Origin of the sequence: Streptomyces coryli (genome assembly GCF_011044975.1) — a bacterium.
GTDB classification, from domain to species: domain Bacteria; phylum Actinomycetota; class Actinomycetes; order Streptomycetales; family Streptomycetaceae; genus Streptomyces; species Streptomyces coryli.
Map to the genome: position 1 here is coordinate 1 of NZ_JAAKZV010000033.1, position 48,125 is coordinate 48,125.

Genomic DNA, 48,125 nt, shown 5'->3' on the forward strand with positions numbered 1-48,125 from the left:
GGTGAGGAGGGGGCGGGTGGCGGTGGAGAGGGTGAAGATCGTGTCGCCGTCCGAGAGGAGGTGGCCCGGGCGGACGCCGCGGGCCAGGCCGTCGTGGGCTGTGCCGGCGAGCTTCTGGGCCTGGGCGCGGGTGAGGGTGGCGTCCGTCGCGACGACGGCGAGGGTGGTGTTCAGCGGGCCGGTGGGTGGGGCCGCCAGGCGGCGGGCCGTTTCCTCGCGGGCCGCGGACAGGCGAGTCTGGGCGGACGCGTGCACCTCGGGCCGGGGGATCTCCGGAACGCCCCCGAAGAGGCGGCCGTACAAGGCGCCTGTCTCCGGGTCGAAAACCGAGCCCGCGACGTTCACCGCCGCCAGCGCACCGACCGTGGCCCCCGACGGCAGCAGCGCACTCGCCGTGCCGATACCGCCCTTGATGCCGCCTGCCACCGCTCCCGTGCCCGCACCCACGTTGCCCTGCGGCACCTCCGCGCCCTCGGGCGTGGCCGCGGCTGCCGCCACCGCCTCCCGGCCCAGCTCCGCGCCGGGCCGTGCCCGCCAGTCGCCGCCCCGGCCCAGATCGAAGAGTGCGGCCGCCGGCACCACCGGCACCAGGTGGGTCGGCAGCGGGCCGGCCCGGAAGCCGCGGCCCTGGTCCTCCAGCCAGTGCACCACCCCGGAGGCGGCGTCCAGGCCGTACGCGCTGCCGCCGCTGAGGACCACGGCCTCGATGCGCTGCACCAGATTCCGCGGATCCAGCGCATCCGTCTCCCGCGTCCCCGGCCCGCCGCCGCGCACGTCCACCGCGGCCACCGCGCCGCCCTCGGGCGCCAGCACCACCGTCGTCCCCGTCAGCCAGCCGTCGCCGGTCCGCTGCGCATGCCCCACCCGGAAGCCCGGGACGTCCGTGATCGCGTCAACTCGGTCAGCCATGGCCGCACCGTACCCTTGAGCCCATGAGCACCACCCCCGCGGCCACCCCGCGACAGCCGGAAGCCAAGGGCGCCGCCCACCCACCGGCCGCGAAGAAGCCCGCGAGCGATGCCGCGAACGAGCCCGCGGAGAAGCCCGCGAGCAAGGCCGCGAAGAAGCCCGCGAACGAGGCCGCGGAGAAGCCCGCGAGCAAGGCCGCGAACGAGTCCGCGAACGAGACCTCGAAGAAGCCCGCGAACGAGCCCGCGAGCAAGCCCGCGAGCAAGCCCGCGAAGAAGCCCGAGGCCAAGCCCAAGCGCCCCGCCCCCGAGACCGCGAAACCCGCCGCCGTCAAGCCCGCCAAACCGCGCGGCGCCGCCGCGCTCGTCTTCGACGACCCGCTGGCGCAGCAGAGCTCCGACGACACCGACCACGGGTGGGGCGAGCGCCCCCCGCGGAGCGGCTCCGCGGCCGACCTGGCGCGCTTTCTCGACGAGAAGCCGCCGCATCACATCTGACGCGACGGCTTCCCGGCGGTACGGCTGAACCGGCCGTCGCTACGGCTTGTCGAGCGGCCCACGTGTGCCGCCCGGGTCCGCAGGACCCGCCGCGTCGGTCGGACCCGACGGCCCCACCGGCCCCGGCGTGCTCGCCGCGCCCACCGGGCCGCCCCGCTGCGCCACCAGCGCATCGCGGATCTCCGTCAGCAGCTCCACCTCGGTGGCCTCGTCCGCCACCGGCTCGCCCTGCGCCGCCTGCCGCGCCTTGTACTTGTTCATGGGCAGGATCATCAGGAAGTACACGACCGCGGCCGTGATCAGGAAGCTCAGCGCCGCGCTCAGCACGTGGCCGTACGCGAGCGCCACGCCCTTGGTGACCACTCCGGCGTCGCTGACCGTGCACTTGTCGCTGAAGCAGGCCCGGTACTGCTCGAGGTTCTGCGAGCCGAAGAGGCCGACGATCGGGTTGATGATCCCTTCGACCACGGAATTGACGATCTTCGTGAACGCCGCCCCGATCACCACCGCGACCGCGAGGTCTATCACGTTGCCGCGCATCAGGAACTGCTTGAAGCCGCCCAGGATGCCCTCGTTCTCCGCGCTCACGTACTGCCCCTATCTGCACTTCACTCCAGCGGATCAGCACCATAGGCCGCCGCACCGGTGCACTGTCCACCGACGTCACACGAACCGGTGACGGATGCGGTGTTGACCTAAATCCCGTCATAGCATCACGTTTCCGATCTTTCACAGCAGAACAGAGGAGGCGTGAATGCGGATTTTCCGCACAGCACTGGCCGTTGCCGCGACGCTGGTCATGGCGGGTGCCACCCCGGCCATGGCGGACTCGCAGGGGCGCTACAGCATCGCCCACGGCAACAAGGTCAAGGCGTCAGGGCCGTACTTCGTCAACGAGCGCGCGGGGGACACCCGGGTGTGGTTCAAGGGGAACCTGACGAACAACGCCAAGCACGGCTGCGCGGTGCTCCGCGCGGGGTCCTCGGACTCGAAGATCAACCTGAAGAAGCACTGCGGCCGCGGGTCGGTGCCGCTCGCCAAGTACGTGACGATGGGGGTCTTCTCCGACTCGGCGCAGGTCCAGGTCTGTCACCAGCTGGACGACAGCCTGGAGTGCGGCAGGGCGCAGACCATCAAGTACTGATCACCATCACGTACTGATCCCCTGACGAGCGGCGGTGTCGCGGTCAGCACAGCGACACCGCCAGCCGTCCCGAGGCCGCCGCGCCGGCCAGCGCCGCGGCGGTCGGGCGCGGCACGGAGAGGACCACCAGAGCGCCCGCCTCGGCGGTCAGATCGGGTCCGGTGCCGGACGCCGCCCCGTCTCCTCGCGGGACTTGGGCGACCCGGGCCGCCCGCGCCACCACCTTCGCCGCCCTGTCCCCCGCGGCGCCGCCGCCCGCCGCCACCACATCCACCCGGTCTCCCGGGCGCAGCAGCCGCACCGACGCCGCGTCCGCGATCCGTACCGGGGCCGCGACCAACGCATGCCCGGCCCGGGCCCCGGGCTTCGGATGCGGCGCCGCCGTCGCCTGCCCCGCGGGCTCCGCCGCCGTCAGCCGGGCGTCACCGCCCCGCGGCGCGGCCGCCGCCAGCGCCGCCGCCGAAATCGCCAGCCCGGCCGCCACGACACGCCGCCGTCGCCGCACAGCCCGCCGCAGCCGATGCCGCCCGCCCCCGGCCCGTAACGGCGCGAAGTCGGGCACCACACAGCCGGGAGGGACAGGGGAGTGTCTGCCTGTAGGGCCGGGGAGCACGACCTCGGCCGAGGGGAGAGACGGACCCTCGGCCGAGGGGTGCGGGGAGCGAGGGGAGTGAGAGGGAACGGAACTACCCGGCGCCATACGGGACATGACCATCGCCACCTGATGCGAGTCGCTTGCGGTTCGTAACGCCACTCACGATCCCGCTCGCCGAAGGCCCTCGCACCACCCTGTGGACTACTCCCCAGTTGTGGAAAAGTCGCGCGCCGGCCCCACCCTCACGGCAGCTCGATCCCCGTATCCCACCCCTGCAACGCCCCCGCACACAGGCAGTCCCGCTCCCCGGCCGCAGGCAGCCCGGACACCACGTCGAAGAGCACCTCCCGCATCCGGTCCACATTCGCCGCGAAGACCTCCAGCACCTCCTGGTGCGAGACCCCCTCGCCCGTCTCCGCTCCCGCGTCCAGGTCCGTGACCAGCGTCAACGACGTGTAGCAAAGCTCCAGTTCACGCGCCAGCACCGCCTCCGGATGCCCGGTCATGCCGACCACCGACCAGCCCTGCGCCGCATGCCACTTCGACTCGGCCCGGGTCGAGAAGCGCGGGCCCTCGATGACGACCAGCGTGCCGCCGTCCACCGCCTCCCAGTCCCGCCCGCGCGCCGCCGCCAGCGCGGCCGAGCGGCCCACCGGGCAGTACGGGTCGGCGAAGGTGGTGTGGACGACGTTCGGGGTGCGGCCGTCCGGGAGTTGCTCGCCGTCGTAGTACGTCTGCGTGCGTGCCTTGGTGCGGTCCACCAGCTGGTCAGGTACGAGCAGCGTGCCGGGTCCGTACTCGGGACGCAGCCCGCCCACCGCGCACGGGCCCAGCACCTGCCGTACGCCCACCGAGCGCAGCGCCCACAGATTGGCGCGGTAATTGATGCGGTGCGGCGGCAGATGGTGCTTGCGGCCGTGGCGGGGGAGGAAGGCGACGCGGCGCCCGGCCACCTCGCCGACGAACAACGAGTCACTCGGCGGGCCGTACGGCGTCTCGACCGCGACCTCGGTGACGTCGTCCAGGAAGGAGTAGAAGCCGGAACCGCCGATGACACCGATCTCTGCGAGCGCAGCTGCCTCAGTCATGCCCCCACAGTAATGACTGACCGCCGCGGCCTCACGGAGAGGCGGCGGCGGTCAGGGAAGCGTAAGGATCAGGCGGCCGAGCTGCTGCTCGACGAGGACCCGGAGCCGGAGCTCGAGCCCGAAGAGGAGGAAGACGAAGAGGACGAAGACGAGGACGACGACGAGCCGTTCTTGTCCGACGACTTCGACTCACTCGACTTCGAATCCGACGACTTCGACTCACCGGACTTCGCCGTCGCCGGGCTGGAGCTCGACGAACCGCCCCGGCTGTCCGTCCGGTAGAACCCGGAGCCCTTGAAGACGACACCGACCGCCGAGAACACCTTCCGCAGACGGCCACCGCAGTTCGGGCACTCCGTCAGCGCGTCGTCGGTGAACTTCTGCACCGCCTCGAGGCCCTCGCCGCATTCGGTGCACTGGTACTGGTAGGTCGGCACTTTTCGTATCCTCCTGGCACTCTCACCTATGGAGTGCTAACGACGCTCTATCTTGCAGCATTCCAGCCGTGTCAGTCCACCGCGACGGGGCTCTCGTGACGCGCCCCACGCGCGGCGATACGCCCTGTCACCGGAGGAGCAGGCGGCGCAGGCGGCTCCAAACGCCGCCGCAGCACCACCAGCACCACGCACGCCAGCGCCGTACCGCCGAGCGGCACCAGGAAGCCGGCCCGCGCCCCGCCCGCGTCCGCCAGCTGCCCGGCCGCCGACGACGCCAGCGCCTGGCCGAGCGCGACCGCGCCGGTCAGCCACGTGTAGGCCTCGGTCCGCGCACCCGCCGGGACCAGCGAGTCCACCAGCGTGAACCCGGTGATCATCGCGGGCGCGATGCAGATGCCGACCAGCAGCCCGAGCCCGCCCTGCAGCCAGGCGTGCGGCGACGAGGCGCCGATCCAGAGCGGCACCGTGGCCGCCACCAGCACCGGATACGCCACCAGCAGCCGCCGGTCCGCGGGCCGCCGCCAGTGCATCAGGCCGACGACCAGACCGGCGAGCATGTTGCCCGCCGCGAAGACGCCGTAGAGGACGCCGTTCAGCCCGGGATTGCCGATCTCCTCGCTGAAGGCGGTCAGCGATACCTGCATGCCGCCGAAGACCATGCCGATGCCCAGGAAGGCGACCGCCAGCGCCCGCACCCCGGTGATCCGCAGCGCCGATCCGCCAGAGCCGCCTGCGGCCCCCGAAGCGCCCGCGATACGCACCGACACCTGCGGCTGCGTACGCCGCTGGGCCGCGAAGAGCAGCCCGCCGGTCACGGTCAGCACCGCCTCGGCGACCAGCCCGGCCGCCGGGTGCACCCCGGTGCACAGCGCCGCGGCCAGCACCGGCCCGACCACGAAGGTGAACTCGTCCGTCACCGACTCGAAAGCCGCCGCCGTGTGCTGCAGCGGCGACCGCGGGTCGAGCCGCGCCGCCCACCGGGCGCGCACCATCGGCCCGATCTGCGGCACCGACGCACCGGCGAGCACGGCGGCGAGCAGCAGCGCCCACAGGGGCGCGCCGGACAGCGCCAGCACGATCAGCAGCGATACGGCCGCCGCGTGCACCAGCACCGCGGGCACCAGCACGGCGCGCTGCCCGTACCGGTCGGCGAGCTTGCCGCACAGCGGGGCGATCAGCGCGACCGCCAGGCCGGCCGCGGCCGCGACGATGCCGGCCGTGCCGTACGAGCCGGAGGTGTGCTCGACGAGCAGCACGATGCCGATCGTCAGCATCGCGAAGGGCTGCCGGGCCAGGAAGCCCGGGATCAGAAATGTCCAGGCCCTGGGCGTGCGCAGCAGCTGTGCGTAGCCGGGCCTGCGAGTGGTTTCCGAAGAGAGAGCCGTGGGCGCCACGGCCTCGTCCTTTCTGCCGCCCGAGGACGCGGGCCCGCTCCATGGGATCGGAGCCAAAGGGGGCGCGCCGAGAGCTGTCCACCACGGGGCGGGGCCGGGACGGCCCAGATCTGGCCCCGCGAGCTCTGCGTCAGGCAGGTTTCGGGTACTGCTTTACTTCATTGCTTTACTTCTCAAGCATAGCGGCGACGTGCGCTCACGTACCACCGGTCCCGGCAGTGCCCAGCCAGCCGGCCAGCTTGCCGCCCTTGCCGACCGCCCGCAGCCGCTTCTCCGCCTGGTCACGGACCTCGTCGGTGGCGACCACGAGAAGTTCGTCACCACGGCGCAGCACCGTGGTCGGGCCCGGCACGAAGCTGGACCCGTTCCGTACGATCAGGGTCACCGCCGCGCCCTTGGGCAGCCGCAGCTCGGCGATCTCCACGCCGTGCATCCGCGACCGCTCCGGTACGGACAGCGAGAGCAGGTGGCCGCGCAGCCGCTCCAGCGGGGCGGACTCGATGCCCAGGTCGTACGCGGCGTCGGAGTCGCCGAGCCGCAGCGCCCGGGCCAGCCAGGGGAGGGTCGGGCCCTGCACCAGGGTGTAGACGATCACCAGCACGAAGACGATGTTGAAGATCCGGGTGGAGTCCGGGACGCCGTTCACCATCGGGATGGTGGCCAGGATGATCGGTACCGCGCCGCGCAGGCCGGCCCAGGACATCAGGGCCTGCTCGCGCCAGGGGATGCGGAAGGGCAGCAGGCTCAGGAACACCTCGGCGGGGCGCGCGATCATCGTCAGCACCAGCCCGATGATCAGCGCCGGGACGATGTCGTCGAGCAGGTTGTGCGGCGTGACCAGCAGCCCGAGCAGCACGAACATGCCGATCTGGGCGATCCAGCCGAGGCCGTCGGCGAAGCCGCGGGTGGCGGCGAAGTGCGGCAGCTTGGAATTGCCGAGGATCATCGCGGCCAGATAGACGGCCAGGAAGCCGCTGCCGTGGAGCAGGGCGCCGGCCGCGTACGCCGCGATGGCGATGGCCATGACGGCGATCGGGTAGAGGCCGGAGGCGGGCAGCGCGACGTGCTTCAGCCCCTGGGCGCCGAGCCAGCCGATGAGCAGGCCGACGGCGGCACCGATGGCCAGCTCCAGCGCGATGGTGCCGAGGATCTCGTACCAGGGCTGCATCTCGCCGATCGCGGAGAACGCGACGACGAGGAGCACCACGGGCGCGTCATTGAAGCCGGACTCCGCTTCGAGGGTGCCGGTGATGCGTCTGGGGAGCGGCACCCGGCGGAGTACGGAGAACACCGCGGCGGCGTCGGTGGACGACACGACGGCCGCGATGATGAGGGACTGCTGCCAGGGGAGGCCCACCAGATAGTGCGCCCCTGCCGCCACCACTCCGACGCTGATCGCCACACCGACCAGCGACAGCGTGATCGCGGAGCCCAGCACCGGTTTGATGTCCGCCCACTTGGTGCCGAGGCCGCCCTCCGCCAGGATGATCGCCAGCGCCGCGTAGCCGAAGACCTGGGTGAGCTCCGCGTCGCTGAACGGGAAGCCGAAGCCGTCCTCGCCGACCGCGACCCCGATGCCCATATAGAGCAGCAGGCTGGGCAGCCCTGTCCGGGACGCGAGCCGGACCGCCGTGACCGCGACGAGCAGGATCAGCGCCGAGATCAGCAGCAGCCGGTTGAGGTCTTCGACGGACAGGGTGCGTACCTTTCCGGCAAGTGTGGCGAAGTTGAGCGCTTGACAGAGAATTTACCTTCTCATCAGCCCGCACGACGTCCGGGGGGTTGCCGCCGGGCCCCGTGCACCTGTGAGCGTCGTGCGCTCTACAGTGGCACCTGCCCGTAGTGGCACCTGCCCTTGAGGAACACGCCCCGCGAAGGACAACGATGCCCGCCAGTGAGACAGGCGCCTCCGCGCAGCCTTCCGGCCGCCGGGGTGCGCGCGGCAGCTCCAAGGCCACTACCGGCAGGGGAGGCCGCCGGCGCCGGCTGCGCCTCATCGTCATCGGCCTCGCGTTTCTGCTGGTCGTCGGCCTCGGCGCGGGCACGTACTGGTCGATCTCGACGGTCCGCGACTCCTTCCCGCAGACCACCGGCTCGGTGAAGGTGCCCGGCATGTCCGCCCCGGCCACGGTCAAGCGCGACGGCAGCGGCATCCCGCAGATCTACGCCAGTACCCCCGAGGACCTGTTCCGCGCCCAGGGCTACGTCCAGGCGCAGGACCGCTTCTGGGAGATGGACGTGCGCCGGCACATGACCGCCGGCCGGCTGTCCGAGATGTTCGGCAAGAGCCAGGTGGACACGGACAAGTTCCTGCGCACGCTGGGCTGGCGGCACATCGCGCAGAAGGAATACGACACCAAGCTCTCCGCGAGCACGAAGAACTACCTCAAGGCCTACTCCGACGGGGTCAACGGCTACCTGAAGGACCACAAGGGCTCGGCCCTGTCCGTCGAGTACGCGGCCCTCGGCTTCACCAATGACTACGAGCCCGGCAAGTGGACCCCGGTCGACTCCGTCGCCTGGCTGAAGGCGATGGCCTGGGACCTCCGCGCCAACATGGAGGACGAGATCGACCGCTCGCTGCTGACCAGCCGGTTCAGCGAGAAGCAGATCGCCGACATGTACCCGTCGTACCCGTACAAGCGGAACCGTCCGATCGTCGACGGCGGCAGTGTCCGGGACAAGACCTTCCGCCCCAGCGGCGGTACGTCCACCCAGGCCGCCGCCGCGTCCACCGAGTCCCCCGCGGCCGCCACCGAGGACGCCCGTACCCAGATGTCCGAGGTGCGCAAGAAGCTCGAGGAGATCCCGGCCGCGCTCGGCACCAACGGCAACGGCATCGGCTCGAACTCATGGGTCGTCGACGGCGCCCACACCACCACCGGCAAGCCGCTGCTCGCCAACGACCCGCACCTGTCGGCGTCGCTGCCCGGCGTCTGGTACCAGATGGGCCTGCACTGCAAGACGGTCAGCAAGGCCTGCCCGTACGACGTCAGCGGCTTCACCTTCTCCGGCATGCCGGGCGTGGTCATCGGCCACAACGACAAGATCTCCTGGGGCATGACCAACCTGGGCGCCGACGTCTCCGACCTCTATCTGGAGAAGATCACCGGCGAGGGCCGGTACGACTCCGGGGACGGCGAGAAGGAGTTCCGCACCCGCAAGGAGACCATCAAGGTCGCCGGCGGCGACGATGTGGAGATCACCGTCCGCTCCACCGACAACGGCCCGCTGATCTCCGACCGCGGCGGCGAACCGGAGGACGTCGGCGAGCGCGCCCCGGTCGACGCCTCGGCGCCCGACCGCGGCGACGGCTACGGCGTCGCGCTGCGCTGGACCGCGCTGGAGCCGTCGAACACGATGGACGCGGTCTTCGGGATGAACAAGGCGCAGGACTTCAAGCAGTTCCGCGCCGCTTCCCGCGACTTCGCGGTGCCGTCCCAGAACCTGATCTACGCGGACACCGCCGGCAACATCGGCTATCAGGCGCCGGGCCGCATTCCGATCCGCGGCAAGGGCGACGGCACCATGCCCGCGCCCGGCTGGGACCCGGACTACCGCTGGAAGGGCTACATCCCGCAGTCCGCGCTGCCGTACGAGTACAACCCGGAGCGCGGCTACATCGTGACCGCCAACCAGGCCGTGATCGACCCGGACAACTACCCGTATCTGATCACCAAGGACCCGGGCTACGGCACCCGCAGCGAGCGGATCAACAACCTGATCGAGTCCAAGACCAGGGACGGCGGCAAGATCTCGCCGGACGACATGCAGACCATGCAGATGGACAGCTCCAGCGAGATCGGCCGCGAGCTCACCCCGCTGCTGCTGAAGCTCGACATCAAGGACCCGTACGTCAAGGAGGCCCAGGACCTGCTGAAGGACTGGGACTTCAAGCAGGACTCCGACTCGGCCGCGGCCGCGTATTTCAACGGCGTCTGGCGGCACGTCCTCAAGCTCGCCTTCGGCGACAAGATGCCCAAGGAGCTGCGCGTCGAGGACGAGTGCCTGAACGTCCGCCGGGCCGACTCGGAGCTGAACCCGGACGACTCGACGATGGTCCGCGAGTGCGGGGAGCGCGCGCCGGAGGACGCCCAGCCGGACGGCGGCGACCGCTGGATCGAGGTGATCCGCGGGCTGATCGACGACAAGCACGAGAAGAGCGAGTGGTGGCGCACGCCGGAGACCCGGCAGGGCCGCGATGACTCCACCGACACCCGCGACGAGCTGCTGGCCAAGGCGATGAAGAACGCCCGCTGGGAGCTCACCTCGAAGCTCGGCAAGGACGTCTCCACCTGGACCTGGGGCCGGCTGCACCAGCTGACCCTGAAGAACCAGACGCTGGGGAAGGAGGGCCCGGGCATGATCCAGTGGCTGCTCAACCGCGGCCCCTGGAACCTCAGCGGCGGCGAGGCCGCGGTGAACGCCGCCGGCTGGAACGCGGCGGGCGGCTACGAGGTGGTGTGGGTGCCATCGATGCGGATGGTCGTGAACCTCGACAACCTCGACAAGTCCCGCTGGATCAACCTGACCGGCGCCTCCGGCCACGCCTACAGCGAGCACTACACCGACCAGACCCCGAAGTGGGCCAGGGGCGAAATGCTCGACTGGCCGTCGAGCAAGACCGGCGTGAACGACGCGACCGAGGCGACGATGTCGCTGACGCCGTAGAGAGCACATGCCCGCCCCCGACCGGCTCCTGTACGCCCGCCTGATACCGCTGCTGCTGTGCCTCGCGGCGCTCGCCGGCGGGGGTTACGTCGCCGTGGCCGGTGTCGGCCCGGAGGAGCGGGAGGCGCGGGCGTGGGAGGCCGCCGAGGCGTGTCCGGCGATGTCCGGGACGCCGGACATCGGCCGGGACTGCAGGACCACCGTGCGTGGCGTGGTCGAGGAGACCCACGCGGAGCGGCCCAAGCGCCGCGGCCACGCCCCGAACTGGATCGCCTTCCGTAACGACAAGCCGGCGCCGAAGGTGAACGTCGCCGACTTCGACACCGCCGCCGAGTACGGCCCCGGCGACCGCGTCGAGCTGACCTGGTGGCGCGGGCGGCTGATGACGGTCTCGGGGGAGGGCCGCACCTTCGACCAGAACGTCCCGGCCCCGCGGGCGCTGGCGGTGCTGGTCACCGTCGCCGTGCCGATCGCCGCCGGCGGGCTCGTCCTCTGGCTGGGCCGCCGCCGGCGCGCCGGACAGTCCGTCGCCCCCGGCGAGCGCGGCGACGCCGGCGGCAAGGCCTTCCTCGTGCCCATCCTCGCCACCGCGGCCTGGACGATCCTGCTCGCGGCGCTACGGCCCGGGGTGGGCGTCGCCCAAGGGGTGGCCCTCGCCTGCGGACTCGGGACACTGGCGCTCACGGCGATCGCCTGGCGCCAGACCGGCTCGCGCGGCCGGCCCGAGGAGCGGGTGTTGCCCGCCGGCGAGGACACCTACGTGCCCGCGATGATCCTCGGCCGGGTGCCGTACGAAGGGCACTTCGGCGGCAGCTGGATCGTCGTCCGCGACGACTCCATGGCCCTGGTGCCCAGCAAGTCCCGCTTCGGCGCCAAGGAGATCCCGGTGCGCCGGCTCCGGGTGCAGCACGTCCGCCGCCCCCGCGCCGAGGAGGAGGGCGTCCCGTCGTCCTGGCACGTCGCCGAACTCCTCGACGGCGATACCCCCGTACGGCTCACCGCCGCGCCGGACGACCTCGCGGCGCTGCTGGACCGGATCAGGTCGGTCGCGCTTCCGGAAAGCGGTGCAGCGCCGACGGCGTGACCGCCGCCCGTACGGACCGGTCGTGCGGCTCCGCCGGCACGTGCTCGACGACCTCGTCGTCGTACAGCACCACCACCAGCGCCGGATCGAAGCCACCGCCCGCGAGCCGCGCCAGCACCCGGTCGTACGAGCCCCCGCCGCGCCCGAGCCGCAGCCCGCGGCGGTCCACCGCGAGACCCGGCAGCAGCACCACGTCCGCTTCCGTCACGGCGCCGACGCCGAGCGCCGCGGCCGACGGCTCGAGCAGGCCGCGGCGGGCCCGTACCAGCGAATCGGCGCCCTCATAGGCGGCCCAGTCGAGGTCGTTGTCGGGCCGGAGCACCGGCAGCAGGACCCGGGTGCCGCGGTCGCGCAGCGTGTCGATGAGCTCCCGGGTCGACGGCTCGCGGCCCACCGACACGTACGCCGCCACCGTCCGCGCCGCGGCGAGTTCGGGCAGCCCGACCGCGCGCCGGGCGATCGCGGCGCCGGCCACCCGCAGGTCATCCGGCGGCAACCCGGCCCTCACAGCGAGGACGCGCTCGCGCAACGCCGCCTTCGTAACCTGACCCGAATTACTCACCGCCGTAAACCCCAAACTTTCCGACACCTCTGTCGATATGGTGCTCAATATGACCTCACCCCGCCCTCGCATCACCAAGGCTGTCATCCCGGCAGCCGGCCTCGGCACCCGGTTCCTTCCCGCCACCAAGGCGACGCCGAAGGAAATGCTGCCGGTCGTGGACAAGCCCGCGATCCAGTACGTCGTGGAGGAGGCCGTCAGCGCGGGGCTGCCCGACGTGCTGATGGTCACCGGCCGCAACAAGCGCCCGCTCGAAGACCACTTCGACCGCAACTACGAGCTCGAAGAGGCGCTGCGCCGCAAGGGTGACGAGTCGCGGCTGGCGAAGGTGGAGGAGTCGAGCGAGCTCGCCAACATCCACTACGTCCGCCAGGGCGACCCCAAGGGCCTCGGCCACGCCATCGCCATGGCCGAACCGCACGTCGGCGACCAGCCCTTCGCGGTCCTCCTCGGCGACGACCTGATCGACCCGCGCGACCCGCTGCTGAAGAGCATGATCGACGTCCAGCGGCGGCACGGCGGCAGCGTGATCGGCCTGATGGAGGTCGACCCGTCCCAGATCCACCTCTACGGCTGCGCGGCCGTGGAGAACAACGGCGACAGCGACTGCGTCCGCATCACAGGCCTGGTCGAGAAGCCGACCGCCGCCGACGCGCCCAGCAACCTCGCCATCATCGGCCGGTACGTCCTCGCCCCCGGCGTCTTCGACGTGTTGCGCCGTACGCCCCCGGGCCGCGGCGGCGAAATCCAGATCACCGACGCGCTGCAGACCCTCGCCGCCGACGAGTCCATCGACGGCCCGGTGCACGGCGTGGTCTTCAAGGGCCGCCGCTACGACACCGGCGACCGCGCCGACTACCTCCGCGCGATTGTCAGACTCGCATGCGAACGTGATGACCTGGGTCCTGAATTCAGTACCTGGCTGCGGAAGTATGTTGCGGAGGAGCTGGGCAGTTGAGTACGACGATGGAGAAGCCGGTGGCCACGGAAGAGAAGAGCGCGGAGCGGGCCGTCTGGTCCGTGGACGAGCATCTCGACGACATCCTCCGGCAGCTCCGTCCCCTGGAGCCGCTGGAGCTGCAGCTCCTCGAGGCCCAGGGCTGCGTCCTGGTCGAGGACGTCAAGGTCCCGGTCTCGCTGCCGCCTTTCGACAACAGCTCGATGGACGGTTACGCGGTCCGCGTCGCCGATGTCGAGAGCGCCGGTGCGGAATACCCCATCGTGCTCACGGTCATCGGCGACGTCGCGGCGGGCAGCGGCGAGCTGCCCACCGTCGGCCCCGGGCAGGCCGCCCGGATCATGACCGGTGCGCCGCTGCCCCCTGGCGCCGACGCCGTGGTGCCGGTGGAGTGGACCGACGGCGGCCTCGGCGAGGGCCCGGTCGAGGGCATGACGGCGGCCAGCGCCGCGCCCGAGGGCGCGACCGGCGAGGTCGCGGTGCACCGGCCGGCCGAGGAGGGCCAGTATGTGCGCCGCCGGGGCAGCGATGTCACCGCCGGCGACCTTGCGCTGGAGGCGGGCACCGTCCTCGGCCCGGCGCAGATCTCCCTGCTGGCCGCCATCGGCCTCGGCACGGTCACGGTCCGGCCCCGCCCCCGCGTCGTGGTGCTCTCCACCGGCAGCGAGCTGGTCCCGCCCGGCGAGCCGCTCGGCCCCGGCCAGATCCACGACTCCAACAGCTATGCGCTGACCACCGCCGCCATCGCCGCGGGCGCCATCGCCTACCGGGTCGGCGCCGTCGCCGACGACGCCGAGACGCTGCGCGCCACGATCGAGGACCAGCTGATCCGCGCCGACGCGGTGGTCACCAGCGGCGGCGTCAGCGTCGGCGCGTACGACGTGGTCAAGGAGGCGCTCTCCGACCTGGGTTCGGATGGCGCGGGCGGCGTGGAGTTCCGCAAGCTCGCCATGCAGCCCGGCAAGCCGCAGGGCTTCGGCCGCATCGGCGACGACCGCACCCCGCTGCTCGCCCTGCCCGGCAATCCGGTCAGCGCGTATGTCTCCTTCGAGCTGTTCGTACGCCCCGTGATCCGCACCCTGATGGGCCTGGAGCCGGTCCGCCGCGAGCCGCGCCGGGCGCGGATCGTCGCCAAGGAGGCGCTGAGTTCGCCGGACGGCAAGCGCCAGTTCCTCCGCGGACGGTACGAGCCCCCGGCGAAGGGGAAGACGGTCGGCAAGGTGACCCCGGTCGGCGGCGCCGGATCGCATCTGGTGGCGGCGCTGGCCCAGGCCAATGCGCTGATGGTGATCCCGGAGGGCACGACATCGGTCGCGCCGGGCGCGACACTGGACGTACTCGTACTCGACTGAGCCGCCTCGAGCCCCGGGGGCGGCCCGGTACCGGTACCGTTGGCGCCGCACCGTACGGACCCCGGGAGCGCACGCGACATGGCAGCGAAGTCAGCAGAGGGCCAGCAGCATCTGACCCACCTCGACGAGGCGGGAGCGGCCCGCATGGTCGACGTCTCCGCGAAGGACGTCACCTCGCGCACCGCCCGCGCCACCGGCCGGGTGCTGGTCGCACCGCGGGTCGTCGAGCTGCTGCGCGGCGAGGGCGTCCCGAAGGGCGACGCGCTGTCCACCGCCCGCCTCGCCGGCATCATGGGCGCCAAGCGCACCCCCGACCTGATCCCGCTCTGCCACCCGCTCGCCGTCTCCGGCGTCAAGGTGGACCTGTCGGTCGCCGACGACGCGGTCGAGATCGCGGCGCAGGTGAAGACCACGGACCGTACCGGCGTGGAGATGGAGGCGCTCACCGCGGTGGCCGTCGCCGCGCTCACGGTGATCGACATGGTCAAGGCCGTCGACAAGTCGGCCGTCATCACGGACGTCCGCGTCGAGGAGAAGACCGGCGGCAAGTCCGGCCATTTCCTCCGGGAGGCCGACGCATGAGCCCGGCTCCCACCGCCTCCGCAGGCGGCGAGTCCGGCGCGGCGCCGGACGCCGCGCCCGCGCGCCGAGCGCTGGCAATCACCATTTCCAATCGGGCCTCCGCCGGCGTCTACGCCGACAAGGGCGGCCCGTTGCTCGTCGACGGCCTCGAGGCCATGGGCTTCGCCGCCGACGGCCCGCGCGTCATCCCCGACGGCGAAGCCGTCGAGACCGCGCTGCGCGAAGCCGTCGCCGTCGGCTACGACGTGGTCCTCACCACCGGGGGTACGGGGATCTCCCCGATGGATCTCACCCCGGAGATGACCGCGCGGGTGCTGGACCGGCAGGTCCCCGGCATCCCGCAGGCCATCCGCGCGTACGGCATGCCCAAGGTCCCGACCGCCGCCCTCTCCCGCGGCCTCGCCGGCACCGCGGGCCGCACCCTGATCGTCAATCTGCCGGGCTCCTCCGGCGGCGTCCGCGACGGCCTGGCCGTCCTGGCGGAGCTGCTTCCGCACGCGGTCGACCAACTGCACGGCGGCGACCATCCGCGGCCGAGTGCCGCTCGCGGAGAGGCCTGACGCTGAACGCCTACTGGCCCGCCGAGCTGGTGGAGGGACCCGTCACCCTCCGCCCCATCCGGCTGCGCGACCAGCGCCTCTGGCGCGACGTCAACCGCCGCAACCGCGACTGGCTGCGCCCCTGGGAGGCGACGGTCCCGCCGCCGCTGCCCGGCACCCCGCCGACCCGCCGCCCCACCTTCCGGCAGATGGTCCGGCACCTGCGCGCGGAGGCGCACGCGGGCCGGATGCTGCCGTTCGTCATCGAGTACGAGGGCCGGCTCTGCGGCCAGATCACCGTCGCCGGCATCACCTGGGGCTCGATGCGCTCGGGTCACATCGGCTATTGGGTGGATCAGGATGTGGCGGGCCGCGGCGTCATGCCCACGGCTGTCGCACTCACCGTCGACCACTGCTTCCGGCGGGTCGGACTGCACCGTATCGAGGTCTGCATCAGGCCCGAGAACACGCCGAGTCGGCGCGTGGTGGAGAAACTCGGATTCCGCGACGAAGGGCTGCGCCCGCGCTACCTTCACATCGACGGCGCCTGGCGCGACCACCTGGTCTTCGCGCTTACGGCCGAAGAAGTTCCGGAAGGGCTGCTGGCCCGCTGGCGCTCGCTGTGGCACTCACAGAAATAAAATAAGTGTTCGAGATTCTGCCGCACTTGAGCATTTCGCGGCGGAATAGTCACAAGAAAAGCTCGAGATATCAGCCAGATGGTGCGACACACCGAGCCAATTGGCCGATGCGCTGCGCCGTTCACCTCTACCGTGTAAGGCGTGAGCAGCAGCGGCCTCATCTACGCAATGATCGTCGGGGCCTGGGCCGCCTACCTCGTGCCGATGTGGCTGCGCAGGCAGGACGAGTTGAACGAGGCTCGTCCGACGGAACGCTTCAGCACGGCCATCCGCCTGCTGACCGGCCGGTCGGCCGGGCGGCGGGAGGCCGGGCCCGACGATCATGGCACTGCCGAGGACGGCGCGGGGGACTACGACCCCGGCGCCGCCGACGACGGCAGCGCGCACCCGGACGCCGCACCCGCCGCCCCGGCAGCGCATGATGCGTCTGGCCGCGGCCGGCCGGTGGACGTCCGGGCCGCAGCCGTGCCCGCGACCGGCGCGTACGACGCCCCGGAGGGCGACGCCAAGCCCGCGGCCCCGGCCGCCCAGCCCAGCCTCGCCGAGCGCCGGGCCCGCGCGAAGGTACTCGCCCGCCGGCGCCGCACCACGACGCTGCTGTTCGTCGCCCTCACCGCGGGCGCGATCGCCGCCGCCACGGGCGGCATGCGCTACCTGTGGGCCGTACTGATCCCGGTGCTGCTGCTCACCGCGTACATCGTGCGGGTGCGCGGCCAGGAGCGGCGGCGCTACGCGTACCAGGCCGACGAGGCCCGGGCCCAGGCGGCGGCGCAGCGGGTGCGGCAGCGTGCCGCCGACCGCCGGGATGTGCGTGCGGACGCGGCGGAGCGGCGGGCGGAGCGCGAGGGCCGGGCGAGCGGCGGGTCGGGGCGTGACGGTGGTTCGAGCGGGCGGCCGGGCCGTCCCGGTGCGACCGACCGGCGGGCTACGCGCGAGCGGCGTGGGGGCCGGGACCGGGCTGGCGCGCCTGAGCACGACGGCGCTCCGCGCCCGCCGGGGCGCGAGGCGCCGCCGGCGCCGCGCTCTGGCTCCGGATCCGGCTCGGTGGAGGGTGCCCGGCACCGCGACGCCGCCCCCACGCGGCGGAGCCCGGCGGGGGACCGGGACGAGCGACTTTCGTACGGGGACCGCGACGAGCGCGCCGCTTACGGGGACCGCGACGAGCGTGCTTCGTATGTCGACCGCGACGGGCGAGCTTCGTACGGCGACCGCGACGAGCGTGCTTCGTACGGCGACCACGACGCGCACCAGACGTACGGCACCGCGCCGCACGGCGACGCCGGTGCGGAGGGCGCCGTCGGTGACCCGTCCGCGCAGGGCCGTATCTCCGACCCGTCCGCCGACCGGCGGGCGCTGGTGGAGCAGACCGACCACGCCGAGTGGGTGGACCAGGAGCGTTCCGGCGGCCGGGCGGAGGCGTCCGGCTGGGAGCCGGTGCCGGTGCCGCTGCCGACGTACGTCACGGCGCCGGTGGCCCCGCGGGCTACGGACGGCGTGGACCTCGGCGCACCGGACACCTGGTCCTCGGCCCGTTCCTCCGCCGTCGAGCCGCAGCGCCGCCGCGCGGCGGAGCCGGAGGCCGCCGCCGAGGCCACGGCCCCGGACGAGGCCGCGAAGCGCCGCCCGCGTGAGCGCGGCCGCACCCCGCTCTTCGACCAGTACGCGGACTCGGACCGCCCGCGCGCCGCGAACGAGTAGCTGACCAGCGGGATAACCGATTTCCGATCTCCTCTGCCGGGATGCTAAAGTTCCAGACGTCGCAAGGGCGTGTAGCGCAGTCCGGTAGCGCACCTCGTTCGCATCGAGGGGGTCAGGGGTTCAATTCCCCTCACGTCCACGCACATGAAGATCCCGTCCAGTCGTAAGACTGGGCGGGATCTTTGCTTTGCGGGCGGGGGGACGGGGTCAGCAGTCGCCGACGGCCACCGTTTGTGGGCTGAGGAATGCCTCGAGGCCCAGGTGGGAGCCCTCGACGCCGAGGCCGCTGTCCTTCAGGCCGGCGAAGGGGACCTGCGGGGTGTTGGGGCTTCCGGTATTCACGCCGACGATGCCTACGTCCAGGGACCGGGCCACGTCGGCGGCCCGGCGGGGCGGGCCGATCACGTATCCGCCCAGGCCGTAGGGGCTGGCGGCGACGGCTTCGAGGACGGTTTCGAGCGCGTCGTATTCGAGCACGGACACGGCGGGGCCGAAGATCTCCTCGCGGACCAGGGTGCTGTCCCGGCCCGGCCGCACGCTCACCGCGGGCCCGGCGAAGTGGCCGGTCGGCGGTGCCGGGGTGGCGGCGCGCCACACGTCGCCGCCGGAGGCGTCCAGCAGGCCGTCGACCCGGGCGGGGTCGGTGGGCAGGGCCAGTGGTCCGAGCGTGGTGGCCTCGTCGGCGGGGTCGCCGAGCACGAGGCGGTCCGAGGCCCGGCAGAAGCGGTCGGCGAGTTCGTCGGCCAGCGAGCGGGGCGCCCATACCTGGTTGGCGGCGATGCACGACTGCCCGTTGTTGCGGTACTTGGCCACCATCAGGGTGTCCACCGCCAGGTCGAGGTCGGCGTCGTCGAGTACGACGAAGGGGGCGTTGCCGCCGAGTTCGAGCACCGCCCGGGTGAAGCGGGGCGCGACGGCCGCGGCGAGCAGGCGTCCCACGCGGGTGGAGCCGGTGAAGGTCAGGCCGCGGACGCGGCGGTCGGACAGCCACACATCGGATATCGCCGCGGGCTCGCCCACCACGGTCGAGACGACTCCGCTTGGCACGTGCCGTTCGACGACCTCGGCGAGGAGCAGCGCCGAGGCCGGGGCCACCTCGGAGGGCTTGAACAGCACCGAGCATCCCGCCGCCAGGGCGGGTGCGATCTTGCGGGCCGGGATCGAGACCGGAAAGTTCCACGGGGTGAGGACGGCGACCACGCCCAGGGCCCGCTCTCCCACCTCGTGGCGCAGGCCGGGGACATGGCTCCAGACCCGCCCTGAACGACTGCCGGCCAGGTCGGCGAACCACTCGAAGAAGGCGGCCGACAGGCCGACTTCGGCGCGGGCCTCGGCGATCCGCTTGCCGGTCTCGCGGGTGATCAGGCCGGCCAGTTCCGCGGTGAGCCGGTCCTCGCGGAGATCGGCGGCGATCGCCCGTAGCGATGCGGCCCGTCGTCCCGGTGCCAGGCCGGCCCAGTCCGGCAGCGCCTTGGCGGCGCTGTCCAGCGCGCGGCGGGCCTCCGGCTCGCCGCCGTACTCCACGCTCGCCCATGCGGCACCCGTCGCCGGGTCGGTCAGCTCGTGCCGTACCGGGTTTTCGGGCGTCGGCGTCCCGCCGTCGATGCGGACGCCGCCGATGGTCCGGGATGCATGCATTACGGAATCTCCAGGGTCTCGTCGTGGCAGGTCAGCCGCTCCAGCGCCGCGGCGTCGAACCGGACGCCGAGGCCGGGCAGGTCGGGCAGGCCGAGCCGGCCTTCGCCGGGCGCCGGCGGGGAGAGCAGCAGCGGGTCGCGCAGCGGGTTGTCCCGTACGTCGTACTCGACGGCGGTCACCGCATCGGCGGCCGCGGCCACCTGCAGCGTCGCCGCGAAGGCCGCGGCGCCACCGTAGAGATGGGGCATGACGGCGGTGTCGTGCTTGGCCGCCAGGTCGCAGACCGCGAGCGCTTCGGTGATCCCGCCGGCCTTGGCGACGTCGGGCTGCAGGACGGCGATGGCGGGCGAGGTCGCGTAGGCGGCGAACTTCGCGCGGCCGTAGAGGTTTTCGCCGGTCGCGATCACCAGGCCGGTGCGGCGGTGCAGTTCTTCCAGGTCGGTCAGCTCGTCGCCCTCGACGGGCTCCTCGATCCACCCGACCCCGGCGTCGCGCAGCACCGGCGCCATCGCCACCGCCTCCTCGAGGTCCCAGCCCTGGTTCGCGTCGGCGTAGAGGAGCGCGTCCGCGCCGAGCGTCTCGCGCGCGGCGAGGAGATTGCGCGTATCGGTCTCCCGCCCGAAGCCCAGCTTGACCTTCACGGCGGCATGTCCGGCGCGGCGGCAGTCCGCCGCCTGTTCGGCTACGGAACGCGGCCCCAGGCTGCTTGCGTATACGGGGATGTGCTCCCGTATCCGGTGCGCGGCCACGCGGGCGATCGCGGCGCCGGCCCGCTGTCCTTTGAGGTCCCACAGCGCCACGTCCACCGCGCTGATGGCCTGGCGGATCGGGCCGGGCGCGCCCCACTGCCGCCCCAGGGGGTCGAGCCGCTCGCACAGGACGGCGTGGGTCGCGGGCACATCGTCGACCCGGCGTCCGGCCAGCAGCGGCAAGACGCCCTCGCGCAAGGTGGCGGTGCGCTCGGTGGCGGCCCAGGGGGGATAGTTGACCCAGCTCTCGCCGTGGCCGGTCCTGCCGTCCTCGTCGGTGAGCGAGACGAGGACCATCGCACGGTGCCGCAGCGGCGAGAACGACATCGCGATGCCGTCGCGGACCGGCGCGCGCAGGACCCGGACCCGGGCGCGGGCTATGTGGGTCAACGCGGCTCCCCTGCCTGCTCGGCGAGGGTGGACCGGAGGCCGGCGATGTGGGCGCGGGCGGCCTGCTCCGCGGCGGCCGGGTCGCCGGCCGCCATGGCGGTGAAGATCGCGCGGTGGTCGGCGACCGCCAGCTTGGGGCCGCGGGTGACCTGGGTGGTCCGCATCGCCAGCCGGACCTGGGTCTGCACCTCGTCGAGCATGCGGACCACCTCCGGGTTGTCGGCGGCCTCCCGGATCAGCCGGTGGAAGGTCATGTCGGCCTCGGACGCGGCGGTCAAGTCGACCGCGGCGACCGCGCGTTCGTGCTCCCCGAGTACGTCCTCGAGCGTGCGGATCAGCCGGCGACCGGCGTTCTCGACCGCGAGCCGCGTCGCGAGACCCTCCAGGACCTCGCGGACCTCGTAGATGGCGATCAGGCTCTTGAGGCTGACGTCGGCCACCACGGCGCCCCGGCGGGGCTCTTCGCGGGCCAGCCGCTCGTGCACCAGGCGGACGATCGCCTCCCGGACCGGGCTGCGGCTCACGCCGAGGCTCGCGGCCAGGGCCGGAACGCTCAGCCGGGCGCCCGCGGGGAGCTCCCCGGCGAAGATCTGGTCGCGCAACTCCTGGTGGACGCGATCGGTGACGCGGGGATCACTCGCGACGGTCATGACTCACCCCTGGCTTCTGCATCCGTGGACTGGCTCCCCCGAGCCTACATGCTGCTTTGAAAAGTTACATGTAAATCCCTCTTGCTGCGTGCTGATCGATGATGTTACATGTCAGCAATCCACTGGCGAAGGGAACGAGATGCCTGAGCGGCGCAGCGCCTCATGGTTCGGGCTCGACGGAAAGCTGGGGTTCGTTCACCGGTCGAAGCTGTACAACCGGGGCGGATCGCCGGAGATGTTCGACGGCCGCCCGGTCATCGGGATCGCAAGCAGCGCGTCGGACCTCGCGCCGTGCAACGCCCACCTCCGGCAGGTGGCCGAGGCGGTCAAGCGCGGGGTGCTGATGGCAGGCGGCGTCCCGATGGAGTTCCCGACGATCTCCATCGGCGAGACGCTGATGCGGCCCTCCGCGATGCTGTTCCGCAATCTCATGGCGATGGACGTCGAGGAGACGCTCCGCGCGAACCCGCTCGACGGCGTGGTCCTGCTGGGCGGCTGCGACAAGACCGTGCCGGCACAGGTGATGGGCGCGCTCAGCGTCGACCTGCCCACGGTCATGGTCACCGGAGGCCCCGCGCTCAATGGCCGCTTCCGCGGCGAGGCGGTCGGCTCCGGCACCCACGTCTGGAAGTTCAGCGAGGAGGTCAGGGCGGGGCGGATGTCCGCGTGCGAGTTCCGCTCGGCGGAGGCGTGCCTGTCCCGGAGCGCCGGCCACTGCACCACCATGGGTACGGCGTCGACCATGGCCTGCGTCACCGAGGCGCTCGGCCTCTCGCTGCCCGGGAGCGCGACGATTCCGGCCGTGGACGCCGGCCGGGCCCGTATCGCCGAGCAGGCCGGGCAGCGGATCGTCGCCATGGCCGACGAAGGGCTGGCTCCCTCCCGCTTCCTGGACCGGCGGTCGTTCGAGAACGCGGTGCGGGTCAACGCGGCGATCGGCGGCTCCACCAACGCGGTCGTGCACCTGCTGGCCATGGCGGGCCGGGCCGAGGTCGACCTGGCGCTGGACGACTTCGACCGGCTGGCGGCCGATGTCCCGCTGCTGGTCGACCTCCTGCCCTCGGGCCGGTTCCTGATGGAGGAGTTCCACGACGCCGGCGGACTGCCGGCCGTCATCCGCGAGCTCGGCGACCTCGTGGACGGCGCCGCCATGACGATCAACGGCCGGACGCTCGCCGAGAATTGCGCGGACGCCCCCAACTGGCGGCCCGAGGTCGTACGCAGCCGGAAGGACCCGGTCGCGCCGCCGGGCTCGCACACCGCGGTGCTGCGCGGCAACCTCGCCCCCGACGGCGCCGTGCTCAAGCTCTCCGCGGCGTCCCCCGAACTCACCCGGCACACCGGCCCCGCGCTCGTCTTCGACACGATCGAGGACTACGACGCGCAGAAGGACTCGCCGGAGCTGCCGGTGACCCCCGACACCGTCCTGGTGGTCCGTAACGCGGGCCCGGTCGGCTATCCGGGCATGCCGGAGATCGGCAATCTCGCGATTCCGAAGAAGATGCTGGACCAGGGCGTACGGGACATGGTCCGGATCACCGACGGCCGGATGAGCGGGACTTCGTACGGGACCGTGGTCCTGCACGTGGCGCCCGAGGCCGCCGCCGGCGGGCCGCTCGCCCTGCTCCGCAGCGGCGACCGCGTCACCCTCGACGTCCCCGCCCGGCGGCTGGAGATGGACGTACCGGAGGCGGAGCTCACCGCCCGCGCGTCCGGGAGCGCCGACAGCTTCAAGAAGGCCCCGACCCGGGGAGCGGGCTGGGCGGGCCTCTACCGGAGCCAGGTCAACCAGGCCGACACGGGCGCCGACTTGGACTTCCTGACCGGCCGCCGCGGGCATGCCGTCCCGCGCCGGCCCTTCTGATCCGACCACTCCGAAACGTCCGAAAGGAAGGGCCGCACCATGAGCGATCTCCTGAGTGACCTGGAGCGCCACCGCATCCTGACGATCTTCCGCGGTCAGTCCGCCGACCAGTGCGCGGACCTGGCCGAGGCGCTCTATGCGGCCGGCATCCGGCTGTTCGAGGTGACGCTGCACAGCGGGGATCCGCTCAAGGCGATCGCCGCCATCCGCGGCCGGCTCGGCGCCGATGCCCGTGTCGGCGCCGGGACCGTGCTCACCACCGAGGACGTGGAGCAGGCCGCCGGTGCCGGTGCCCAGTTCGTCGTCTCCCCGGACATCGACGCCGCTGTAGTGGAGCGGACCAAGGAGCTCGGCATGGGCTCCGTGCCCGGCGCCCTGTCGCCGACCGAGGTGCTGCGGGCGGTACGTGCCGGTGCCGACGCCGTGAAGGTCTTCCCGGTCAGCTCGGTCGGCGCAGGCCACATCCGGCAGCTGCGCGGCCCGCTGCCGGACGTGCCGTACGTGGCCACCGGGGGCGTCGACGAAAGCCTGGCGGAAGCGTGCATCGAGGCCGGGTGCGTGGGCGTGGGCGTCGGCGTCCAGCTGTTCGGCGATCCCGCCGACACCGAGGCGGTGGTCAGGGGCGCCGAGCGGTTCGCGGCCGCCACCGCGCGGGCGAGCCGCCCGCGGAGCTGACCTGCCAACGGCCCGCCGGCGCCTCTCGAAGGAGCACACCTTGAGTGCCACCGAAGTCCGCACCCCCGTCCGTGATTCCTACGAGCTGCGCGCCGAGGACGTCCGCACCCCTCCCCGGACTCTCCGGGAGCGGATGCGCTACCTCGGCCCCGGCTTCGTACTCACCGCGTCCGTCGTCGGATCCGGCGAGCTCATCGTCACCACCTCACTCGGCGCGAAAGCCGGGTTCGCCCTGCTCTGGCTCGTGATTCTCGGCGCCGCGGTCAAGGTCTGGGTGCAGGTCGAACTGGCCCGCTGGACCATCCTCAACGGGGAGACCGCGCTCGCCGGATACGGCAAGGTCCGGCCGCGAATAGGCCGCATGGGGTGGATCAACTGGCTGTGGATCGGCCTGGATCTCGCCAAGAACTTCCAGCGCGGCGGCGTCATCGGCGGTACGGCCGCGGCCTGTTCCATCGCCTGGCCGATCGCCGGCGGGGAGCTGAGCCGCACCTCGCTGGTCACCTGGACCGTCATCGTCACCGTGGTGAGCGTGCTGCTGATGAGCAGCGCCCGGTACAGCGTCGTCGAGCGGATCACCACGCTCTCCGTGGCGCTGTTCACGAGCAGCACCATCGCCCTCGCGCTGTCGCTGCCCTTCACCCCTTACTCCTACTCGGCGGGCGACCTCGGCTCGGGGCTGAGCTTCGCGATCCCGGCTGGGGCCGTCGGCCTCGCGCTGGCGATGTTCGGCTCGACGGGGGTCGGTGCCGACGACATGACCAACTACACGTACTGGTGCCTGGAGAAGGGCTACGCCCGCTGGACCGGGCCCGACGACGGCACCGAGGAGCGGGCCCGGCGGGCCGCGGGCTGGCTGAAGGTCATGCAGCTGGACGTGCTGGTCTCCTGGGTGGTCTGCACGCTGACCACCCTCTCCTTCTACATCGTGGGCGCCTCGGTACTGGCGCCGCAGAAGGCCGTCCCCGAGGGGAACGACGTCATCACCACGGTGTCGCGCATCTACACCGACACCCTCGGCCCCTGGGCCGAGGTGCTCTTCCTGGTCGGCGCCGTCACGGTGCTGTTCTCCACGCACGTGGCCGCCGTGGCGGCGGTGCCCCGGCTGTGGACCAACACCCTCGGGCTGATGGGGGTGATCGACTGGCACGACCTGGCGGTGCGCACCAAGTGGCTGCGGATCTTCACCTTCGTGCTGCCGGTCATCTGGGCGGTCATGTATCTGTTCGTCCAGTCCCCGCTGCTCCTGCTGCAGATCGGGGCCATCGGCAACGCCATCTTCCTGCTGGCGGTGCTCGTCGCGGTCTGGCACCTGCGCACCACGGAGGTGGACCGGCGCTTCCGCGCCGGCTCCTGGGTCACGGCCGTCCTCGCGGTGAGCACCGTGGCGATCACCGGTCTCGCCGTCTACTCCTTGCTGGAGGTCTTCGGCGTCTCCGTGGGTGGCTAGGGCCCGCTCAGCGGATGATGTTCGGCGCGTAGCCCAGTGACGTCTGCAGGTCGGTGACCGTGTGGGTGTGCTGCTGTGGGTGCGGGCCGGCCGTCAGGAAGTCGTAGACGCTCAGTTCGGTGGCGTTCAGGAGGGGCTTGCTCGCTGTCTGCGGGGTCGGCTTGTGCAGGACCGCCGTGAAGCGGATGCCGGCGTCGATGAACTGGGCCGGGGGGAGGCCCGCGTCGTTGAGGACGTCGGAGACGGCGGGGATGCCGCTGGCCAGGGCTTCGATGACACGGCTGCCGGTCTGCGGGGAGCGGGCGTGCTGGCAGATGGCGACGAGGCGGGCGTTGCGGGCCGAGGTGACGGCCTCGCGGCCGAGGCGTTCCATGGACAGACCGTAGAGGCCGCCCGGGTTGGAAATGACCAGGCGGTCGGGGCGGAGCCGGACCTCGATCGCCATCCCGGCCGACCACTGGTCGAGGTCGCGGTGCACGAGGGCGTTGGCGATCAGCTCGCGGAAGGCGAGCAGCGGGTATTCCGGCTGGTCCCGTACGACGCCGTCGGCCTCTGAGGTGATCGTGGTGTCGAAGGTGCGCCGCGCCCAGTCCAGCGCCTGGTCCAGCATCCGCGGGATGGCGCCGGTCAGGGTGATCTGGTTACGGGCCCGGGTGCCCAGCGGGTCGGACGGGTGCGGGTCGGCGGCGAGCTGGATCGTATAGCGGGGGAAGAACTGCTGCGGGTGCACGCCCAGCGCCAGCAGCCCGGCCACCGAGGGGGTGCCCTCCGGCAGCAGGATGCCCGCCCGCACCATCAGCTCGGCGTCGTCGGCGAAGCGGCCGAGGCCGTACGGGTCGCGCTCGCGGACCGCCTGCAGAAAGGCCGTCGTCAGCTCGTGGTCGAGGTCGTCGATCTTGGCGCCCGACACCGGCTGGCGGTCGAAGGCGGGTGGGAAGCGGGTGGTGGGATAGGCCTGTTCCTCCAGCTCGGAGAGCTGGTAGTCGCACTCGTATCCGCGCATGTAGGCGGCGCCGGAGGCGGCCAGCCGGCAGGGCTTCGCCGGGCGCTCGCACTCGTGGACCGTGGCCGCCAGCACCGGCGAGCCGTCGACCTCCGCGTCCTCGACGGTGAGCCGGATCGGCGGGCTGAACGCGTCCGCCATCTCGGCCAGGGCCTGCCGGAGGCCCTGCATGTCGGTCAGCGGTACGGGACGGAAGCCGCTCCGTTTGTCCAGACCCAGGATGACCATCCCGCCACCCGGCAGGTTGGCGAACGCACCCAGGGTCGAGGCCAAGGAGTCCGGAAGACCACTTGCGGCGGACTTCACTTCCACGTCGGTCGCGTATCCACCGGCAGCGCGGAGGCCGGAAACAACACGGTTAAGGTCTTTCGTCACGATCGGAAAGGTAACCGGGTGGTCGTTATGTGCGCGGTTGACGCTGTTCGTTCGGTCAACTTCCACTGGAACGAGTGAGGTGACGTGCGCGAAGTCGACACCGGCGCAAAGATGCGCGAATAGTGATCAACCGCGGTCGTCGACCACCCTGCGGATCTTGCCCACCGAGCGCTCCAGTGTCTCCGGGTCCACCACCTCCGCGGCCACCGTCACCCCGATGTGATCCTTTACGGCCCGCACCAGCTCCGCCGCCGCGGCCGCCCGCTGCTGCGGCAGCGCGCCGGGGCGGGCCTCCGCGCGGACCGTGAGCCGGTCGAGGCGGCCCTCGCGGGTGAGGCGGAGCTGGAAGTGCGGGGCCAACTGGTCGGTGCGCAGGACGATTTCCTCGATCTGGGTGGGATAGAGGTTCACGCCGCGGATGATCAGCATGTCGTCGCTGCGGCCGGTGATCTTCTCCATGCGGCGGAAGGCCGGGCGGGCGGTGCCGGGGAGGAGGCGGGTGAGGTCGCGGGTGCGGTAGCGGATGACCGGCATGGCCTCTTTTGTGAGGGAAGTGAAGGTCAGTTCGCCGGTTTCGCCCTCCGGCAGGACCTCGTCGGTGAGCGGGTCGAGGACCTCCGGGTAGAAGTGGTCCTCCCAGATGTGCAGGCCGTCCTTGGTCTCCACGCACTCCTGCGCGACGCCGGGGCCGATTACTTCTGAAAGTCCGTATATGTCCACCGCATTGATCGCCAGCCGGCCCTCGATCTCGCGGCGCATCTCCTCCGTCCACGGCTCGGCGCCGAGGATGGCGGTGCGCAGCGAGGTGCTGCGCGGGTCGATGCCCTGGGCCTCGAATTCGTCGATGAGGGTGAGCAGATACGACGGCGTGACCATGATGACCTCGGGCCGGAAGTCCTGGATCAGCTGCACCTGCCGCGCCGTCATTCCGCCGGACGCCGGGATCACCGTGCAGCCGAGCCGCTCCGCCCCGTAATGCGCGCCCAGGCCGCCGGTGAACAGGCCGTATCCGTACGCCACATGCACCTTGTCGCCGGGCCTGCCGCCGGCGGCGCGGATCGAGCGGGCGACCAGGTCGGCCCAGGTGGACAGGTCGCCGTCCGTATAGCCGACGACCGTCGGGCGCCCGGTGGTGCCGCTGGAGGCGTGCAGGCGGCGGACCTGCTCCATGGGGACGGCGAACATTCCGAAGGGGTACGCCTCGCGCAGATCCGCCTTCGTGGTGCACGGGAAACGGGACAAGTCGGACAAGCTGCGGCAGTCGTCGGGGTGGATGCCCGCGGCGTCGAACTTCCGGCGGTAGAGCGGGACGTGCTCGTACGCGCGGTGCAGCGTGGTGCGCAGCCGGTCCAGCTGGAGGGCGCGGAGTTCGTCCGCCTTCAGCTGCTCGTTCTCGTCCAGGGCGTCGTTGACCTGAGGCGTCATGGTCGCGAACCTTCCGGTGCCGAAGCCCCGTGTCAAGACGGATGACGGCCCACGAAAGAGGTGTTTGAACGAGACGCCGTCAGCCCGCAGCCGTACTCCTCCGGGAGGACCTACTGCCATGGCAGTAGGACCGAGAGCGTCCCAGCGGATGACGATTCTCGCGGCGGAACGAGTCATCGTTAAGACATGAGCCCTTTCCTGCTGTCGGTGGTGCTGTCGCTGGTCTCGGCGGCGGCGTATGCCGGCGCAGCCGTGATCCAGGAGCGGGTCGCCGCCACCACGCCCGAGGCGGCCGACCCGGCTTCGCGCGCCTCCTACGCCCCCTACCACCGCCCCGGTTGGTGGGCCTCCGTCGGGCTCAACGGTGCCGGCGCCCTGCTGCATGTCGCGGCGCTCGCCTTCGGGCCGCTCAGCCTGGTGCAGCCGCTGGGCGCGCTCACCATCGTGCTCGCGCTGCCGATCGCCGCGATCTTCGTACGCAAGCACATCGCCGGCGCCGCGTGGCGCGGCGCGCTGCTCACCACCGGCGGGCTCGGGCTGCTGCTGGCGCTCACCGACGGATCCGCGTCGGGCGAGGCGAGCGCGGCCGCCCGCGGGGTGCTGGCCGCGGTGACCATCGGCGGTGTGGCGGCGCTGGTGGTCGCTGCCCGCCGGATGCGCCGTCCGGCCGCGCGCAGCCTGACACTTGCCGTCGCCTCGGGCGCGGCCTTCGGCATGGCCTCGGTCTTCACCAAGGCGGTTACGGACGACTGGACCGACCCGCTCAGCCTGGCGATGGTGGCCGTGCTGGCGCCGGCGGGGCTGCTGCTGTCGCAGGCGGCGTACCGCGGCGCCGGGCTCTCCGCGCCGCTGGCCACGCTGACCGTGGTGAACCCGGTGATCGCGGGCGCGGTCGGGATAGTCGCCTTCGGCGAATCGTTCCGCTTCGGCGCGGCGGGTGCCGTGCTGGCGCTGGTCGCCGCCGCGATCACCGCGGCCGGCCTGGTCGTGCTGACGGCGCAGGCGCCCAGCCCGGCGGCCGAGCCCGACCCCGCGGCGGCGGCCGTGCCCGCGCAGCGCGGCACGCAGCCGGCGGCTACCTGTGCCCGCGGCCTGGGCGTGTCAGGGTTGGCTCATGCGCGCCCCCGTCGTGACCTTCGTCGCCACCCTCACCCTGCTGACCGGATGCGGGGGGAATACCGGCAGCGCAGACGCGGCCCCGAGCGCGTCGAGCCGGTCCTCGAACCCGTCCGGGTCGAGCCCCTCGTCGAGCCCGTCCGGCAGCTCGTCCCCGGACGCCGGCGCCTCGAGCTCGAGCCCGCAGCGGCTGCGGGTGCAGGTCCGCCGGACGCTGCCGCATGACCCGGAGGCCTTCACCCAGGGCCTGGAGATGTCGGGGGACACCCTCTACGAGGGCACCGGGCTGACCGGCCGCTCCTCGGTGCGCGCGGGCCTGCCGGGCAAGCGCCCGGCGGCGCGCGCCGAGTTGCCGGCGGAGGTCTTCGGCGAAGGCATCACGCTGGTCGGCCGTGAACGGCTCTGGCAGCTGACCTGGCAGGACGGCATCGCGTACGAGCGGGACCCGAAGACGCTCCGGGAGCGGCGGCAGGTGCACTACGAGGGCGAGGGCTGGGGCCTGTGCCACGACGCCGGAGGCGGCCGCCTGGTGATGAGCGACGGCTCGCCGACGCTGGCGTTCCGCGACCCGGCGTCGTTCCGTAAGACCGGCGAGGTGACGGTGCGGATGGCCGGGCGGCCGGTGTCCGAGCTCAACGAGCTGGAGTGCGCCGGGCCGCACACGGTCTACGCGAACGTCTTCCAGACCGACGACATCGTCCGCATCGACACCCGCACCGGCGAGGTCACCGGCGCGGTGGACGCCGGCGGGCTGCTGCCCGCGTCGGAGCGGTCCGGGGCCGAGGTGCTGAACGGGATCGCGGCGATTCCGGGCACGGATGAGTTCTACGTGACGGGCAAGAACTGGCCGAAGCTGTTCCGGGTGCGGTTCGTGCCTACGAGCTGATGGCCTTGCGCAGCGTGCGCAGGCACAGCGTCAGCGCCTCGTGCTTGGTGCCGCCGTCCCGGGTGCGCTGCCAGGCGACGTAGAGGAGCGACCACAGGACCTGGACGATCCAGTCGGTGTCCAGGCCGTCGTCGAAGTCGCCTTCGGTACGGCCCCGGTCGATCAGCCGGGCGAGGGCCCGGTCGGCGGCGGTCTCCTCCTCCCAGCCCTCCCACTTCCAGGTCGCCACCAGCGATTCGTCGAAGACCAGGGTGAGCGCGGAGCCGAGCTCGAAGAGCTCCTGGCACAGCCGCTCCAGCGCGGCCGGGGCGGGGCTTTCCTCGATCCGGGCCCGCTCGGTGGCGGCGGCGACCTTCTCCAGCACGTCGGTGCCGAGGGCGCGCAGCAGGTCGATGCGCTCGGGGAAATAGCGGTGCACGGTGGTGCGGCCGACGTCCGCGGCGGCGTCGAGGATCGCGCGCCGGGTGCGGTGCGCGCTTCGCGAGCGACGTCGCCCTTCAGGCCGCCGGCAGAAGCAAGAGCGGCCTCGGTGAGGCCCCCGCCGGCAGGCGGGCCCGCACCGGCGCGCCCTCGGCGCCGGGCTGCTGCTCGCGCTGGCCGCGTCCGCGCTGGGTCTTGCCACGCCGATGGTCACCAAGTGGGTCCTGGACGCGCTCGGCGACGGTGGCTCGCTGCGCGGCCCGGTGCTCGCGCTGCTGGTGCTGCTCGTCGTCGGCGCGGTGCTCTACTGCGTCGAGTGGATTCTGCTCGGCACGCTGGGCGAGCGGGTGGTGCTGGAGGCGCGGGTGTCCATGGTGCGGCGGTTCTTCCGCGCCACCGTGCCCGGCATCATGAAGCGGCCGCCGGGTGAGCTGGTGTCCCGGACGGTCTCGGACACGGTGCTGCTGCGCGAGGCCGCCTCTTCCAGCGTGATCGGGCTGATCAACGGCGTGGTGATGCTGATCGGCACGCTGGCGATGATGGCCGTGCTCGACCTGGTGCTGCTCGGCACGACGGTGGCGTCCGTCCTCGTCGTGGTGGTGCTCTTCAGCGCGCTGATGCCGAAGATCGCCAAGGCGCAGGAGCGGGCGCAGGAGCACGTCGGCCGGGTCGGCGGCCGGCTGGAAGGCACGCTGCGGGCGCTCCACACGATCAAGGCGAGCGGCGCCGAGGTGCGGCAGGCGGAGCTGATCGCCAAGGACGCCCGGGAATCGGCGCGTTACGGCATCAGGGCCGTACGGCTCGAGGCCACCGTGTGGACGATCGCCTGGACCGGCATCCAGCTCGCGGTGATCGTCATCCTCGGCGTCGGCGCCTGGCGGGTGGGCGAAGGCCAGCTGGAGGTCTCCAGCCTGATCGCCTTCCTCCTTTACGCCTTCGGGCTGATGGAGCCGATCACCGAGCTGTCGCAGAACCTCACCGCCCTGCAGTCGGGCATCGCGGCCGCGGAGCGGATCCGCGCGATGGACGAGCTGGAGGTGGAGTCGGACGATCCGCGTACGCCGACCCCCGCACGCGCAGCCGCCGGCCCCGTGCTGGAGCTGCGCGGCGTCACGGCGGCGTACGGCCCGGACCTGGAACCGGCGCTGCGCGGCGTGGACCTGGCGATCCCGCGGCACGGCCACACCGCGATCGTCGGCCCGTCAGGCGCGGGCAAGACCACGGTCCTCTCGCTGCTGCTGCGCTTCCTGGAGCCGCGGGACGGGGCGCTGCTCCTGGACGGCGTCCCGTACGAGCGTCACGGCCACGCCGCGATCCGCTCCCGCCTCGCCTACGTCGAGCAGGACACCCCGGTCGTGCCCGGCACCATCCGGACAACCTGCTCATCTCCCGCCCCGAAGCGACCGACGAGGAGCTGCGCCGGGTGCTCGCGGACGTACGCCTGGCGGAGAAGGCCGCGAGTCTCGACGACGGCCTCGACACGGAGCTGTCGTCGGCGGCGGTCTCCGGCGGCGAGCGGCAGCGGATCGCGCTCGCCCGCGCGCTGCTGCGGCGGCCGGACGTGCTGCTGCTCGACGAGGCCACGGCGCAGCTGGACGCCCTCACCGAGGCCGCCGTGCACGACTGCATTCGGCGGCGGTCCGGTGAGGGCGCCGTGGTCACCATCGCCCACCGGCTGTCCACGGTGATCGACGCCGACACGATCGTGGTGATGGAGGCGGGCCGGATACGGGCCCGGGGCACCCACCAGGAGCTGCTGACGGGAGACCCGCTCTACCGCGACCTGGTGGAGGCCCTGCGGATGGCCCAGGTGGCTCAGGAGGGCGACTCCGCGCCCTTGCGGGCGTAGTACCACCAGGTCACCGCGAGGCAGCTGGCGTAGAAGCCGACGAAGCCCCACATGGCGCTGGTCACCGCGAAGTTGGCGAACAGGGCCGGGATGGCGAAGAAGCCGTACGCGGCGATGGCGGCGGTGAAGCCGGTGACGGCGCCCGCCTCCATCTCGGTCTGCTTCAGCGCCTTGGCGTACTCCTCGGTGCCCTCGGTGAGGCCCTTCAGGTGCTGATTCCGGAAGATCACCGGGATCTGCGTGAAGGTCGAGCCGTTGCCGATGCCGGAGAAGGCGAAGGCGGCCAGGAAGCTGAAGAAGAAGCCGGTGAAGTTGCCGGAGCCCAGGAAGTTGATCACGCCGATGATCGACACCGCCATGCCGGCGAAGGACAGGACGGTCACCCGGGCGCCGCCCAGCCTGTCCGCGATCCAGCCGCCCGCCCAGCGCATCAGCGCGCCGAGCGCCGGGCCCATCCAGGCGTAGGTGGCGACGGAGTAGCCGGGGAACTCGGTCTTGATCAGCATCGGCAGCGCGGCCGCGAAGCCGATGAAGGAGCCGAAGGTGCCGACGTAAAGCCAGGTCATCAGCCAGGTGTGCTTGCGCCGGAAGATCACCTTCTGGCGGGCGAAGGAGCTGGACGCGGTCTTGAGGTTGTTCTGCCCGAACCAGGCCGCGGCGGCCAGGATCACGACCACCGGGATCCACAGGAAGGCGGCGTTCTGCAGGTAGACCGTGTCGCCGTTCTCCTTCTGCAGGCCGGAGCCGATGGCCAGCGCCGAGGCGGTGATCAGGATCGGGGTGAGCAGCTGGACGACGGAGACGCCGAGGTTGCCGAGGCCGCCGTTGATGCCGGTGGCGTTGCCCTTCTGGGACTTCGGGAAGAAGAAGCCGATGTTGGCGAGGGAGGAGGAGAAGTTGGCGCCGCCGATGCCGCAGAGGGCGGCGATGATCGCCATGGTGGAGAAGGACGTGGACGTGTCCTGGACGGCGATGCCCAGCCACAGCAGCGGTACGACCAGCACGATCGTGGAGAGCGCGGTCCAGGTGCGCTGGCCGACCTTGGGGCCGAGGAAGGTGTAGAAGAGCCGGCCGGTGCCGCCGGTGAGGCCGGGTATCGCGGTCAGCCAGAAGAGCTGCGAGGTGGAGAAGGCGAAGCCGACGTCGGCGAGGTTGGTGGCGGTGACGCTCCAGACCTGCCAGACGACGAAGCCGACGAGCAGCGCGGGGACGGCGATCCAGAGATTGCGGGCGGCGACCCTTTTGCCGGTGGACTGCCAGAAGAGCTCGTTCTCCGGCTCCCAGTCGGTGATGGCACGTCCCGGCCGGTACTGGTCCGGATCGTACGTCCGACCGGTACTGGCGGTTGTTTCCTGCAGCACAGGACTCATGGCTCGCCTTTCCTCTCGGCGCTTGTGAAAGTTTTCACGAGCTTTCTTCCCATGCTCGGGGAAGGGCGCGGGCGCGCTTAAGAGGAGTTGGTCACCAGTGCCGGAGGGGCGAAGGTCCCGGCGGGGAGGGCCGAAGGTCCCGGCCGTCGGCTACGAGGCGCGAAGCTGTCGGCTACGAGGCGCGAAGCCGTCGGCTACGAGGCGCGAAGGTCCCGGGCGAGCCGGCCGGCGAGCGCGGCGAAGGCGTCCTGCTCGGCCTCGCTGAGGTCGGCGCTCTCCATGGGGTGCGGGTGCGCGGACAGCCGCACGAGCCGCCGCGGCCCGCCGGAGCGCTCGAAGCTCCGCGAGACCAGCAGGCCGACGATGCCGGCGGGCGCCACCGCGAAGACGGTGAACAGCCCTATGAAGATCAAGGTATGCGCTGACATGCGGGACATTAGACATCATCGAAAAGGGGCCAAGGTCCCGAAAGTGACGCATCTCGCGCCGGCCGGATCGAAATGCCTTGCGGCGGGGACGGCCGGTGGCGTTGACTTCTCGTCATGGTGACGAATTCGACGAAGTTCCTCTTCTTCTGGGGACACCGCCCGACGCGGGACGGCTCGGTGGGAAAGGGCTGCTTCAGCCAGTGGTGGCCGGCGCCGTTCACCGTCGACGGGGTGGAATACGCGACCGCCGAGCACTTCACGATGGCGGGCAAGGCGCGCCTCTTCGGGGATACGGACGCCGAGCGCGCGATCGTCGCGGCCGGACATCCGAAGCAGGCCAAGGACCTGGGCCGCACGGTCCGCGGCTTCGACCAGGAGGCCTGGGCGGCACACCGGTACGACATCGTCGTGCGCGGCAACGAGGCCAAGTTCGGGCAGCACCCGGACCTGCGCGACTACCTGCTCCGCACCGGCGACCGGGTGCTGGTCGAGGCGAGCCCGGTGGACCGGGTGTGGGGGATCGGGCTCGCGGCGGACGACGAGCGGGCGCAGACACCGGCGGAGTGGCGCGGACTCAATCTGCTCGGGCTCGCGCTGATGGACGTACGGGAGCGGCTGCGCTAGGGCCGGGGGACCGGGAGGGCCGCCGCCCCGGCGGGGTGTCGGCCGCGAGCGGGAGATCGCGCAGTGCCAGCGCCGCCGGCGGCGGCAGCGGCCGGCCGGCCGCGCCGGCGCGGAACGACTGGAGCAGGTAGGCGGTCAGGCGCCGGGACGCCGCGGCGTCATCCGGCAGGGCGGCGACCAGACCGCAGTGGGCCAGCAGGGCCACGGCGAGGTCGGAAGGGTGGAAGTCGGCCCGCAGCGCGCCCGCCGCCTGCGCCCTGCGTACCAGGGTCGTGAAGTCCCGCTCGGCTCGCTCCCTGGCCTGCGCGTGCCGCGGCATGCTGTCCGGGAAGGCGGCGAGGAACGCCGCCGGGAACCCGCGCTCTTCCCGTTGCAGCTCGCAGACCGTCTCGACCAGCTGCTGGAAGCCCTGCCACGGGTCAGGGGCGGCCAGCGCGTCGGTGAGCGCCCCTGCACAGGCCTCCATCTGCTGCGCGAACGCGCCCCGCACCAGGTCGTCCCGGGTCGGGAAATGCCGGTACAGCGTCGCTACGCCGACCCCGGCCCGGCGGGCCACGGTCGCCATCGGGGCGTCGATCCCGTGCTCGGCGAAGACCGCGCGGGCGGCTTCGAGGACGCGCTCCCGGTTGCGCCGGGCGTCCGCCCGCACCCCGTCGCGGGCTGTGATCCGAGAGGATTCCGCCATCACTGTCTCTCGCTTCCGGTCCAAACGGACGATCGCGTCCACTTACGAGCTTACGGTCGCCGGTAGATACCTCTACGGCCACCGGTGTGTGAAGGCGGAACGATGAACGACCGGATGATGAAGGCAGTGCTCTTCGACCGTTACGGCGGCCCCGAGGTGCTCTACGTGGGCCGGGTGCCACGCCCCGAGCCGGCCCCCGGCGAGGTGCTGGTGAAGGTGCGCGCGTTCAGCGTCAACGGCGGCGAACTCGCGGCCCGGGCCGGCCGGCTCCGCCTCGTGTCCGGCCGGACGTTCCCCAAGCGCGTCGGGCTGGACTTCACCGGCGAGGTCGCCGCGCTGGGCGGCGGAGTCACGCGGCCGGCCGTCGGCGAGCGCGTCTGGGGCGTCCTGGGCCGCACCTCCGGGTTCGGCAGCGCCGCCGAGTACGTGACCGTGCCCGCCGAGCGGGTCGGCCGGGTCCCCGACGGGCTCGACCTGGTGGACGCCGCCGCGCTGCCGGTGGCCACCACGGCCGTCACCGCGCTGCGGGACAAGGCCGGGCTGCGCCCCGGCGAGCGACTCCTCGTGCGCGGCGCGGCGGGCGGCGTCGGCAATGCCGCCGTCCAGCTCGGCCAGGCATACGGCGCCGAGGTCACGGCCCTCGCCCGCGCCGCCAACCTCGACTTCGTCCGCGGTCTCGGGGCGCACCAGGCGGTCGACCACCGGAGCGTCCGGCCCGCGGACCTCGGCCGCTTCGACGTCGTCCTGGACACCGCGGGCACCGACCTGGAGACCTTCCGGCGCCTGCTCAACCCCCGCGGGCGCATGGTCACCATCGCCTTCGACCTGAAACGGCCCGTCGCATCGCTCGGCTACCTCGCGGCGAGCACGGTCCACGGCCGCGGCCGGGTGCGCTTCTTCAGCGGCAACCCCACGCAGGACCACCTCGACGACCTCGCCCGCTACGTACGCGAGGGAAAGCTGCGCCCGGCGGTGCACACCGTCTTCCCGCTGGAGGAGACAGCAGCGGCCCACCGCGCACTGGAGGCGGGCGGCGTGCGGGGCAAGTACGTCGTCAGGGTCGCGTAGCGCCCTTCGAGGCCAGCGCCGCCCGTAGCAGCTCGGTCAGCTCCGGGCGCTCCAGGTCCGCGGTCGCGTGCAGCTTTACGTGGCGGTGGACCTTTCCCGTGCCCTGCAGCAGGCCGGCCGGGTCGGGCAGGGACGCGCCGCCCGCGATGCCCAGGGTCACGTGGGCCTTCGCCGGGGAGAGGGTGAAGACCAGCCCCCGGTAGCCGGCGTCCGTGCCGAAGCCGATGTCGTTGCCGTCGACCGTCACCACCGCTTCGGGAAAGAGCGCGAGCAGCCGCTCGTAAGTGCTGCGGCCCAGCGCCGCGATCGCCGGGTCGCGGGCCGCGAAGATCTCCGCCACGTCCTCTCTCATGCAGACCAGCGTGTCCGTGCCGCTGTCGCGGGGCAACTCGGACGGGCGTCTTCAGGGGGCGCCGTATGGCACGCGTGCCTACGTTCGAGGGAGGCCGTTCGGCCCGGCGGAAGGGCAGGGCGGCCCCTGCGGCGGCGGTGGGTGCCACGTGCACCGTGGCGCTGCCGACGTTGTCTGCCCCGAGGAGATGCACGTGCCAGGACCCGACAGCGCGGGCAGCGGACTGCTGCACCGCACCGGCAGGTATTTCGCCCGCGGCGCCGTGTCCCCGGACCACCGCACCATCTACAAAAAGGGCGGCCGCGACGGCGACGTCTTCTACCGCGACCGCTGGAGCCACGACAAGGTCGTCCCCTCCACGCACGGGGTCAACTGCACCGGCTCCTGCCGCTGGAAGGTCTACGTCAAGGACGGGATCATCACCTGGGAGGCCCAGGACACCAGCTATCCGTCGGTGGGCCCCGACCGCCCGGAGTACGAGCCGCGCGGGTGCCCCCGCGGCGCGGCCTTCTCCTGGTACACGTACTCGCCGACCCGGGTCCGCTACCCGTATGTCCGCGGCGTGCTGCTGGAGATGTACCGCGAGGCCAAGCAGCGGCTCCGCGACCCGGTCGCGGCCTGGGCCGACATCCAGGCCGACCCCGAGCGCCGCCGCCGCTACCAGCAGGCCCGCGGCAAGGGCGGTCTCGTACGGGCGAGCTGGGACGAGGCCGTCGAGCTCGTCGCCGCCGCGCACGTCCACACCATCAAGAAGTACGGTCCCGACCGCGTCGCCGGCTTCTCGCCCATCCCCGCCATGTCGCAGGTCTCGCACGGCGTCGGCGCCCGCTTCATGGGCCTCATCGGCGCGCCGATGCTCTCCTTCTACGACTGGTACGCCGACCTCCCGGTCGCCTCACCCCAGGTCTTCGGCGACCAGACCGACGTGCCCGAGTCCGGCGACTGGTGGGACGCCGCGTATCTGATGATGTGGGGCTCCAACGTCCCCGTCACCCGCACCCCGGACGCGCACTGGATGGCCGAGGCGCGCTACCGCGGCCAGAAGGTCATCGTCGTCGCGCCCGACTACGCGGACAACGCCAAGTTCGCCGACGAGTGGCTGCACCCCCACCCCGGCACCGACGCCGCGCTCGCCATCGCGATGGGGCACGTCGTCCTCAAGGAGTGCTTCGTCGACCGCCAGGTCCCCTTTTTCGAGGACTACGTCCGGCGCTACACCGACCTGCCCTTCCTCATCACGCTCACCGAGAAGGACGGCGCGTACGTCCCCGGCAAGTTCGTCCGCTCCGCCGACCTCGGCGACACCGGCGAGGGCGCCGAGTGGAAGACGGTCGTCGCCGACGACGAGACCGGCGACCCGGCCGTCCCCAACGGCTCCATCGGCTTCCGCTGGACCGACTCCGGCAAGGGCAAGTGGAATCTCGACCTGGAGGACATCAGCCCCCGCCTCACCCTCTACGCCACCGAGGGCTCCGAGGCCGCCGAGGTGCTGCTGCCCCGCTTCGACACCGAGGGCGGCGACCACGGGCAGGGCCGCGGCGAGGTGCTGCACCGGGGCGTACCGGCCAAGCGGCTGCCGGGCAGCAATCAGCTGGTCACCACGGTCTTCGACCTCCTGCTCGCCCAGTACGGGGTGGAGCGCTACGGCCTCCCCGGCACCTGGCCGACCGGATACGACGACGCCACCCAGCCCGGCACCCCCGCCTGGCAGGAGGTGCACACCTCGGTACCCGCCGCACAAGCCGTCAAGATCGGCCGCGAGTTCGCGCAGACCGCCGAGCAGTCCAATGGCCGCTGCATGATCCTCATGGGCGCCGGGACCAACCACTGGTTCCACTCGGAGATGATCTACCGCGCCTTCTTCGCGCTCCTGCAGCTCACCGGCTGCCAGGGCCGTAACGGCGGCGGCTGGGCGCACTACGTAGGCCAGGAGAAGTGCCGCCCCGTCACCGGCTGGGCCACCTACGCGGGCGCCATCGACTGGCAGCGGCCGCCGCGGCAGATGATCGGGACCGCCTTCTGGTTCCTCAACACCGACCAGTGGCGCTACGACCAGTTCTCCGCCGACGTCCTCGCCTCGCCGCTCGGCGAAGGCCGCTTCGAGGGCATGACAGGCGCCGACTGCCTGGCGCACTCGGCCCGTTCGGGGTGGATGCCGTCGTATCCGACCTTCGACCGCAACTCCCTCGACCTCGCCGACGAGGCGCTCGCCTCCGGCCAGGACCCGGCCGCGTACGTCGCGCAGCAGGCCAAGGAGGGCAGCCTCGGCTTCGCCTGCGAGGACCCGGACGCTCCCGAGAACTGGCCGCGGGTGCTGACCGTATGGCGGGCCAATCTGCTCGGGTCCTCGGCCAAGGGCGTCGAGTACTTCCAGAAGCACCTCCTCGGCACCCACGACGCCGTCCGCGCCAACGAGGCCCCGCCCGAGGTCCGCCCGCGCGACGTGACCTGGCGGGAGGAGGCGCCCGAGGGCAAGCTCGACCTGCTGCTGACCATGGACTTCCGGATGACGTCCACGACGCTGCTCGCCGACGTCACGCTCCCGGCGGCCACCTGGTACGAGAAGGCCGACCTGTCCACCACGGACATGCACCCCTACGTGCACAGCTTCACCCCCGCCATCGACCCGCCCTGGCAGGCCCGCAGCGACTTCGCCACCTTCCACGCCATCGCGCAGAAGCTCAGCGAACTGGCCCACGGGCACCTCGACACCCGCCAGGACCTGGTCGCCACCGCGCTGCAGCACGACACCCCGGGCGAGCTGGCGCTGCCCGGCGGGGTGGCGCCCGACTGGAAGCGCGGGGAGTGCGAGCCGATCCCCGGCAAGACCTTCCCGAACATCGCCGTCGTCGAGCGCGACTACACCGCGGTCGGCGACAAGATGGCGGCGCTCGGCCCGCTGGTGGAGCAGCTCGGGCTGCCCGCGAAGGGCATCGCGCTCAGGCCGGACGAGGAGGTCGAGTACCTCAAGCAGCAGAACGGGACGATGCGTTCGGGCCCGGCCGAAGGGCGCCCGCTGCTCGACACCGCCGTGAAGGCCTGCAATACGATCCTCGCCCTCGCCGGGACGACGAACGGCCGCCTCGCCACCCAGGGCTTCCACACCCTGGAGCAGCGCACCGGCCAGGAGATGGCGCACCTCGCCGCCGAGCACGAGGGCAAGCGGATCACGTACGCCGACACCCAGGCCGCTCCCGTACCGGTGATCACCTCTCCGGAGTGGTCCGGCAGCGAGGCCGGCGGCCGCCGCTATACGGCCTTCACGCTCAACACCGAGCACCTCAAGCCCTGGCACACCCTCACCGGCCGGCAGCAGTTCTTCGTCGACCACGACTGGATGCACGAGCTGGGCGAGGCGCTGGTCACCTACCGGCCACCCCTCGACATGAACCGGCTCTTCGGCGAGCCACGCCTCGGTCCCGACGGCCAGGCGGAGGTGACGGTCCGCTACCTCACCCCGCACAACAAGTGGTCCATCCACTCCGAGTACCAGGACAACCTGTTCATGCTGTCCCTCTCCCGCGGCGGCCAGCTGATCTGGATGTCCCCGCAGGACGCCGACGCCATCGGGGTCCGCGACAACGACTGGATCGAGGCGATGAACCGCAACGGCGTCGTCGTCGCCCGCGCCGTCGTCTCGCACCGGATGCCGGCCGGGACGGTCTACATGCACCACGCACAGGAACGAACGGTGAACGTGCCCAAGACCGAGACCACCGGCCGCCGCGGCGGCATCCACAACTCCCTGACCAGGCTGATCCTCAAGCCATCGCATCTGATCGGCGGCTACGCCCAGTTCAGCTGGGCCTTCAACTACCTGGGCCCGACGGGCAATCAGCGCGACGAGGTCACCGTCATCCGCCGCCGCTCGCAGGAGGTGACCTACTGATGAAGGTCATGTCGCAGATCGCCATGGTCATGAACCTCGACAAGTGCATCGGCTGCCACACCTGCTCGGTCACCTGCAAGCAGGCGTGGACCAACCGCAGCGGCGTCGAATACGTGTGGTTCAACAACGTCGAGACCCGGCCAGGGCAGGGCTATCCGCGCCGCTACGAGGACCAGCAGCGCTGGAAGGGCGGCTGGGAGCTCAACAAGCGCGGCAAGCTCAAGCTCAAGCAGGGCGGCCGCCTCAAGCGGCTCGCGGAGATCTTCTCCAACCCCGTGCTGCCGGACATCAAGGACTACTACGAGCCCTGGACGTACGACTACCACAAGCTCACCAACGCGCCCCTCGGCGATGACTTCCCGGTGGCTGAGCCGCGCTCGCTGATCTCCGGCAAGCCGATGAAGATCGAGTGGTCGTCGAACTGGGACGACAACCTCGGCGGCGCCCCCGAGCACGGCGACCTCGACCCGATGGTGGCCAAGGTCCGCGAACAGGCCGCGGAGAAGGTGAAGTTCGCCTTCGAGCAGACCTTCATGTTCTATCTGCCGCGGATCTGCGAGCACTGCATCAACCCGGCCTGCGTGGCCTCCTGCCCGTCCGGCGCGATGTACAAGCGGGCCGAGGACGGCATCGTGCTCGTCGACCAGGACTCCTGCCGCGGCTGGCGGCAGTGCGTGACCGGCTGCCCGTACAAGAAGGTCTACTTCAACCACCGCACCGGCAAGGCCGAGAAGTGCACGCTGTGCTACCCGCGCCTGGAGGTCGGGCTGCCCACCGTCTGCTCCGAGACCTGCGTCGGCCGGCTGCGTTATCTCGGCGTGATCCTCTACGACGCCGACCAGGTCACCCGCGCCGCCTCCGCGCCCCGCGAGACCGACCTCTACGAGGAGCAGCTGGGCATCTTCCTCGACCCGGAGGACCCGGAGGTACGGGCTGCGGCCGAGCGCGACGGCATCCCGTACGACTGGATCGAAGCCGCCCGCCGCTCGCCGGTGCACGCGCTGATCAGCAAGTACAAGGTCGCGCTGCCGCTGCACCCGGAGTACCGGACGATGCCGATGGTCTGGTACATCCCGCCGCTCTCCCCGGTCGTCGACGCGCTCAACGAGACCGGCCACGACGGCGAGGAGGCGGACAATCTCTTCGGCGCCATCGACACCCTGCGCATCCCGCTCGAATACCTGGCGGAGATCTTCACCGCGGGCGACATGCGCCCCGTACGGGCCTCGCTGGAGAAGCTCGCCGCGATGCGCTCGCACATGCGCGAGATCAACCTCGGCGGCACGCCGGACGGCTCGACCGCGGAGCGGGTGGGGATGTCGGCGTACGAGATCGAGGAGATGTACCGGCTTTTGGCCGTCGCCAAGTACGAGGACCGCTACGTCATCCCGACCGCCGCGGTCGGCAACGCCCAGGCGCTGGAGGAGTCGGTCCTCCCCGAGGGCTGCAGCCTCGACTTCGAGGGCGGGCCCGGCATGGGCGGGTCCGGGCCCGTCGGCGAGGCGTCGGGCCGCCCGGCGCCCGTCGCCGTGGAGAACTTCCACGTGCTCGCCGACCGCGCCACCGCCGACGAGCCCGCCGATACCGGCCGCAGCCGCGTCAACCTCCTCAACTGGGACGGCAACGGCCGCCCGGAGGGCCTGTTCCCCGACCGTGAGGAGAGGCAGTGAAGAACACCGGCGTCTACCGTGCCGCGGGAGCGGCCCTGATCTATCCCGACGCGGACCTGTACGCCGACCTGCCCGCGATGCGCCGACTGGCCCCAGAGCTCGGCCCGTTCCTCGATCACGTCGAGGCCACCCCGCTCGACGAGCTCGCCGCCCACTACACCGAGGTCTTCGACTTCCGCGCCCGCCGCTGCCTCTACCTCAGCTGGTGGCGCGACGGCGACACCCGCCGCCGCGGCGTCGCCCTGGTCGCCTTCAAGGAGAAGTACCGGGCGCACGGCATGGAGTTCACCGGCGACGGCGAGCTGCCCGACTTCCTGCCCGCGGTGCTCGACTTCACCGCCACCACGGGTGACGCCGCGCTGCTGCACGAGCACCGCCCCGGCCTGGAGCTGCTGCGGCTGTCGCTCGCCGACTGCGGTACGCCGTACGCGCAGGTGCTGGAGGCGGTCTGCGCCACCCTGCCAGGACCGTCCCCGAAGGACCGCGCCGCCGCGATGCAGATGGCGAAGAACGGCCCGCCGCGCGAGGACGTCGGCCTGGAGCCGTATGGCGGCAAGACCCCGCTCCCGATGCCGACGTTCACGCCCAGTGCCGCTCCGACCGGAGGCCCCCGTTGACCACGCTGCTGTGGGGGATCCTCCCCTACGTCATCCTCGTCCTGCTGATCGGCGGGCTGATCTGGCGCTACCGCTACGACAAGTTCGGCTGGACCACCCGCTCCTCCCAGCTGTACGAGTCCAAGCTGCTGCGCTGGGCCTCGCCCGCCTTCCACTACGGCATCCTCTTCGTGCTCGCCGGGCATGTGATGGGCCTGCTCATCCCCGAGTCGTGGACCGACAAGCTCGGCGTCAACGAGCACGCGTACCACCTGATGTCGCTCATCGGCGGCACCGCGGCCGGCGTCCTCACCGTCGCCGGCATCGTGCTGCTGATCTACCGCCGCCGGACCACAGGCCCTGTCTTCCTCGCCACCACCCGCAACGACAAGCTCATGTACCTGGTGCTGCTGGCCGCGATCGTGCTGGGCATGGTGGCCAAGCTGACGCACGCCTCCGGCGAGGGCTACAACTACCGGCACACCATCTCGCCCTGGCTGCGCAGCATCTTCACCCTCCAGCCCAAGACCGAGCTGATGGTGGGCGTGCCGGTGCTGTACCAGATCCACGTCGTGGTCGGGCTGGCGCTGATCGCCCTGGTGCCCTTCTCCCGCCTGGTGCACATGTTCAGCGCGCCGCTGCAGTACCTCTTCCGCCCCTACATCGTCTACCGCAGCCGTGACACCGAGCGCCTGACCGCACGCCCCGAGCGCCGCGGCTGGGAGCGGATCGGACAGTGATGACCGAAGCAACACCCGCCGCCGGGACGAGACCCTCCGCCGCCGCATACCGCAACCTCATCGTGGCCACGGTCGGCTTCGGGCTGACCTTCTGGGCCTGGAACCTGATCGCCCCGATCGCGGCGAACCTCAACGACAAGCTGGGGTTCTCCTCGTTCCAGCAGTCGCTGATGGTGGCCGTGCCGGTCATCGTCGGCTCGCTCGGGCGGATCCCGGTGGGTGCGCTGACCGACAAGTTCGGCGCGCGGAAGATGTTCCCGCTGCTCGCGGCGCTCACCATCATCCCGGTGCTGCTGCTGATCCCGGCGAAGAGCTCGTACTGGGCGCTGCTGCTGGTCGGCTTCATCCTCGGCCTCGGCGGCACTACCTTCGCCATCGGCGTCCCGCACGTCAACTCCTGGTTCCCGCCGAAGCAGCGCGGCTTCGCGCTCGGCATCTTCGGCATGGGCATGGGCGGCGTCGCGCTGTCCGGCTTCTTCACGCCGCGGCTGTACAAGAACAGCGAGAACCTGCCGTTCTGGCTGCTGGCCATCGCGCTGGCCGTATACGCGGTGCTCGCGATGCTGCTGCTGTCCGACCACCCGGACCGGAAGGTGCCGGCGACATCGCTGATGTCCCGGCTGGCCGACGCGGGCAGCCTGCGGGTGACGTGGGAGCTGTCGGCGCTGTACGCGATCGGCTTCGGCGGCATCGTCGCCTTCGGCGTCTATCTGCCCACGTACCTGAAGACCTGGTACGAGCTGTCGCCGACCGACGCGGGCACCAAGGCGGCGGGCTTCGCCCTGGTCACCGTCCTCTTCCGCCCCATCGGCGGCTGGCTCTCCGACCGCATCCACCCGGCGGTCGTGACGGCCTGGGCGCTGGCGGTCGTCGCGCTCTTCGCGATCGTCCAGGCCTTCGACCCGTCGCTGAACCCGGTCGGCACCATCGCCTTCCTCACCATGGCGGCAGGCCTCGGCACCGCGTCCGGCTCGGTCTTCGCACTCGTGTCGCAGGTGACGCCGCAGCAGCAGGTCGGCTCGGTCACCGGCATCGTCGGCGCGATCGGCGGCCTCGGCGGCTTCGTACCGCCGCTGGTGATGGGCGCGATCTACAGCGGCAAGCACTCGTACGCGCTCGGCTTCATGCTGCTGGCGATGCTGGCGCTGGCCGGGTGCGTGTACGCGTACGGGCGGATGCGGGACGCCGGGGCGGCGGCACCACGCGTGGCGACCCGGCCGGCCGCGGGCTATCAGACGCGGATGGCGGGCCGGGACCGCGACCAGTAGCGGCGGCCCGGAGGGGCCTCAACGGCCGGGCGTGACCAGGAAGTTCTCGCTGGTGCGCCCGGCCAGGTGGTCGCGGACGTTGTCGACGGTCGCGGACATGATCTGCCCGACCGCGTCCTGCGTGAAGTACGCCTGGTGCGAGGTGACGATGACGTTCCGGAAGGTCATCAGCCGGGCGAGGACGTCGTCGGTCATCACCTCGAGCGACTTGTCGTGGAAGAAGACCCCGGCCTCCTCCTCGTAGACGTCGAGGCCCACGCCGTCGAGCTTGCCCGTGCGCAGCGTCTCGATGAGCGCCTGGGTGTCGATGAGCCCGCCGCGGCTGGAGTTGACGAGGATCGCGTCCTCCTTCATCAGCGCGAGCGCGTCGGCGTCGATCACATGGTGCGTGGCGTCCAGCAGCGGCGTGTGCAGGCTGACGAGATCCGCCTCGCGGAAGAGGGTCTCCCGGTCGACGTAGGTCATCCCGAGCTCGAGGCACTCCGGATTCTCGGCGACATCGGTGCCCAGCAGCCGCATCCCGAAGCCGTGCGCGATCTTCGCGAAGACGGCGCCGATCTTTCCGGTGCCGAGCACGCCGGCCGTACGGCCGTGGAAATCGCGGCCCATCAGCCCGTCCAGCCGGAAGTTGAAGTCCCGGGAGCGGGCGGCCGCGCGCGGGATCCGCCGGTTCACGGCGAGCGCGAGCGACCAGGCGAATTCGGCGACGGAGTACGGGGAGTAGTACGAGACGCGGGCGACGGCGATGCCAGAGGCGCGGGCCGCGTCCAGGTCGATGTTGTTGTAGCCGGTGGACCGCTGGGCGATCAGCCGGGTGCCGCCGGCCGCGAGGGTCCGCAGCACATCGGCGTCCAGCTCGGCGTTGACACTGGTCAGCACCACTTCGTAACCGGCGGCCGTGGCCACGGTGTCGGCATTGAGGAAGAGGCGCAGCATGCGCACCTCGTGCTCCCCGCCGAACCCCTTGGCGAAGGCCCGTTCCAGAATGGCCTGCTCGTCCCGCTGCACTCCGAACGCGATGATCTCCACGCAATCATCGTCGCAGGAACGGGGAAGGCCCGCTCGGCTGCGGCATCCAATTGGAAGATGCCTCGCCGCGCGGGCCCAGACGTGGCAGATACATCCTGCCCGGCAATCACTGAGCAGGGATTACTGCCGCGAAGAATCCTTCACGCGCATCACTCCTCGGCTATCGGGACCGATTTTCGGGCCGGTCCGTCTGTCACCCAAGGAGCCCGCCGAAGCGGACTGCACGGCCATTATCTCACTCTTGGAGATCCTTTGCGAAGTACTGCGCATCCGCCTCGTTCCGGTAGAGCCCGAAGCGGTCCGTAGGGGCGTAGCCGGAGGACTGGTAGAGGGCGATGGCCTCGGGCTGCTCGCCGCCCGTCTCCAGCACCATGCGCAGCCGGCCCGCGGCCCGCGCGCTGTCCTCCAGCGCGGCGATCATCGCCCGCGCCAGCCCCCGCCCCCGCGCCTCACGGACGACGAACATCCGCTTCATCTCGGCGTCCCCGTCCCGCAGCCCCTCCGGCGTCGCGCTCTTGGCGCGCCAGCCGCCGGTGGCGACGGGGACCTCGTCCTCGTCGTAGGCGAGCAGATAGACCCCGTGCGGCGGCTCGAAATGCGCCGGATCCATCGGGCTGGCATCGCTTTCGCCGTAGCGCTCGACGTACTCGAGCTGCACCAGCTCATCGAGCTTCACGGCATCCGGGTGGTCGTACGGGACCGGGACTATGCGCATGTCAGGAATCGTACGGCGCCCCGGCCGCCTCCTCCCGACCGGATATCGTGCCGGGATGCTCACCGTGACCTCCGTGAACGTGAACGGCCTGCGGGCCGCGACCCGCAAGGGCTTCCTGCCGTGGCTGGCGGAGACCGCCGCCGAGGTGATCTGCCTCCAGGAGGTACGGGCCGAGCCCGAGCAGCTGCCGGCCGAGGCGCGCACGCCGGAGGGCTGGCACACGGTGTTCGCCCCGGCGTCGGCGGCGACGAAGGGCCGGGCAGGGGTGGCGCTCTACACCCGCCGGGAGCCGGACGCGGTCCGCATCGGCTTCGGCTCGACGGAATTCGACAGCAGCGGCCGCTACGTGGAGGCGGACCTGCCCGGCGTGACGGTGGCGTCGCTCTACCTCCCCTCGGGCGATGTGGGCACCCCACGCCAGGAGGAGAAGGAACGCTTCATGGCGGAGTTCCTCCCGTACCTGAAGGCCCTGCGCGAACGCGCGGCGGCGGACGGCCGCGAGGTCCTGATCTGCGGCGACTGGAACATCGCCCACACCGAGGCCGACATCAAGAACTGGCGCGGCAACCGCAAGAACTCAGGCTTCCTGCCGGAGGAGCGGGAGTGGCTGTCGCAGGTCTTCGCGGAGACTTCGGGCTACACGGACGTGATGCGCGCCCTGCATCCGGGCGCGACGGGCCCGTACACGTGGTGGTCGTACATGGGCCGCGCCTTCGACAATGACTCGGGGTGGCGCATCGACCTCCACGTGGCGACGAAGGGCCTGGCGGGGCGGGCGATCAAGGGCTGGGTGGAGCGGGCTAACTCGCATCCGGAGCGGTGGAGCGATCATGCGCCGGTGACGGTGGCTTATGGGGCTGTGCGCTGAGGGGCCTGCCGGCCGGCCCACGCCCAGAGCAGCAGCCACAGGCCTCGCCTCTAGGTCTGGGGGGGAGAGAGGCGGGTGGCTTGGCATCGGATGGCTTGGCGTCGGGGGAGGCGGCGGGTGGCTTGGCATCGGATGGTGACGGCCGCGCTGCCGTCTTGCGATCGGCTCGGTGCCGGTGGGAG

43 protein-coding genes, 1 tRNA gene and 3 pseudogenes are annotated in these 48,125 nt (G+C 71.7%); 27 read left to right on the plus strand and 20 right to left on the minus strand.

The window, feature by feature from the left end; translation table 11 throughout:
* Positions 1-909: P1 family peptidase (locus G5C51_RS10655; RefSeq protein WP_165235555.1), on the minus strand; the 909-nt coding region annotated here is incomplete at its 3' end.
* 299 nt (positions 910-1,208) lie between these two features.
* Here G5C51_RS10655 and G5C51_RS44255 point away from each other — a divergent pair.
* A pseudogene (locus G5C51_RS44255) lies at positions 1,209-1,406 on the plus strand (hypothetical protein); the annotation flags it as partial.
* 39 nt (positions 1,407-1,445) lie between these two features.
* On the opposite strand, the gene mscL reads toward G5C51_RS44255, so the two are convergent.
* A complete protein-coding gene (mscL, locus tag G5C51_RS10665; RefSeq protein WP_165235558.1) occupies positions 1,446-1,994 on the minus strand; it encodes a large conductance mechanosensitive channel protein MscL in 549 nt (182 codons plus the stop codon).
* Positions 1,995-2,160: 166 nt separating this feature from the next.
* Here mscL and G5C51_RS10670 point away from each other — a divergent pair, with 166 nt between their 5' ends.
* Positions 2,161-2,550, plus strand: coding sequence for a hypothetical protein (locus G5C51_RS10670; protein ID WP_165235561.1), 390 nt, complete (start codon positions 2,161-2,163; stop codon positions 2,548-2,550).
* Between the two features lie 43 nt (positions 2,551-2,593).
* Here G5C51_RS10670 and G5C51_RS10675 read toward each other — a convergent pair whose 3' ends face one another.
* From G5C51_RS10675 to G5C51_RS10695, 5 genes are all read right to left on the minus strand, one after another.
* Positions 2,594-3,034 (minus strand): RcpC/CpaB family pilus assembly protein, encoded by a 441-nt coding sequence (locus G5C51_RS10675; RefSeq protein ID WP_420824796.1) that lies wholly within the window; start codon positions 3,032-3,034, stop codon positions 2,594-2,596.
* Positions 3,035-3,387: 353 nt separating this feature from the next.
* Complete coding sequence (locus G5C51_RS10680) at positions 3,388-4,233, minus strand: S-methyl-5'-thioadenosine phosphorylase (RefSeq protein ID WP_165235564.1); 846 nt, start codon at positions 4,231-4,233, stop codon at positions 3,388-3,390.
* A gap of 68 nt (positions 4,234-4,301) precedes the next feature.
* On the minus strand, positions 4,302-4,670 hold the full coding sequence (locus tag G5C51_RS10685; RefSeq protein WP_165235567.1) for an FmdB family zinc ribbon protein: 369 nt from the start codon (positions 4,668-4,670) through the stop codon (positions 4,302-4,304).
* Positions 4,671-4,741: 71 nt separating this feature from the next.
* Complete coding sequence (locus G5C51_RS10690; protein WP_338118088.1) at positions 4,742-6,064, minus strand: MFS transporter; 1,323 nt, start codon at positions 6,062-6,064, stop codon at positions 4,742-4,744.
* Positions 6,065-6,260: 196 nt separating this feature from the next.
* Positions 6,261-7,760: a potassium/proton antiporter gene (locus G5C51_RS10695; RefSeq protein WP_165235651.1), complete on the minus strand. Its 1,500-nt coding sequence runs from the start codon at positions 7,758-7,760 to the stop codon at positions 6,261-6,263.
* Positions 7,761-7,948: 188 nt separating this feature from the next.
* Here G5C51_RS10695 and G5C51_RS10700 point away from each other — a divergent pair, with 188 nt between their 5' ends.
* Both G5C51_RS10700 and G5C51_RS10705 read left to right on the plus strand, forming a co-directional pair.
* The gene (locus G5C51_RS10700) at positions 7,949-10,735 is read left to right on the plus strand and encodes a penicillin acylase family protein (protein WP_165235570.1); all 2,787 of its coding nucleotides are present in this window, start codon (positions 7,949-7,951) and stop codon (positions 10,733-10,735) included.
* Positions 10,736-10,742: 7 nt separating this feature from the next.
* Positions 10,743-11,819, plus strand: coding sequence for a hypothetical protein (locus G5C51_RS10705; RefSeq protein ID WP_165235574.1), 1,077 nt, complete (start codon positions 10,743-10,745; stop codon positions 11,817-11,819).
* On the opposite strand, the gene G5C51_RS10710 is transcribed toward G5C51_RS10705, so the two are convergent.
* On the minus strand, positions 11,773-12,348 hold the full coding sequence (locus G5C51_RS10710) for a 5-formyltetrahydrofolate cyclo-ligase (protein WP_240929547.1): 576 nt from the start codon (positions 12,346-12,348) through the stop codon (positions 11,773-11,775). The two genes, G5C51_RS10705 and G5C51_RS10710, sit on opposite strands and share 47 nt — an antisense overlap.
* A gap of 82 nt (positions 12,349-12,430) precedes the next feature.
* On the opposite strand from G5C51_RS10710, the gene galU reads away from it, so the two are divergent.
* The 7 genes from galU (at position 12,431) to G5C51_RS10745 (ending at position 18,290) form a co-directional block, all read left to right on the plus strand.
* Entirely contained in the window at positions 12,431-13,339 is a 909-nt protein-coding gene (galU, locus tag G5C51_RS10715) for a UTP--glucose-1-phosphate uridylyltransferase GalU (RefSeq protein ID WP_165235576.1), read from the plus strand.
* Between the two features lie 8 nt (positions 13,340-13,347).
* Complete coding sequence (gene glp, locus G5C51_RS10720; RefSeq protein WP_165235657.1) at positions 13,348-14,691, plus strand: molybdotransferase-like divisome protein Glp; 1,344 nt, start codon at positions 13,348-13,350, stop codon at positions 14,689-14,691.
* A gap of 78 nt (positions 14,692-14,769) precedes the next feature.
* Positions 14,770-15,273 (plus strand): cyclic pyranopterin monophosphate synthase MoaC, encoded by a 504-nt coding sequence (gene moaC / locus G5C51_RS10725; protein WP_165235578.1) that lies wholly within the window; start codon positions 14,770-14,772, stop codon positions 15,271-15,273.
* On the plus strand, positions 15,270-15,833 hold the full coding sequence (locus G5C51_RS10730; RefSeq protein ID WP_165235580.1) for a MogA/MoaB family molybdenum cofactor biosynthesis protein: 564 nt from the start codon (positions 15,270-15,272) through the stop codon (positions 15,831-15,833). Before moaC ends, G5C51_RS10730 begins: the two co-directional genes overlap by 4 nt.
* Positions 15,834-15,859: 26 nt before the next feature.
* Positions 15,860-16,453, plus strand: coding sequence for a GNAT family N-acetyltransferase (locus G5C51_RS10735; protein WP_420824797.1), 594 nt, complete (start codon positions 15,860-15,862; stop codon positions 16,451-16,453).
* 141 nt (positions 16,454-16,594) lie between these two features.
* Positions 16,595-18,151 carry a divisome protein SepX/GlpR gene (gene sepX / locus G5C51_RS42955; protein WP_338118089.1) on the plus strand — a complete coding sequence of 519 codons (1,557 nt, stop codon included), beginning with the start codon at positions 16,595-16,597 and terminating at the stop codon, positions 18,149-18,151.
* Positions 18,152-18,216: 65 nt separating this feature from the next.
* Positions 18,217-18,290 (plus strand) — tRNA-Ala (locus G5C51_RS10745).
* A 68-nt stretch (positions 18,291-18,358) separates the two neighbouring features.
* On the opposite strand, the gene G5C51_RS10750 is transcribed toward G5C51_RS10745, so the two are convergent.
* From G5C51_RS10750 to G5C51_RS10760, 3 genes are read right to left on the minus strand one after another with little or no spacing between them, the layout of a single operon-like run.
* Entirely contained in the window at positions 18,359-19,789 is a 1,431-nt protein-coding gene (locus tag G5C51_RS10750) for an aldehyde dehydrogenase family protein (RefSeq protein ID WP_165235582.1), read from the minus strand.
* The gene (locus G5C51_RS10755) at positions 19,789-20,928 is read right to left on the minus strand and encodes a mandelate racemase/muconate lactonizing enzyme family protein (RefSeq protein WP_165235584.1); all 1,140 of its coding nucleotides are present in this window, start codon (positions 20,926-20,928) and stop codon (positions 19,789-19,791) included. The genes G5C51_RS10750 and G5C51_RS10755 overlap by 1 nt, the downstream gene beginning before the upstream one ends.
* Positions 20,925-21,578: a GntR family transcriptional regulator gene (locus G5C51_RS10760; RefSeq protein ID WP_165235586.1), complete on the minus strand. Its 654-nt coding sequence runs from the start codon at positions 21,576-21,578 to the stop codon at positions 20,925-20,927. Before G5C51_RS10760 ends, G5C51_RS10755 begins: the two co-directional genes overlap by 4 nt.
* A 139-nt stretch (positions 21,579-21,717) precedes the next feature.
* On the opposite strand from G5C51_RS10760, the gene G5C51_RS10765 reads away from it, so the two are divergent.
* The 3 genes from G5C51_RS10765 to G5C51_RS10775 are packed head-to-tail and all read left to right on the plus strand — an operon-like array spanning position 21,718 to position 25,567.
* The gene (locus G5C51_RS10765) at positions 21,718-23,442 is read left to right on the plus strand and encodes an IlvD/Edd family dehydratase (protein WP_165235588.1); all 1,725 of its coding nucleotides are present in this window, start codon (positions 21,718-21,720) and stop codon (positions 23,440-23,442) included.
* Between the two features lie 39 nt (positions 23,443-23,481).
* Positions 23,482-24,117 (plus strand): bifunctional 4-hydroxy-2-oxoglutarate aldolase/2-dehydro-3-deoxy-phosphogluconate aldolase, encoded by a 636-nt coding sequence (locus G5C51_RS10770; protein ID WP_165235591.1) that lies wholly within the window; start codon positions 23,482-23,484, stop codon positions 24,115-24,117.
* Positions 24,118-24,157: 40 nt separating this feature from the next.
* Positions 24,158-25,567: an Nramp family divalent metal transporter gene (locus G5C51_RS10775; RefSeq protein WP_165235594.1), complete on the plus strand. Its 1,410-nt coding sequence runs from the start codon at positions 24,158-24,160 to the stop codon at positions 25,565-25,567.
* Positions 25,568-25,574: 7 nt separating this feature from the next.
* On the opposite strand, the gene G5C51_RS44010 is transcribed toward G5C51_RS10775, so the two are convergent.
* Positions 25,575-27,011: an ATP-binding protein gene (locus G5C51_RS44010; protein ID WP_338118090.1), complete on the minus strand. Its 1,437-nt coding sequence runs from the start codon at positions 27,009-27,011 to the stop codon at positions 25,575-25,577.
* A gap of 60 nt (positions 27,012-27,071) precedes the next feature.
* Positions 27,072-28,370, minus strand: a complete 1,299-nt coding sequence (gene paaK / locus G5C51_RS10785; RefSeq protein ID WP_165235600.1) for a phenylacetate--CoA ligase PaaK — start codon at positions 28,368-28,370, stop codon at positions 27,072-27,074.
* Positions 28,371-28,556: 186 nt separating this feature from the next.
* Here paaK and G5C51_RS10790 point away from each other — a divergent pair, with 186 nt between their 5' ends.
* Together G5C51_RS10790 and G5C51_RS10795 are read left to right on the plus strand one after the other, a co-directional pair.
* The gene (locus G5C51_RS10790; RefSeq protein ID WP_206313686.1) at positions 28,557-29,711 is read left to right on the plus strand and encodes a DMT family transporter; all 1,155 of its coding nucleotides are present in this window, start codon (positions 28,557-28,559) and stop codon (positions 29,709-29,711) included.
* Positions 29,683-30,372 (plus strand): glutaminyl-peptide cyclotransferase, encoded by a 690-nt coding sequence (locus G5C51_RS10795; RefSeq protein ID WP_206313691.1) that lies wholly within the window; start codon positions 29,683-29,685, stop codon positions 30,370-30,372. Before G5C51_RS10790 ends, G5C51_RS10795 begins: the two co-directional genes overlap by 29 nt.
* On the opposite strand, the gene G5C51_RS10800 is transcribed toward G5C51_RS10795, so the two are convergent.
* Positions 30,362-30,790, minus strand: a complete 429-nt coding sequence (locus G5C51_RS10800; protein ID WP_165235606.1) for a TetR/AcrR family transcriptional regulator — start codon at positions 30,788-30,790, stop codon at positions 30,362-30,364. The genes G5C51_RS10795 and G5C51_RS10800 overlap by 11 nt on opposite strands.
* Before the next feature lie 208 nt (positions 30,791-30,998).
* Between G5C51_RS10800 and G5C51_RS10805 the strand changes: the two are divergent.
* From G5C51_RS10805 to G5C51_RS44020, 3 genes and pseudogenes are all read left to right on the plus strand, one after another.
* Positions 30,999-32,111: pseudogene (locus G5C51_RS10805) on the plus strand (ABC transporter transmembrane domain-containing protein); the annotation flags it as partial.
* A 104-nt stretch (positions 32,112-32,215) separates the two neighbouring features.
* A pseudogene (locus G5C51_RS44015) lies at positions 32,216-32,320 on the plus strand (hypothetical protein); the annotation flags it as partial.
* Positions 32,321-32,446: 126 nt separating this feature from the next.
* Positions 32,447-32,641, plus strand: a complete 195-nt coding sequence (locus G5C51_RS44020; protein ID WP_240929550.1) for a hypothetical protein — start codon at positions 32,447-32,449, stop codon at positions 32,639-32,641.
* Here the strand turns inward: G5C51_RS44020 and G5C51_RS10810 are convergent.
* Together G5C51_RS10810 and G5C51_RS10815 are read right to left on the minus strand one after the other, a co-directional pair.
* Complete coding sequence (locus tag G5C51_RS10810) at positions 32,608-34,011, minus strand: MFS transporter (protein WP_165235609.1); 1,404 nt, start codon at positions 34,009-34,011, stop codon at positions 32,608-32,610. The genes G5C51_RS44020 and G5C51_RS10810 overlap by 34 nt on opposite strands.
* A 194-nt stretch (positions 34,012-34,205) precedes the next feature.
* Positions 34,206-34,439, minus strand: coding sequence for a hypothetical protein (locus G5C51_RS10815; protein ID WP_165235612.1), 234 nt, complete (start codon positions 34,437-34,439; stop codon positions 34,206-34,208).
* A gap of 114 nt (positions 34,440-34,553) precedes the next feature.
* Between G5C51_RS10815 and G5C51_RS10820 the strand changes: the two genes are divergently transcribed.
* Complete coding sequence (locus tag G5C51_RS10820) at positions 34,554-35,063, plus strand: NADAR family protein (protein WP_165235615.1); 510 nt, start codon at positions 34,554-34,556, stop codon at positions 35,061-35,063.
* Here G5C51_RS10820 and G5C51_RS10825 read toward each other — a convergent pair.
* Complete coding sequence (locus G5C51_RS10825; protein WP_165235618.1) at positions 35,014-35,748, minus strand: TetR/AcrR family transcriptional regulator; 735 nt, start codon at positions 35,746-35,748, stop codon at positions 35,014-35,016. The two genes, G5C51_RS10820 and G5C51_RS10825, sit on opposite strands and share 50 nt — an antisense overlap.
* Positions 35,749-35,850: 102 nt before the next feature.
* Between G5C51_RS10825 and G5C51_RS10830 the strand changes: the two genes are divergently transcribed.
* The gene (locus G5C51_RS10830; protein ID WP_165235621.1) at positions 35,851-36,816 is read left to right on the plus strand and encodes an NAD(P)-dependent alcohol dehydrogenase; all 966 of its coding nucleotides are present in this window, start codon (positions 35,851-35,853) and stop codon (positions 36,814-36,816) included.
* Here G5C51_RS10830 and G5C51_RS10835 read toward each other — a convergent pair.
* Positions 36,803-37,168, minus strand: coding sequence for a DUF1801 domain-containing protein (locus tag G5C51_RS10835; RefSeq protein WP_165235624.1), 366 nt, complete (start codon positions 37,166-37,168; stop codon positions 36,803-36,805). The two genes, G5C51_RS10830 and G5C51_RS10835, sit on opposite strands and share 14 nt — an antisense overlap.
* A gap of 187 nt (positions 37,169-37,355) precedes the next feature.
* Between G5C51_RS10835 and G5C51_RS10840 the strand changes: the two genes are divergently transcribed.
* The 5 genes from G5C51_RS10840 to G5C51_RS10860 are packed head-to-tail and all read left to right on the plus strand — an operon-like array spanning position 37,356 to position 45,331.
* Positions 37,356-41,057, plus strand: coding sequence for a nitrate reductase subunit alpha (locus G5C51_RS10840; RefSeq protein ID WP_165235627.1), 3,702 nt, complete (start codon positions 37,356-37,358; stop codon positions 41,055-41,057).
* On the plus strand, positions 41,057-42,727 hold the full coding sequence (gene narH / locus G5C51_RS10845) for a nitrate reductase subunit beta (RefSeq protein ID WP_165235630.1): 1,671 nt from the start codon (positions 41,057-41,059) through the stop codon (positions 42,725-42,727). Before G5C51_RS10840 ends, narH begins: the two co-directional genes overlap by 1 nt.
* Positions 42,724-43,344, plus strand: coding sequence for a nitrate reductase molybdenum cofactor assembly chaperone (gene narJ, locus G5C51_RS10850; protein WP_338118091.1), 621 nt, complete (start codon positions 42,724-42,726; stop codon positions 43,342-43,344). Before narH ends, narJ begins: the two co-directional genes overlap by 4 nt.
* Entirely contained in the window at positions 43,341-44,063 is a 723-nt protein-coding gene (gene narI, locus G5C51_RS10855) for a respiratory nitrate reductase subunit gamma (protein ID WP_165235633.1), read from the plus strand. The genes narJ and narI overlap by 4 nt, the downstream gene beginning before the upstream one ends.
* The gene (locus G5C51_RS10860; protein WP_165235636.1) at positions 44,063-45,331 is read left to right on the plus strand and encodes a nitrate/nitrite transporter; all 1,269 of its coding nucleotides are present in this window, start codon (positions 44,063-44,065) and stop codon (positions 45,329-45,331) included. The genes narI and G5C51_RS10860 overlap by 1 nt, the downstream gene beginning before the upstream one ends.
* 18 nt (positions 45,332-45,349) lie before the next feature.
* On the opposite strand, the gene G5C51_RS10865 is transcribed toward G5C51_RS10860, so the two are convergent.
* Together G5C51_RS10865 and G5C51_RS10870 are read right to left on the minus strand one after the other, a co-directional pair.
* The gene (locus tag G5C51_RS10865; protein WP_165235639.1) at positions 45,350-46,360 is read right to left on the minus strand and encodes an NAD(P)-dependent oxidoreductase; all 1,011 of its coding nucleotides are present in this window, start codon (positions 46,358-46,360) and stop codon (positions 45,350-45,352) included.
* Positions 46,361-46,595: 235 nt separating this feature from the next.
* The gene (locus tag G5C51_RS10870) at positions 46,596-47,075 is read right to left on the minus strand and encodes a GNAT family N-acetyltransferase (RefSeq protein WP_206313687.1); all 480 of its coding nucleotides are present in this window, start codon (positions 47,073-47,075) and stop codon (positions 46,596-46,598) included.
* Positions 47,076-47,130: 55 nt separating this feature from the next.
* On the opposite strand from G5C51_RS10870, the gene G5C51_RS10875 reads away from it, so the two are divergent.
* Complete coding sequence (locus G5C51_RS10875) at positions 47,131-47,943, plus strand: exodeoxyribonuclease III (protein ID WP_165235642.1); 813 nt, start codon at positions 47,131-47,133, stop codon at positions 47,941-47,943.
* Positions 47,944-48,125 lie beyond the last annotated feature (182 nt).

Excerpts from the sequence above, each read along its gene's own strand:
- G5C51_RS10870 (WP_206313687.1), bottom strand. The coding sequence starts at position 47,075 with ATGCGCATAGTCCCGGTCCCGTACGACCACCCGGATGCCGTGAAGCTC.
- G5C51_RS10750 (WP_165235582.1), bottom strand. The coding sequence starts at position 19,789 with ATGCATGCATCCCGGACCATCGGCGGCGTCCGCATCGACGGCGGGACG.
- paaK (WP_165235600.1), bottom strand. The coding sequence starts at position 28,370 with ATGACGCCTCAGGTCAACGACGCCCTGGACGAGAACGAGCAGCTGAAG.
- G5C51_RS10860 (WP_165235636.1), top strand. The coding sequence starts at position 44,063 with ATGACCGAAGCAACACCCGCCGCCGGGACGAGACCCTCCGCCGCCGCA.
- G5C51_RS10840 (WP_165235627.1), top strand. The coding sequence starts at position 37,356 with ATGCACGTGCCAGGACCCGACAGCGCGGGCAGCGGACTGCTGCACCGC.
- G5C51_RS10790 (WP_206313686.1), top strand. The coding sequence starts at position 28,557 with ATGAGCCCTTTCCTGCTGTCGGTGGTGCTGTCGCTGGTCTCGGCGGCG.
- G5C51_RS10875 (WP_165235642.1), top strand. The coding sequence starts at position 47,131 with ATGCTCACCGTGACCTCCGTGAACGTGAACGGCCTGCGGGCCGCGACC.
- G5C51_RS10700 (WP_165235570.1), top strand. The coding sequence starts at position 7,949 with ATGCCCGCCAGTGAGACAGGCGCCTCCGCGCAGCCTTCCGGCCGCCGG.
- G5C51_RS10820 (WP_165235615.1), top strand. The coding sequence starts at position 34,554 with ATGGTGACGAATTCGACGAAGTTCCTCTTCTTCTGGGGACACCGCCCG.
- G5C51_RS10835 (WP_165235624.1), bottom strand. The coding sequence starts at position 37,168 with ATGAGAGAGGACGTGGCGGAGATCTTCGCGGCCCGCGACCCGGCGATC.
- G5C51_RS10760 (WP_165235586.1), bottom strand. The coding sequence starts at position 21,578 with ATGACCGTCGCGAGTGATCCCCGCGTCACCGATCGCGTCCACCAGGAG.
- G5C51_RS10680 (WP_165235564.1), bottom strand. The coding sequence starts at position 4,233 with ATGACTGAGGCAGCTGCGCTCGCAGAGATCGGTGTCATCGGCGGTTCC.
- G5C51_RS10815 (WP_165235612.1), bottom strand. The coding sequence starts at position 34,439 with ATGTCAGCGCATACCTTGATCTTCATAGGGCTGTTCACCGTCTTCGCG.
- G5C51_RS10770 (WP_165235591.1), top strand. The coding sequence starts at position 23,482 with ATGAGCGATCTCCTGAGTGACCTGGAGCGCCACCGCATCCTGACGATC.
- G5C51_RS10830 (WP_165235621.1), top strand. The coding sequence starts at position 35,851 with ATGAACGACCGGATGATGAAGGCAGTGCTCTTCGACCGTTACGGCGGC.
- G5C51_RS10825 (WP_165235618.1), bottom strand. The coding sequence starts at position 35,748 with ATGGCGGAATCCTCTCGGATCACAGCCCGCGACGGGGTGCGGGCGGAC.
- moaC (WP_165235578.1), top strand. The coding sequence starts at position 14,770 with ATGGCAGCGAAGTCAGCAGAGGGCCAGCAGCATCTGACCCACCTCGAC.
- galU (WP_165235576.1), top strand. The coding sequence starts at position 12,431 with ATGACCTCACCCCGCCCTCGCATCACCAAGGCTGTCATCCCGGCAGCC.
- G5C51_RS10670 (WP_165235561.1), top strand. The coding sequence starts at position 2,161 with ATGCGGATTTTCCGCACAGCACTGGCCGTTGCCGCGACGCTGGTCATG.
- G5C51_RS10810 (WP_165235609.1), bottom strand. The coding sequence starts at position 34,011 with ATGAGTCCTGTGCTGCAGGAAACAACCGCCAGTACCGGTCGGACGTAC.
- G5C51_RS10705 (WP_165235574.1), top strand. The coding sequence starts at position 10,743 with ATGCCCGCCCCCGACCGGCTCCTGTACGCCCGCCTGATACCGCTGCTG.
- G5C51_RS10730 (WP_165235580.1), top strand. The coding sequence starts at position 15,270 with ATGAGCCCGGCTCCCACCGCCTCCGCAGGCGGCGAGTCCGGCGCGGCG.
- narH (WP_165235630.1), top strand. The coding sequence starts at position 41,057 with ATGAAGGTCATGTCGCAGATCGCCATGGTCATGAACCTCGACAAGTGC.
- glp (WP_165235657.1), top strand. The coding sequence starts at position 13,348 with ATGGAGAAGCCGGTGGCCACGGAAGAGAAGAGCGCGGAGCGGGCCGTC.
- G5C51_RS10765 (WP_165235588.1), top strand. The coding sequence starts at position 21,718 with ATGCCTGAGCGGCGCAGCGCCTCATGGTTCGGGCTCGACGGAAAGCTG.